Source organism: Streptomyces sp. SCSIO 75703 (assembly GCF_036607905.1).
In the GTDB taxonomy this organism is placed as follows: Bacteria; Actinomycetota; Actinomycetes; order Streptomycetales; family Streptomycetaceae; genus Streptomyces.
Genome location: NZ_CP144555.1, coordinates 5,211,542 through 5,268,697, shown reverse-complemented (window position 1 = coordinate 5,268,697; position 57,156 = coordinate 5,211,542). Strand labels below are relative to the sequence as shown.

Genomic DNA, 57,156 nt, shown 5'->3' with positions numbered 1-57,156 from the left:
ACGCGGCCCTGCGCGGCGGCCCCTTCCACGTGGCCCTGCGCGCGGCGATCGCCGCCCGCGGGCTGCCGCTCCAGCGCGTCCAGCACCACCTGTCGCGCCGCGGGGTGAAGGTGGGCGTCACCAGCCTCAGCTACTGGCAACAGGGGGCCCGCCGCCCGCAGCGCCCCGAGTCCCTGCGGGCCGTACGGGCCCTGGAGGAGATACTCCAGCTCCCCGAGGAGTCGCTGATACGCCTGCTCGTGGAACCCGAGGAGAGCCCCTCCGGCGCGCACCACACCACCCGCTCCTACCGTGCCCTGGTGGCCGCCTCCGGCGTCCTGGAACGACTCCTGGCCGAGCTGGGCCACACCCCGGCCGACTCCGGACTGCACACCCTCGGGCACCACGAACGCGTGCGCATCGGAGCCGACCGCGCCCTGGCGGGCCGCGACTCGCAGCACATCGTCCGCGCCCACCGCGACGGCGTCGACCGCTTCCTCGCCGTCCACCACGGCGACCCCGGCTGCGTCCCCGCGCGGATGGGCGTCCACGCGCTGGAGAACTGCCGCACCGGACGCGTCCGCACCCACCACGACACCGGCGTCCTCGTCGCCGAGCTGCTCTTCGACACCCGCCTGCGGGCCGGCGACACGCACCTCTTCCGCTACGCCGTCGAGGACGGCACCGCCGGCGTGTCGCGCGAGTACGTGCGCGGTTTCGGCGGGACCGGCGGGCAGTACGCCCTCCAGGTGCGCTTCGAACCGGCGGCTCTCCCCGCACGCTGTCACCGGTTCACGCAGTACTCGGCGGCGGCCCCGCGCGGCGGCCTGCGCGAGCTGGAACTGAGCGGACCGCACCACTCCGTGCACCTCGTCGAGTCCCGGGTGCGCTCGGGGGTGCTGGGCATCGGGTGGGACTGGGAGTGAGCGGCACCCTTCCGGGGCCCGCCCGCCCGGAGGTCAGCCCTCGTAGGGACCGACGACGATCCGGCCCTGCTCGACCTCGACCGGGAGTTCCGCCAGCGGCACGGAGGCCGGCGACTTCAGCACCTCGCCGGTCCGGGCGTCGAACTCGCTGCCGTGGCACGGGCAGACCAGCTTCGTCCCGACCAGCTTGCCGATGGGGCACCGCGCGTGCGTGCAGATCGTGCTGTGCGCCTTCAGCGCGCCGTCGTCCGTGCGGCCGACCACGATCTTCTGGTCCTGGTAGAGCTTGGCACCGCCCTCGGCGACATCGCCCTCCGCGCCCAGGTCGACGGGTGCCGTCGGCCCGACGGTGTCGGGACGGTCGTCGCCCGGGGAGCAGGCGGCCAGGCCGATACCGGCGACGGGGGTGAGCGCCGCCGTGCGCAGGACGGTACGGCGGCTCGGGGCGGGACGGCCGGACATGGGTGTCTCCACGGGTCGGAGTGGAGCGGGCGGCCGGACGGGCGAGGCGCGGCACCGGTCGTCCGCTGCGCGGTACGGCTGCGGTGCGGCGCGCGAAACGCCGCGGCACACGACGGCCGCCGCGCGGGACCGGGGCGTGCGGGAACGACGATATCGGGCGCGGGCGGACGGCCGGCGGGGTGGGTGACGGTCGCGGCCGGGGCGCGGGGCGGGACGGGATGGACGGGGAGGGACGGCTGGCAGAGGCACAAGGGCGGCTGGTGGAGGCCCGGCAGCGCGGCGGCGGTGGCCCTCGGGGCTTGCCGGGCCGAGCCCCAGGGGGCGGATTGGCGGGGGCGGATTGGTGGGGATCGGCCGGGGTCGGTGGGGTGTGGGAGGGGGCGGGTGCGGAGGGTGGGCGTAAGCGCTCGCGTAAACGCTTACGCGAGCGTTCTCGCAAGCGCTTACGTAAACGCTTACGCGACCGTGGACGTAAGCGCTTACGCAAGCGTTTACGCCCACCCCCTGCGTGAGGTACGGTCCCGGCCAGCGCATGGCGCGTTTCCGCCCGTGCCGTGCCGACAGGCCGTTCCGTGCCGTTTTCCGGGGAGAAAGGGGGCCGCCGATGACCACCATGGCCGATGTCGCCCGGAGCGCCGGAGTCTCCGTGGCGACCGTCTCCCACGTGCTGAACGACACCCGCCCGGTGCTGCCGCACACCCGGCAGGCCGTCATGGACGCCGTCGAACAGCTCGGTTACACCCCGAACGGGCCGGCGCGCTCCCTGGTGACGGCGCGTACCCGTTCCATCGGGCTCGCGGTGTCGGCGATCAGCAACCCGTATTTCACGGAGATCCTCCAGGGGGTCGAGGCCTGCGCTCTGGAGCACGGCTACAGCCTGCTCATCGCCGATCCCCACGACGATCCGGCCCACGAGCACACGGTCGTCCGGTTGCTGCACGAGCGACGGGTGGACGGCATGATCGTCGCCCCCTCGGCGGAGCCGGGCGCCCTGCTCGCCTACCTCGCCCGCCACCGGGTGCCGGCCGTCTTCCTCGACCGGCTGGTCGACGCTCCGGAGACGGGCGACTGGCGCTTCGACCAGGTCTGTGCCGACGGCTGCGAGCCGACGGCCGGTCTGGTCACCCATCTGGCCGAGCTGGGGCACCGCCGGATCGGTCTGGTCGCCGGCCGGCCGGGACTCAGCACGACCCGGGAACGGCTCACCGGCTACCGGCACGGGCTGGCAGCGGCCGGTCTGCCCTTCGACGAGCGCCTGGTGGTGCACGGTGATTCGGAGGCGGCCGGCGGCGAACGCGCCACCGATGCCCTGCTCTCTCTGGCGGTCCCGCCGACCGGGCTGGTCACGGCCAACAACGTGATGACCATCGGTGCCCTGCGCGCCCTGCGGGAGCGGGGCCTGTCCGTACCCGGCGATGTCGCGCTGTGCTGCTTCGACGACTTCGCCTGGGCGGACCTCTTCACCCCGCGGCTCACCGCCGTCGCGCAGCCGAGCCGGGAACTGGGCGCGCGGGCCGTGCGGCTGCTACTGGAGCGCCTGGACTCCCCGGGCCGCCCGGCCCGGACGGTCCGGCTGCACTGCTCCCTGGCCCACCGCACCTCGTGCGGCTGCCCCGAGCAGCCGGAGCCTCCCGGGCCGCCCCGCCCGGCCGGGGCCGACGCGTCCCCCTCCACCTCCTAGCGCTTCCCCTCTTCTGGCGTTTCCTCGCGCTTCGTCGCGTTACCCCGGAGGGCCTCCGCCGAGGCCCACGAAAGGACTGCCCGTGATCGTCGTCGCCGGTGAGGCACTGATCGACCTGGTACCGCAGGGCACCAGTGCCCTGGCCCCGCTGCGCCCCGCGCTCGGCGGCGGCCCGTACAACACGGCCGTCGCGCTGGGTCGCCTCGGCTCCCCCACCGCGTTCTGTTCCCGGGTGTCCCTGGACGCCTTCGGCGAGGCGCTGCTGGAGCGGCTGCGGGAGGCCGGCGTGGACGTGTCCACCGTGCAGCGCGGGCCCGAGCCGACGACACTCGCGGTGGCGTCGGTCGGCGCGGACGGTTCGGCTTCCTACTCGTTCTACGTGGAGGGGACCGCCGACCGGCTGTTCACGGCGCCTTCGACGCTGCCCGTGGGGACCCGGGCGGTGTCCTTCGGCACCTGTTCGCTGGTGCTGGAGCCGGGGGCGAGCGCCTACGAGAGGCTGCTGCGCGATTCGGCGGCCCGGGGTGTCTTCACCGCCCTGGACCCGAACATCCGGACCGGGCTGATCCCGGACCCGGACGCCTACCGGACCCGGTTCAAGAGCTGGCTGCCGTCGGTGTCGCTGCTGAAGCTGTCCGCCGAGGACGCCGAGTGGCTGGGCGGCACGCCTCGCGACTGGCTGGCGGCGGGCCCGTCGGCGGTCGTGATCACCCAGGGTGGTGACGGGCTGACCGCGTACACGCGGGACGGCGGCGTGTACACCGTCCCGGGCGAGCGGATCAGGGTGGTGGACACGATCGGCGCGGGCGACACCGTGAACGCGGCGCTCCTGCACGGTCTCGCGGTGCGCAACGCCCTCGGCGACCGGGAGGCGGCCGCGCTGGGTCCGCAGGGCTGGACGGACCTGCTCGGCTTCGCCGCCCGCGCGGCGGCCGTCACCTGCTCGCGGGCGGGCGCGGAACCGCCGTACTCCCACGAGGTCGCCGGCTGAGACATCGCCCCGCGCAGGGAGCACGGCGACGCGGCGTGCGCCACGGGAGTGTCCGTGGCGCACGCCGCGTCGCCGGTTCCGCGGGGGCGGCCCCGCCGGAACCCGTGCCCGGTCGTGCCTGCCGCCTACTTCGCGGCCGGCTTGGCGGACTTCGCCGGCTTGGCGGCCTTCTTGGTGGTCCTGGCGGTCTTGGGCTCGGTCTTCTGCGCCGGGGTCTTCCGGGCGGCGGTCTTCTTGGCGGCGGTCTTGGCCGCCGTCTTCGCCGCCCTGCGCGGTGCCGGGATCGGCTCGGCGTCGCTGATCCGGTCGGCGCCGAGGATGTCCCGCAGGAACTTGCCGGTGTGGCTCGCGGGGACGCCCGCGACCTGCTCCGGCGTGCCCTCGGCGACCACGAGGCCACCGCCGGCGCCGCCTTCGGGGCCCATGTCGACGACCCAGTCGGCCGTCTTGATCACGTCGAGGTTGTGCTCGATGACGATGACCGTGTTGCCCTTGTCGACCAGGCCGGACAGGACCGTCAGCAGCTTGCTGATGTCCTCGAAGTGCAGGCCGGTGGTCGGCTCGTCCAGGACGTAGACCGTGCGGCCGGTGGAGCGCTTCTGGAGTTCGCTGGCGAGCTTCACCCGCTGCGCCTCGCCGCCGGACAGGGTCGTCGCGGACTGGCCGAGCCGGACGTAGCCGAGGCCGACGTCCTTGAGGGTCTTCATGTGCCGGGCGATCGAGGGGACCGCCTCGAAGAAGTCCGTGGCCTCCTCGATCGGCATGTTCAGCACGTCGGCGATGGACTTGCCCTTGTAGTGGACCTCCAGGGTCTCCCGGTTGTACCGGGCGCCGTGGCAGACCTCGCACGGGACGTAGACGTCCGGGAGGAAGTTCATCTCGATCTTGATGGTGCCGTCGCCCGCGCAGTTCTCGCAGCGGCCGCCCTTGACGTTGAAGGAGAAGCGGCCGGGCATGTACCCGCGGACCTTCGCCTCGGTGGTCTCGGCGAACAGCTTGCGGATGTGGTCGAAGACACCGGTGTACGTCGCCGGGTTCGACCGCGGGGTGCGGCCGATGGGCGACTGGTCGACGTGGACGACCTTGTCGACCAGGTCGTCGCCCTCCACGCGCGTGTGCCGTCCGGGCACGGTCCGCGCGCCGTTCAGCTCGCGGGCGAGGTGGGTGTACAGGATGTCGTTGACCAGGGTCGACTTGCCGGAGCCGGAGACGCCGGTGACGGCCGTGAACACGCCGAGCGGGAAGGACACGTCGATGTCCTTCAGGTTGTTCTCCCGGGCGCCGTGCACGGTGAGCTGCCGGGCGGGGTCCAGCGGGCGCCGGATCTCGGGCAGCGGGATGGCCTTCTTGCCGGCCAGGTAGAGACCGGTCTGCGATTCGGCGTTGGCCAGCAGTTCCTTGAGCCCGCCGCTGTGCACCACCTTGCCGCCGTGCTCGCCCGCGCCGGGGCCGATGTCGACGATCCAGTCGGCGACCTTGATGGTGTCCTCGTCGTGCTCGACGACGATCAGGGTGTTGCCCATGTCACGGAGCCGGACGAGGGTCTCGATCAGCCGGTGGTTGTCGCGCTGGTGCAGGCCGATGGAGGGTTCGTCGAGGACGTAGAGCACGCCGACGAGTCCGGAGCCGATCTGGGTGGCCAGGCGGATCCGCTGGGCCTCGCCGCCGGAGAGGGTGCCGGCCGCGCGGTTCAGCGAGAGGTAGTCGAGGCCGACGTCGACGAGGAAGCGGAGCCGCTCGTTGACCTCCTTGAGCACGCGTTCGGCGATCTTCTTGTCGCGGTCGGTGAGCTTCAGCTCGCCCAGGAAGTCCGCGCAGTCGCTGATCGACATCGCGGAGACCTCGGCGATCGACTTGCCCATGACGGTGACCGCGAGGACGACCGGCTTGAGGCGGGTGCCCTGGCAGCTCGGGCAGGGCACCTCGCGCATGTAGCCCTCGAAGCGCTCGCGGCTGGCGTCGCTCTCGGCCTCGCTGTGCCGGCGCTTGACGAAGGGGACGGCCCCCTCGAACGCCGTGGTGTACCGGCGCTCGCGCCCGTACCGGTTGCGGTAGCGGACCTCGACCTGGGTCTTGTGTCCGTACAGCAGCGCTTTGCGGGCGCGCTGCGGCAGCCCGGCGAAGGGGATGTCGGTACGGAAGCCGAGCGCGTCCGCGAGGGCGCCGATGAGGCGGCCGAAGTAGTCCTTGGTGTGGCCGTGCGACCAGGGGTGGATGGCGCCGTCGTCGAGGGACTTCTCCTCGTCCGGGACGATCAGCTCGGGGTCGACCTCCATGCGCGTGCCGATGCCGGTGCAGTCGGGGCAGGCGCCGAAGGGCGAGTTGAAGGAGAACGAGCGGGGCTCCAGCTCCTCGAAGGACAGGTCGTCGTAGGCGCAGTACAGGTGCTCCGAGTACATGCGCTCGCGCTCGGGGTCGTCCTCGGCGAGGTCGACGAAGTCGAGCACGACCATGCCGCCCGAGAGGCCGAGCGCGGTCTCGACGGAGTCGGTGAGGCGGCGCTTGGCGGAGTCCTTCACCGTGAGGCGGTCGACGACCACCTCGATGGTGTGCTTCTCCTGCTTCTTGAGTGTGGGCGGCTGGGAGAGCTGGATCGTCTCGCCGTCCACACGCGCGCGGGAGTACCCCTTGGTCTGGAGGTCGGCGAAGAGGTCGACGAACTCGCCCTTGCGCTCGCGCACCAGCGGCGAGAGCACCTGGAAGCGGCTGCCCTCGGGCAGTTCCAGGACCCGGTCCACGATGGCCTGCGGTGACTGGCGCGAGATCGGCCGGCCGCACTGGGGGCAGTGGGGCTTGCCGATGCGGGCGAAGAGCAGGCGCAGGTAGTCGTAGACCTCGGTGATGGTGCCGACCGTGGAGCGCGGGTTGCGGGAGGTCGACTTCTGGTCGATGGAGACCGCCGGGGAGAGTCCCTCGATGAAGTCGACGTCCGGCTTGTCCATCTGGCCGAGGAACTGCCGGGCGTAGCTGGAGAGCGACTCCACGTAGCGCCGCTGGCCCTCGGCGAAGATGGTGTCGAAGGCCAGGGAGGACTTGCCCGACCCGGACAGGCCCGTGAAGACGATGAGCGCGTCGCGAGGCAGGTCGAGCGAGACGTTCTTCAGGTTGTGCTCGCGCGCGCCACGGACGATGAGACGGTCGGCCACGCCGGTCCGCACCTTTCTTGAGAGAAGTGACAGGGGCGGGGCCCCCGTCTTTCTCAGACTAGGGGGAGCCACTGACAACGCCGGTCGGTTTCACCGGTAGTCAACAAACCCCGACTCCCCAGCATGCCCGACGCCGCACCCGACCATATAGCACGTGCATTCGATTTCGCGGAGTGCTTCGTCACCTTCACCCGAAGGTGTGGCGAGGTCTAGGGTCGGCGCCATGATTGATCACGCGCGTGACCTGGCGGCCGTACACACCGCCACCGAACGGCTGCTCACCGCGGCCGGCACCCTGGACAACGCCTCCGCGGCCGTACCGTCACGGCTTCCGGGCTGGACCCGCGGCCACGTCCTCGCCCATCTCGCCCGCAACGCGGACGCCCTCGTGAACGTCCTCGAAGGCCGGCCCATGTACGCCTCCGCCGAGACCCGGGACGCCGACATCGAGCGGGACGCCCCGCGCCCCCTGGCCGTCCAGATCGCCGACGTGCGCGAGAGCGCCGACCGCTTCCGGCGGGCCGCCGCCGCGCCGGCGGACTGGTCGCGCACGGTGGAGCTGCGCGGCGGCGTCACGGACTCCGCGTCCCGGGTCCCCTTCCGCCGCTGGGTCGAGGTGGAACTGCACCACGTGGACCTGGGGATCGGGTACGAGCTGGAGGACCTCCCCGCGGAGTTCACGGAGCGGGAGACTTCCTTCCTCGCCGCCCGTTTCTCGGGCAACCCGGACGTCCCGGCGACCCGGCTGACGGACGGCACGCGCGCGTGGAGCACGGGCCGGGAGGCGGCGGAGCCCGAACGTACCGTCTCCGGCACCCCGGCGGACCTCGTGGGCTGGCTCGCCGGCCGCCGTGCCGGGACCGCGCTGACCGTGGCGGGTGGCGAACTGCCGTCCCTGCCGCCGCTGTAGCCCGTAGGCTGGCTGTCATGACGTACAGCGGAGAGGTGAGGGTCGGCGGCCCCGCCGACGTGCACGAACTCAAGGACCTGATGATCACCAAGGTCGCGGTCGGCCCGATGGACAACAACGCCTACCTGCTGCGCTGCCGGGCCACCGACGAACAACTGCTGATCGACGCCGCCAACGACGCGGAGACCCTCCTGGGCACGATCGGTGACGACGGGGTGGCATCCGTCGTCACCACCCACCGGCACGGCGACCACTGGCAGGCCCTCGCGGAGGTCGTCGCGGCCACCGGCGCCCGCACCTACGCGGGCCGGTACGACGCCGAGGGCATCCCCGTGGCGACCGACGTCCCGGTCGACGACGGCGACACGATCCGGGTCGGCCGGGTGGAGCTCACCGCCCGCCACCTGGTCGGCCACACGCCCGGCTCCATCGCCCTGGTCTACGACGACCCGCACGGCCACCCCCACGTCTTCACGGGGGACTGCCTCTTCCCGGGCGGGGTGGGCAACACCCGCAAGGACCCGGAGGCGTTCGCCAGCCTGATCCGGGACGTCGAGACCAAGATCTTCGACGAGCTGCCGGACGAGACCTGGGTGTACCCGGGCCACGGCAACGACACCACGCTGGGCGCCGAGCGCCCGCACCTTCCGGAGTGGCACGCGCGCGGGTGGTGACCTCCGGCCGGGCGGGGCGCCGGTGACGGCGGGAGGCGCGGCGCCTCAGTGGTGACCGTGGGGCGCGCGGGCGCGGACGGGTGAGCCGTACCGTGCCCGCGCGCCCCTCGTTGCCCGCGTGCGCGGCGTACGGACCGGTGTGCGGGCGAGCGCTACGACCGCAGCCCCGGCAGGCCGCCGCGCGGGCCAGGCGGCCTGGCCCTGGGACACGGCCGCCGGGCGGCGCGGCGGTCCCCGGCGGCGCGACGGCGGCGCCATGGCGGCCCGACGCAGGGCTCAGGTCGTGGCGCGGCCCGTCCCCGCCAGCGCCGCGACGCGCTCCACGGCGAAGGCGTACCCCTGGACCCCGCACCCCGCGATGACGCCGTCGGCGCGCTGGGAGACGTAGGAGTGGTGCCGGAACGGTTCGCGCTGGTGGATGTTGGAGATGTGTACCTCCACCACGGGCAGCCCGTCGCAGGTGTTGAGCGCGTCCAGGATCGCCACGGAGGTGTGGGAGTAGGCGGCCGGGTTGATCACGATGCCCGAGTGGTGCAGCCGGGCCTCGTGGATCCAGTCGACCAGTTCCCCCTCGTGGTTGGACTGCCGGAAGTCGACGGTGCCGCCGTGGGCCGCCGCTGTCTTGGCGCACAGGGACTCGACGTCGGCGAGGGTGTCGGAGCCGTAGATCTCCGGCTGCCGCTGGCCGAGCAGGTTCAGGTTGGGGCCGTTGAGAATCATGATCGGGGCTTGGGCCAGGGTGCGGGGCACGGTTCCTCCGGTCCGTTCGTGACGGGCGGCCCGGGACCGGCCGCCCGACCCCGGTGTATCACGCCGGCGGTGCCCCGTCGTGACCGGTCCGGGCCGCGTTCTACGGGTTGATGGCGAGTTCCAGGTAGGCCGCGAACAGCACCAGGTGGACGCCGCCCTGGAGCGGGGTGGCGCGGCCCGGTACGACCGTGAGGGACGCCACCACCACGGTCAGGGCGAGCAGCAGCATGTGTGTGGCGCCGAGGCCGAGGACGAGCCGGCCGGGGAGCCACACGGAGGCGAGGGCGACCGCGGGGATCGTCAGGCCGATGCTGGCCATCGCCGAGCCGAGGGCCAGGTTGAGGCTGGTCTGCACGCGGTCCCGGCGTGCGGTGCGCAGTGCGGCGATGGTCTCCGGGAGCAGCACCAGCAGGGCGATGATCACCCCGACGACGGCGTGGTGCAGTCCGGCGGCCTCGACCCCGCTCTCGATGGTGGGCGAGACGCCTTTGGCCAGGCCGACCACGCCGATCAGCGCCATGCCGAGCAGGCCGAGGCTGAGCAGGGCGGTGCGGGCGGAGGGGGCGTGGGCGTGGTCCTCGCTGGTGATCACCTCGCCCTGCCGGGTGATCGGGAGGAAGTAGTCGCGGTGCCGGACGGTCAGGGTCGTGATGAACAGGCCGTAGAGGATCAGCGAGGACACGGCGGCGAAGGTCAGTTGCAGGGTGGAGAACTCGGGGCCGCGCGCGCTGGTGGTGAAGGTCGGAAGGACGAGGCTGAGGGTGGCCAGGGTCGCCACGGTGGCGAGGGCGGCGCCGGTGCCCTCGGGGTTGAACACCGCCGTGCCGTGCCGCAGCGAGCCGACGAGGAGACTGAGGCCGACGACACCGTTGCAAGTGATCATCACGGCGGCGAAGACGGTGTCCCGGGCGAGGGTGGCGCTCTTGTCGCCGCCGTCGATCATCAGGGTGACGATGAGGGCGACCTCGATGACGGTGACGGCGACGGCGAGGACGAGGGAGCCGAAGGGTTCGCCGACCCGGTGGGCGACGACCTCGGCGTGGTGCACGGCGGCGAGGACGGACACCGCGAGGACCAGCGTCAGCAGGACGACGATCCCGGCGGGCAGGGAGCGTCCCCAGGTGAAGGCCAGCAGCAGGACCGCGGCCACGGGCGTCGCGATGGTCCACTGCGTCACGAGCGCCCTGGTCCGACTGATCATGCAGCGATCGTCACAGAGCGGGAAGGACCCCGCACGCCCGGTCACGCGGTCCGGGGAACGCGTGACCGGGCGTGCGCCACGGGCCGGCCGTGTCCGGCGGGCCAGGGGCGAGCCCCCTGGCGGGCCGGGCCGTCAGGCGTCGACGCTGTCCTTCGGCCGGTCCTCGTCGCGGTCGGCCGCCGCCTTCGCCAGGGCCTGCTTGCGGGAGGCCCGGAGGCTGGTGACGGTCGTGACGACGAGGACGGAGCAGATCACTCCGAGGGAGACGGGTATGCCGATCTCGGGGACGGGGACGCCCGACTCGTGCAGGGCGTGCAGCACGAGTTTGACGCCGATGAAGCCGAGGATGACGGAGAGCCCGTAGGAGAGGTGGACCAGCTTCTTCAGCAGGCCGCCGATGAGGAAGTAGAGCTGGCGCAGGCCCATGAGGGCGAACGCGTTGGCGGTGAAGACGATGTACGGGTCCTGGGTCAGGCCGAAGATCGCCGGGATGGAGTCGAGTGCGAAGAGCACGTCGGTGGTGCCGATCGCGAGCATCACGACCAGCATCGGCGTCATGATCCGCTTGCCGTTCTCCGTGATCCACAGCTTGGTGCCGTGGTAGCGGTCGGCCACGCCGAAGCGGCGTTCGGCGGCCTTGAGCAGCCGGTTCTCCTCGAAGTCCTCGTCCTCCTCGTCGGTCCGCGCCTCCTGGATCAGCTTCCAGGCCGTCCAGATGAGGAAGGCCCCGAAGAGGTAGAAGACCCAGGAGAAGCTGGCGAGGATCGCGGCGCCCGCGACGATGAAGACGGCTCTGAGGACCAGGGCGATCAGCACGCCCACGAGGAGCACGCGCTGCTGGTACTGCGTGGGGACCGCGAACTTCGCCATGATCAGGACGAAGACGAACAGGTTGTCCACGCTCAGCGACTTCTCGGTGATGAAGCCCGCGAAGAACTCTCCGGCGGGTCCGCCGCCGGAGAAGAGGAAGAGGCCGAGACCGAAGAGCGCGGCCAGGGCGACCCAGACGACGGTCCAGATCCCGGCTTCCTTGAGCGATACGTCGTGCGGTTTGCGGCCGATGAAGAAGTCGACCGCGATGAGGGCGGCGAGGCCCCCGATGGTCAGGACCCACAGGGTCGCGGAAACATCCACTACGCCTCCGGCAGTGCGTCAGACGGAAAAAGTCAGCGTTCGCTGCCGGAGGTCTCTTCCACCCGGGCCTCCGGGACGCGGGACGCGTCCGGAACCCTCGGGCCGGCGCCCCGGGATCTGGCCTGATCCGTATTGACGGGTACGCCGCAGCAGACCGGGAGTACTCCCCTCCGCACGGAAAACAGTACCGCAATCACCAAGGGAGAGTAAAGAGGAGGGTAAAGGCACCACCAAAGCGCCTGGTGAAGGCGGCATTGCCAGGACTTGGTACGGCGTCACCGCAGGAGGGCACGCGAGACGGCGGCCGGGGCACGGCCCCCACGCGGGCTCACGACGGTAGCCGTCCACCGCCGTCCACCGCCGGCCCCGCGGGCCCGACGGCCGCCGGCACGCCGGGCGGCAACGGAGCGCGAAACGGCCGGCCGGCACGCTGGGCGGCTGCCTGGCTCGGCCGCTAACGGCTACCGGTGCGCCGGGCCGAGGCGACCCGGGCGAGCACGTCGTGGAGCACCCGGCTGCCGGGCGGCACGACGGCGGGCTCGTACGTCCAGGCGTGCCCCACCCACGGGTCGGCGAGGTGGTCGTCGGGCACCGGGGTCAGCCGCAGCAGCGACCGCCACAAGGGGTCGAGCAGCGGGCCGTAGGCGGCGGACTCCTCACGGTCGGCGACCATCATCAGGTGGACCCCGACGGAGGGGCCCTCGTCCGCGAGGTACCGGAGCTGGTTCACGGCCCGGTCGTCGAAACCGTGCGGGAAGTCGTTGACGATCAGGAGTTGCCGGGAGGTGTCGAAGCCGGGCGGGAGCGCGTCGGGGGCGCCGCCGCGCAGGGCCATCTGCACCAGGTCGACGCGCTGGGTGAGCCGGGTCAGCGCCTCCGCCGTCCCGGCGGCACCCCGGGCGGGCGGCGCGGCGAGCAGCCCGTGGTCGGTCAGCGGGCCCAGCGCCGAGGCGCCCGATCCGGCGGCGTCGACGACGTGCACGGTGAACTCGCCCGGCGGGTGGATGGCGAGCAGCCGGGCCGCGTGCGCGACCGCGGTCTCCACCGCCAGGTGCGCCCGCCGCCCGGGGTCGGCGAGCGCCTCGTCATCGGCGCCCGAGCGTCCGCTGTCGATCCACAGACCGCGCTCCAGCGGCAGCCGGACCAGCATCGGGATGCTCACCCCGTCGGCCTCGGGCAGGTGGAGGTCGCCCAGGCGCAGGGCCATGGGGATCTCCATGGGGACGCGGTAGGCGTGCCAGACCGGGTTGTCCCAGCCGGCGTAGGCCGCCGGGAGGGCGGGTTCGACGACGTCGGCCTCGGCGGCGAGCTGCGTGACGTCCCGGTCCAGGACCTCGCGGGCCTGGGCGACGAGCTGGGCGTGGCGGGCGCGGGCCGCGTCCCGGGCGGCGTCGCTTCCGCCGCCGATCCGGTTGCGCGGGTCGGACAGTGCCTGGTCGACCTCCTTCTCCCGGCGTGATTCGGCGAAGTCGACGGCGCTGCGGTAGGCGGCGACGCTGCGGGCCAGGTCCTCGAACATGCCCCAGACCTGGTTGTAGAGCCGCTCGTCCATGGACCAGCCGGTGGCGTCGCCGGCCACGGGGCGCGCGGGCTCACCGGGGGCGGAGGGGGGCGCAACGGGCGCGGGCGAGGGCGGAGCGGCGTGCGGCCGTCGCGGGTGGCGGTAGTCGACGGGTCCGGCGGCGGTGGGCACGGTCGGCGGGCCGACGGCGGACGGCGGGCCCGCGGGGCCGGCGCCGAGCGGCGGCTGCGGCACGGGGTCGGCGGCCGGCCGGGGCGCCATGCCGTCACGGTCGGCTCCGGGGGCGGCGGGCCGGCGGGAGCGGTCGGTGTCGTCCGTGCGGGGCGGGGGTGCCGCGACGGAGCGGGCGAGGCCGCCGGCCACGGCCTCCTGGATGCTCCCGGCGAGCCGGTGGGCCTCGGCCAGCCCCTGGTCGGCGAGGAGTTCGGCGAGGCCGCCCGCGTACCCCTGGCCGACGGCCCGTACCTTCCAGGCGCCCTGGCGTCGGTACAGCTCGACGGCGACGACGGCCCGCTCGCTCTCCAGGCCGGTGAGGGTGTAGCTGGCGATCTCGGTGCCGTCGAGGCCCGTGACGGCGACGAAGGGGGCGGCGACGGCGCCGAACCGGGCCGGGCCGCCCGTGTCGGGCAGGGCGAGCAGGACGCTGACGCGGTGCACGGTGTCCGGCAGGGCGTCGAGATCCACGGCGAGGCGGTGGCCTGCGGCGGCCTGCCGGGAGACCTCCAGACCCGGCATCGAGGGGGTGCCCGGATGGGCCACCCCCTCGATGCCCTGGACCCGGCCGTTCTCGTCGCCGACGGTGGCGCCCGCCACGACCGGCGTGCCGGCCGAGACCCGGACCTCCAGACGGGTCCGGGACAGCGGGTGGTTCTGCCCCCGCACCAGCTCGGCCGTCATCGCCTGTTCCCCCTGTGCCCTTCGTGTCCTGCTCGTGCTGTACGGGTGCCGCCCGCTCCCCCGGGCGGGCAGGCGGCCGGACGGTCGTGCCTACAGGACCGGCAGGATGGCCGGCATCAGGTCCTGGAAGGTGCGGCCGTTGGCCGGGGCGCCGAGGGCGGTCATCGACCAGCCCTGGCCCGCGCGGTGCACCTTGGCCATGATCTGGGCGGTGACGGGACCGCCGCCGGCCAGCGTGTAGCGGGCGAGTTCCTGGCCGTTGGTCTCGTCGACGAGACGGCAGAACGCGTTCTGCACTTCCTGGAAGGTCTGGCCCGTGAACGAGTTCACGGTGAAGACGATCTGGTCGATGTGGACCGGCACGCGCTGGAGGTCGACGAGGATCGCCTCGTCGTCGCCGCCCTGGCCGACACCGCCGACGAGGTTGTCTCCGGTGTGGCGCACGGAGCCGTCGTCGCTCACCAGGTGGCGGAAGAAGACGACGTCGACCGGCTGCTTGTCCGCGAACAGGACGGCGGAGGCGTCCAGGTCGATCTCCCGGGTCCGCGAGCCGAACAGGCCGCGCCGGGGAGCCGCCTGCCAGCCGAGACCCATGCGCACCGACGTCAGGCCGGCGCCGTCGCTCTTCTGCAGACTGATGGCCTGACCCTTGGTCATGTTGACGGTCACGCGCTGATTCCCCTCTCGACTTCCCCTGTTGCCGCGGCGCCCGCGGTTGTCCAGAACCCTACGCAGGGGCACTGACAGCGACCCACCCCGGACCCCACTTCGTGTCGTTCTTGCAACACAGGGTGTGCCCGGGGTGGCGCGCGGGTCAGGCGAGGCCCGCCTCCCTCATCTGGCGCAGCTCCTTCTTCATCTCGGAGACCTCGTCGCGCAGCCGGGCCGCGATCTCGAACTGGAGGTCGGCGGCGGCGGCCCGCATCCGCGTGGTCAGCTCCTCGATCTGCTCGGCCAGCTCCGCGGCGGGCCGGTCGGTCGGCACGGTCTCCTTGCCCCGGCCCCTGGCCTTCGTGGCCGTCTGCTGCCCACCGAGGGCGGGCACGGGCGCCTTGGGCGCCTTGCCGTCCAGGGACTGGCGGTAGCCGGAGCCGAGGAGCTGCTCGGTGTCGACGTCCTCGCGGGCGATCTGCGCGACGATGTCGTTGATCTTCTTGCGGAGCGGCTGCGGGTCGATGCCGTTCGCCTGGTTGAAGGCGATCTGCTTCTCGCGGCGCCGGTTGGTCTCGTCGATGGCCTTCTCCATCGCCGGCGTGATCTTGTCCGCGTACATGTGGACCTGACCGGAGACGTTGCGCGCGGCACGGCCGATGGTCTGGATGAGGGAGGTTCCGGAGCGCAGGAAGCCCTCCTTGTCGGCGTCGAGGATCGCCACCAGGGAGACCTCGGGCAGGTCCAGGCCCTCGCGCAGGAGGTTGATGCCGACCAGTACGTCGTACTCGCCGGTGCGCAGTTCGCGCAGGAGTTCCACGCGGCGCAGGGTGTCGACGTCGCTGTGCAGGTAGCGGACCTGGATGCCGAGTTCGACGAAGTAGTCGGTGAGGTCCTCGGCCATCTTCTTGGTGAGGGTGGTGACGAGGACGCGTTCGTCCTTCTCGGTCCGCTCGCGGATCTCGTGCACCAGGTCGTCGATCTGGCCCTCGGTGGGCTTGACGACGACCTCCGGGTCGACGAGGCCGGTGGGGCGGATGATCTGCTCCACGGCGCCGTCGGAGCGGGAGAGTTCGTAGGTGCCGGGGGTGGCCGACAGGTAGACGGCCTGACCGACGCGCTCCTGGAACTCCTCCCACTTCAGCGGGCGGTTGTCCAGCGCGGAGGGCAGCCGGAAACCGTGGTCGACGAGGGTCCGCTTGCGCGAGGCGTCGCCTTCGTACATGGCGCCGATCTGGGGCACGGTGACGTGCGACTCGTCGATGACCAGCAGGAAGTCGTCCGGGAAGTAGTCCAGCAGGGTGTTCGGCGGGGAGCCGGGCGAGCGGCCGTCGAAGTGCATGGAGTAGTTCTCCACGCCGGAGCAGGAGCCGATCTGGCGGAGCATCTCGATGTCGTAGGTGGTGCGCATCCGCAGCCGCTGGGCCTCCAGGAGCTTGCCCTGCTTCTCCAGGTCGGCCAGGCGTTCGGCCAGTTCCTTCTCGATGTCGTTGACGGCCCGCTCCATGCGTTCGGGGCCGGCCACGTAGTGGGAGGCGGGGAACACGTAGAGCTGCCGGTCGTCGCTGACGATCTCGCCGGTGAGCGGGTGCAGGGTGGAGAGGGCCTCGATCTCGTCACCGAACATCTCGATGCGGACGGCCAGTTCCTCGTAGACCGGGAAGATCTCGATGGTGTCGCCGCGTACCCGGAAGGTGCCGCGGGTGAAGGCCATGTCGTTGCGCGTGTACTGGATGTCGACGAAGCGGCGCAGCAGTTCGTCGCGGTCGAACTCGTCGCCGACCCGCAGCGGGACCATCCGGTCCACGTACTCCTGGGGTGTGCCGAGGCCGTAGATGCAGGAGACGGAGGCGACCACGACGACGTCGCGGCGGGTGAGCAGCGAGTTGGTGGCGGAGTGGCGCAGGCGCTCCACCTCCTCGTTGATCGAGGAGTCCTTCTCGATGTAGGTGTCCGACTGCGGGACGTACGCCTCGGGCTGGTAGTAGTCGTAGTACGAGACGAAGTACTCGACGGCGTTGTTCGGCAGCAGCTCGCGGAACTCGTTCGCCAGCTGGGCGGCCAGCGTCTTGTTGGGCGCCATCACGAGGGTGGGCCGCTGGAGCTTCTCGATCACCCACGCGGTGGTGGCGGACTTGCCGGTGCCGGTCGCGCCGAGGAGCACGACGTCCTTCTCGCCTGCTTCGATGCGCCGGGCGAGCTCGGCGATGGCCGCGGGCTGGTCGCCGCTCGGCTGGTAGGGGCTGACGACCTCGAAGGGCGCCACCGTGCGTTCGATCTGGGAAACGGGCCGCATGTTTCCACGGTACGACCCCGCACCGACAACGGGTCGCGGTCAGCGTCTCTGCGCGAGGCGGGGGCGGCGCCGGGCGAGGGGGCGGTGCAGGTGGCGCTGGGGGCGGGTCGCCTGGTGGCGCGGGGTGCGGGCGGGGTGGGCGGGGACGCCGGGCCGGGGTTCGGGGCGGGGCTGGGCGGGCCTGCCGGTGACCATGAGGGGGTCGCACATCACGACGGCCGCGACGAGCAGGAGGAGGGCGAGCGGTCCGATCAGCATGGGGCCGAGGACTTCGGCGGGGGCCCCTGCGCCCGGTTCGCCGCCGCCGTGGACGTGGACCCGCAGCGCGGCCATGCCCGTGTAGTGCGTCCCGGTGACCCCGAGGCCCAGCACGAGGCCGGCGCCCATGCTCCAGCGCAGGCCCCGGAGCTGTCCGGCGGCCCACAGGGCGGCGACGGAGGCGGCCATGGCGATGACGACGGAGAGGGCGACGGTGAACGTGTTGTAGTCCACCTGCCCGTCCAGGCTCATTCCGGCCATGCCGAGGTAGTGCATGGAGGCGATGCCGAGCCCGGTGACGGCACCGCCGGTGAACAGGGCGGCGCCGCGGGCGCCCCGGTAGCCGACGATGAAGATCCCCACGCCCACCATGACGATGGCGACGGCCAGGCTGGCGAAGGTCGTCGCCCGGTCGTAGCGGATGGGCGAGTCCTCGACGGTGAACCCGGTCATCGCGACGAAGTGCATGGTCCATATCCCGGAGCCGATCGCGACCGAGCCGAGGGCGAGCCACCAGGGGCGGCCGGACCGGGTGACCAGCATGGACCGGGTGGTGCAGCGCAGGCCGAGGGCGCTGCCCAGGCAGGCCATGAGGTAGGCCACCAGCGGGGTGACGATCTCGTAGCCGAACCCGTCGACCGTGTTGTGCATGTGTGGCTGCCCTTCCGCCCTCGTGCGTCCCGGAACGCCGTGCTGTGCGACCCCTCCCAGGTCCGCGTGACGGTCAGGGTTGGGCCAGAGGGTACGGCCCCCACCGGAATGGTCGAACGATTCTCCGGCAAAGAATCACGCCCTTGACCCAGTTGTGCAGCGCTCGTGATCGGAGATGAGCGGCTCCATTCAGCACATGGCCATCCCGCTACCCCTTGATGTTGACCCTCTGCTGTCACAGTGGTGCTGTCCGTGATCGACCGACGCGAGGAGTACGCATGTACGCGCGCGCAGCCGCCGTCACCACCACCGCGCTGGTGACGGTCGCCCTGCTGGCCCCCGTCTCGCACGCCCTGCCCGGCCCCGCCGACGACGGGCCCACGGTCGTCGCCCACCGGGGCGCCTCGGCGTACGCGCCGGAGAACACCCTGGCCGCCGTCGACAAGGCCGCCGAGCTGGGCATCCGATGGGTGGAGAACGACGTACAGCGCACCAAGGACGGCGAACTCGTCGTCCTCCACGACGAGAGCCTCGCGCGCACCACCGACGTCGAGGAGGTCTTCCCCGACCGCGCCCCCTGGAAGGTGAAGGACTTCACCGCCGCGGAGATCGCGCGGCTGGACGCGGGGAGCTGGTTCGACGCGCGGTACGCGGGCGCGCGCGTGCCGACGCTGAAGCAGTACGTGCACCGGGTGGAGCGCCACCACCAGGGGCTGCTGCTGGAGCTGAAGAGCCCGGAGCTGTATCCGGGCATCGAGCGCGACACCCTCAAGGTCCTTTCCAACGAGGGCTGGCTCGACCGCCGGCACGTGGACGGGCGGCTGATCGTGCAGAGCTTCAGCGCGGACAGCGTGCGCACCGTCCACGCGTTGAAGCCGGCCGTCAAGACCGGGTTCCTCGGCACTCCGGCCACCTCGGAGCTGCCCGGCTACGCCGGGTTCGCCGACCAGATCAACCCCTCGCACGGCTCCCTGACCCCGGCGTACGTCTCCGCCGTCCGGTCCCTGACCGGGCCGCACGGCCGTCCGATGGAGGTCTTCGTCTGGACGGTCGACGACGCGGAGACCGCCCGCCGGGTCGCCGGGTACGGCGTCGCCGGGATCATCAGCAACAAGCCCGACGTGGTGCGCGACGCCGTGCGGACCGGGGTGCCGGCCGGACGGTGACCCGGGCGGGCCGTGCCGGGCCGGGGGCGTTGTCGGTGGCGGGCCGTACCGTGGTGCGCATGGACAGCCATGGGCAGGGCGAGCAGCGGGTCGACTGGGCCGTCGTCGGCACCGGCATCGGTCCCCTGTTGCTGGCCACGACCGGCAAGGGTGTGGTCAACGTCGTGTTCCACGCCACGGAAGCGGTGCGGGACCGGGCGCTGGACCGGCTGGCGTCCCGGCTGGGCGCCCGCCTGGCCGAGGCGCCCGGCTCCCCGCTGCTGGCGGAGGCGATGCGGCAGGTGGAGGCGTATCTGGCGGGCGAGCGGCGCGTCTTCGACCTGCCGCTGGACTGGTCGCTGATATCGGGTTTCCACCGCCAGGTGCTGCGCGAGCTGGCCGACAATGTCCCCTACGGCACGGTCGTCGGCTACGGCGATCTCGCCGGGCGGATGGGGCAGCCCGGCGCGGCGCAGGCCGTGGGCATGGCGATGGGCGCCAACCCGCTGCCGGTGGTCGTGCCGTGCCACCGGGTCGTCGAGCGGGACGGCGGCATCGGCGGGTTCGGAGGCGGGGTGGACACCAAGCGGCGGCTGCTCGCGCTGGAGGGTGTGCTGCCGGAGCCCCTGTTCTGAGGGGCCGGTCTGAGGGCCGGCGTGCGTCCACGGCCCCGGTTCACGCGTAGTGCCGGGCCTCGAAGACGTTGCCGTCGGGGTCGTTGAAGTAGAAGCCGCGCCGGGCCGGACCGCGGGCGCCGTAGGCGTCGTGGGTGTGGTCGGTGACGGGGACCGACCGCTCCTCCAGCCGCGTGCGCAGGGCGTCGTAGCCCTGCTCGGTCAGGGCCAGGCAGACGTGGTTGACGGGGTGGCCAGCGGCTTCGGCGGCGCCGGGCAGCATGCCCATGCGTTCGGCCATCGCCGACGGCGCCAGGTCGATGATCGTCTCCTCGTTGACGCGTACGGAGGGGAAGCTCACGGTGCCCTCGGTGTACTCGGCGACGCGCAGGGGCTCCAGGCCGACGGCCTTCTCGTAGAAGTCGGCTGCGGCGACCGGGTCGCGCACCCACAGGACGACGTGGTCGAGGCGGGTCGTGTTGTCCGTCATGGCGTCCAGGCTGGTCGCGGACCGGGCGCGGCGCAAGAGGCCGTGGCGGGCTTGGCCGAGGCGGGGGCCCGGGGGCGTCGCGGGGGCGGGACGCCGTCGGCGCGAGGGCCGGGACGCGGCGTCGCGGCGGGCGTCTGGGCGGGGCCGTCGGGGGCGTGTGGGGTGCGCGGATCCTCCTGGGGCGGACGGGGCTGCCGGGGGTGTGTCGCGGGGTTTGACACCGGGTCCTGCCCGCCAGGGATGAGGGGGAGCCGACGGACGCCGACGGGCAGGAGGCAGACGCGTGGTGCTGACGGTGTCGCAAGAGGTACGGGAGGCGGTCGACACCCACCGTCCCGTGGTGGCCCTGGAGTCCACGATCATCGCGCACGGGTTGCCGCGCCCACGGAATCTCGCGGTCGCGCGCGAACTGGAGGAGGCGGTGCGTCGGGAGGGGGCGGTACCGGCGACGATCGCCGTACTGGACGGCAGACCGCACGTGGGGCTCTATCCGGCGCAACTGGAGCGGATCGCGTACGAGGACGGCATCCGCAAGCTGGGCCATCGCGATCTGCCGCCGGCGGTGGCCACCGGGAAGAGCGGGGCGACCACGGTCTCGGCGACCGCCCTGCTGGCGGCCCGCGCGGGTGTGCGCGTGTTCGCCACCGGCGGGCTCGGCGGAGTGCACCGGCAGTGGACCGTGACACAGGACGAGTCGGCGGACCTCGCCCTGCTGGCGCGCACCCGCGTCACGGTGGTGTGCGCGGGCGTGAAGTCGATCCTGGACGTGCCGGCGACGCTCCAGCGCCTGGAGACGCTGGGCGTCACGGTGGCCGGGTACGGCACGGACCGCTTCCCCGGCTTCTACCTCGCCGACTCGGGGTATCCGGTCGACTGGACGCTGCGCACCCCGGAAGAGGTGGCCGGGGTCATGCGGGCACAGGACGCGCTCGGCGGGGCGGAGTCGGCGCTCGTCGTCGCCAACCCGGTGTCCGAGGCCGAGCAGCTCGATCCGGACCTCCACGCGCGCGTGCTCGCCGACGCGCTGCGGGCCTGCGATCGGGAGGGCGTCACCGGCCAGGCGGTCACGCCCTTCCTCCTCGCCCACCTGGTGCGCCACACCGACGGTGCCTCGCTGAGGGCGAACCTGGCCGCCGTGCGGGGCAACGTGCGGCTGGCGGCACGTGTCGCGGCGGCCTGGGTCCGGCGGTGACGGCCGGGCCGGGCGGGGCGCTGCTGGTCGTCGGGGACGTGATCACGGACGTGGTGGCCCGGCACCGGGGGCCGCTGGCCGTGGGCACGGACACGGCCGCCTCGATCCTGCGGCTGCCGGGCGGCGCGGGCGCCAACGTGGCCTGCTGGGCGGCGTACTCCGGGTGCGGGGACGTGCGGCTGCTGGGACGGGTCGGCGCGGACGCCGCGCACTGGCACGCGCGGGAGCTGGAGGCACGCGGGGTGCGCCCCCTGCTGGTCGTGGACGCCGATGCGCCGACGGGGACGGTGATCTGTCTGGTCGACACCGGGGCCGCGGCGGAGCGGACGTTCCTGGCGGACAGCGGGGCGTCGCTGCGGCTCGGGCCGGGCGACTGGTCGGACGCGCTGCTCGACGGCGTGGCCCGGCTGCACCTGTCGGGGTACCTCCTGTTCTCCGCGGCGAGCCGCGCCCTGGTGGCGGCCGCCCTGGCCGGGGCGCACGCGCGCGGGGTGCCGGTGAGTCTCGACCCGGCGTCGGAGGGCTTCCTCACGGGCCTGGGGCTTGAGCGCTTCCAGCGCCTGGTGGGGGCGGTGGACGTCCTGCTGCCCAGCGGTGGCGAGGCGTGCCTGCTCACCGGCCGGCCGGACCCGGCTCAGGCGGCGGCCGAGCTGAGCCGCCACGTTCCGCTGGTCGTGGTCACCCAGGGCGCCCAGGGGGCGCTGGTGGCCCGCTCCGGCGTCGTGTGCGCGCGGGTGCCCGCTGTTCGGGCCGTCGCCCGGGACAGCACCGGGGCGGGGGACGCCTTCACGGGGGCGTTCCTCGCCGCGCTGCTCGCGGGGGCGGGGCCGGAGGACGCGGCGGCGCGGGGCTGCCGGGCGGGGGCGATGGCCGTCGCCCGGGTGGGCGGGCGGCCTCCGGCGGGAGGGGAACGCCGGGAGGCCGTGGGGTAGGGCGGAGTGAGGGCGGGGAGCCCGCCCCCGTGGCCGGCCGTCGGGTCCCTGCGGGGGTGCGGACGGCCCGGCCGGGTGCCGGCGGACGGCGACGACGGGAACCGGCCGGGTCGCGGGAGGAACCGGGCGGCTGGCGGGCCACTAACCCTTCCTGCCCCACGCGGAGATCATCGGGCCGCCACCTCGTCCATGGCGCCGGTGGCGACGTGGACGAGGTGGCGGTCGATGTGCCTGTGGGAGGCCAGTCCCGCGGGGACGAGCCGGCCGCGGATCTGCCGGACGTGGCACTCTCCAGGGCCGTGCAGGCGGGCGAGCGTCACCGGGAAGTAGGCGTCGGCCTGCACCCCGTGCAGCCCGGCGTCAGCGTCCCGCGGCAGCCTCGGGAGCCGGCGGCCGTAGGCGAGGTCGGCGCCGCGCTCGGTGAGCAGGTGGCGAAGCCGCGCCGCAGCCGGTTCGCCCGTTCCCCGGCCGGCCGGTGCTCGTCGGGGCGGAGCAGTGGCTGCAAGGAGGGGCCGGCGTCCTCGACCAGCACGTACCCACCGGGGCGCGGGGCTTGGAGCACGGAGCGCGACGCTCTGTCGCGGTCGGGGACATGGACCGGGACGAGCCGGGCGCGCACCGGGTCGAAGCCGTCTTCCGGGAGGTCGTCGGCGCCCACGTCGTGCACCCGCACCTCGACGGGCGGGTGGCCGGCCGGGGCGACGTGCGTGGTGTCGATGCCGGTCGCCTGGACGCGGTCGGCCGGCCCCACCTTCGCGGCCGGCCAGGAGGTGCCGCCGGCGCCGACCTCCCAGCAGCGCCGGCCCGGTCCGGCGCCGAGCACTTCGAGGTGACGGGACGTCACGGGGCCGACGAGGGCGGCGAAGGCGTCGAAGCGCTCCGCCTCCTCGGCCTGCCGGTTGTCGAGGAGGTACCCGTCGGCTCGCGTCATGCGGGGACCACCCCGTCACCGGAGGTTTTCCACAGCCGGGAACCAAGCGGATTTCCCTCTTCCCACAGGCCCGGACGGTGATCGGGGCGAACTGGCAGACTGACGAGTCAGGCGCGGGAGGCAAGGCGCGAGGGGACCCACGCAAGGAGCAGGCGGATGCCGAAGGCCGACAGTGTGCGGAGAGTGACGCAGCTCGGGCGGGTCAGGGGGCTGCGCGAGGTGGCGCGGCTGGCCCGGCGGCGCCGGCCCGTCGACCTGAGCCATCACGCCCGCTCCCCTCTCGGTTCCTCGGTGGTGGACTGCGTGGTCTACCGGGAGGGGGCACGGGTCCACGACGGCGGCGGCGACCCCGCCGAGGCCGTGGAGCGGATGCGGCGCAAGGGCTGCGGGTTCCTCTGGCTGGGTCTGCACGAGCCGACGGACGAGGAGTTCGCGGGCATCGCGGAGTTGTTCCACCTGCATCCGCTGGCCGTGGAGGACGCGGTGGAGGCGCACCAGCGCCCGAAGGTGGAGCGGTACGGGGAGACGCTCTTCGCGGTGTTCAAGACGGTCCGCCACGTCGGGCGGGAGGAGTCCGTGGCGGGCGGCGAGGTGGTGGGCACCGGCGAGATCATGGTGTTCGTCGGCGAGGACTTCGTGGTCACGGTGCGGCACGGCCGGCACGGCTCGCTGGGGCCGGTGCGTGAGCACCTGGAGTCCGAGCCGGCGCGGCTGGCCCAGGGTCCGTCCGCGGTGCTGCACGGGATCGCGGACCACGTGGTCGACGACGTCCTGCATGTCATCGAGGAGTTGGAGGGGGACATCGAGCAGATCGAGGCGGAGGTCTTCGCGGAGAACGGGACACGGGTCGAGCCCGGCCGGATCTACCCGCTCAAGCGGGAACTCCTGGAGCTGAGACGGGCGGTGGTCCCGCTCGGGCACCCGCTGCACCTGCTGGCGGGGCGGCCGTACCCGGTGGTCGCGGCGGAGATACGGCCCTACTTCCGTGACGTGTCCGACCACGTGTCGCGGGCCACCGAGCAGATATCCGCGTTCGACGACCTGCTCAACTCGATCCTCCAGGCGCATTTGGCCCGGATCAGGGTCGCGCAGAACGAGGACCTGCGGAAGATCACCGCATGGGCGGCGATCATCGCGGTGCCCACCATGGTCTGCGGGGTGTACGGGATGAACTTCGCCCCCATGCCGGAGCTGCCCTGGCGGTACGGGTACGGCCTCGCCGTCGGCGTGATCGCCGTCGCGTGCCTGACCCTGCATCGCGGGTTCAAGCGCAACGGCTGGCTCTGACCCGGCGGCCGGTCCGTCCACGCCCGCCCGGCACGTCTCCCCACCGGACGGCCTCGCTCGCGCCGGTCCGGCGGCGCCGCCGGCTCCGTCCACGCGTGCCGTGCCACCCCGTCCGTGGGGCCGGTCACGTCCCGTCGCCCCGTCCCGCGGGTCCCGTGAGGGACGGTCCGGTGACATCGCCCGTGCCGCCGGATCCGGGGGGGCTCAGCCGCTCCACGCCGGGCGGCGGGGATCGTCGGCGCGCACCAGGACGTCGGCGGTGCCGGAGGGGTCGGCCTCCTGTTCGTAGCGTTCGTAGGCGGGCAGGGTCCAGTGCTCGCTGTCGGGCGTGCGGCGGCGCAGGGCGCCCGGGGAGAGGAGGAGATGCACGCTCAGGTCGAAGGGGAACCAGTGACGCAGCAGGAGGGGACCGTGCAGCAGCAGAACGCCGCCCGGCGGCAGGTCGGTGTAGGGGCTCCGGGTGGCGCGGTCGGTGACCGGGTCCCACAGGTCGGGCAGCACCCGCCCGTTTCCGCCCGGCCGGAGGGGGTCGAAGACCTCACGCCACAGGGCGCCGGTGTCGTACCAGCCGTCGTAGTAGGCGTCGACGTCCCGGTGGCCGTATTCCAGGCGGACCGAGGCGGGGCGCAGGAAACCGTCCGCGCCGACGACGAGGCTGGGGCGTCCGCGCAGCCGCAGCGCCTCGGCGACCCGTTCGGCGAGGTCGCCGGGGCGGGCGGCGGGGGCGCCGTCGACGGCGACGCGGCGCCAGGGGGCGGCATCGGCCGGTTCCAGGTCGAGCAGTCTGTCGGCGATGCGGTCGCCGAGCCGGTCCCAGGTGATCGCTTCCAGTCGCACGGGCCCATGATGCGCCGTCCGCCGGGCGGGCTGCCCGGAGGGCCGCGCGCGGGCGCCCGTCGGCAGCGGGTGTCCGGGAGCCGGGGCCGGCCGTGACGAGGGACGACCGTGCCGGTACCGGTGGGCCGCCGCCGCCAGGAAAACGGCCGCCGCCGCTCCGCCCTGGCAGGTGCCCAGGGGCCCCGGCCGTGGCGGACCCAGGGAGCTGCCGGGGCCCGGGAAGCCCGGGCGGGGCCATCGCGGCCCGCGTGGCCGGGAGGGCGGGCGACACCCGGCCCCGCACACGGAGTGCGCGCGGCCGGAGACGCGAGGGGCGGGCGCTCCCGGGCCCGGAACCGGCCGTGCCGGATCCACGAGGGCCGGGTGAACCGGTGTCCACGTGCGCCGCGGGCGCCGGGCCCGCGAAGGCGGGTGACCGTGTGATCGGGCCGCTGTCCTGCGACGATGCGCCCGGAGCGGCCTCCCGCGGCGTCCTGCGGGCCGGGCCCGGGGGACGTATCGTGGCCGCAGGAGCGCCGCACGCCGAGGCACGGCCTGTCATCCGCGCACGCAAGGGAGACGGCCATGGCCGATCCCCAGGGATTCATGAGCACCCCCCGCGAGGAGTGGCCCCGCAGGGCGCCCGGGGAGCGCGTCCGGGACTGGCACGAGGTGTACGTGCCGGGCGCGCTGCTGCCCCTGGCCGGCCGGCAGGCGGGGCGCTGCATGGACTGCGGCATCCCCTTCTGCCACGACGCCTGTCCCCTGGGCAATCTGATCCCGGACTGGAACGTCCTGGTCTCCCGCGACGACTGGCGGGCGGCGAGCGAGCGGCTGCACGCGACGAACAACTTCCCGGAGTTCACGGGCCGGTTGTGTCCGGCACCCTGCGAGACGGGGTGTGTGCTCGCCATCAACCAGCCGGCCGTCACCATCAAGAACGTCGAGTGCGCGATCGCCGACAAGGCCTGGGAGGAGGGCTTCCTCCCGCCGCGCCCGCCGGACCGGCTCACCGGCCGCACGGTGGCGGTGATCGGCTCGGGCCCCGCCGGGCTGGCGGCGGCCCAGCAGCTCACCCGCGCCGGACACACGGTCGCCGTCTACGAGCGGGCGGACCGGCTCGGCGGCCTGATGCGGTACGGGATACCGGCGTTCAAGATGGAGAAGCACCGGCTGGACCGGCGCATCGGCCAGATGCGCGCCGAGGGCACGGTGTTCCGTCCGTCGACGGAGATCGGGCGGGACGTCGACGCCGCCGCGCTGCGGGCCCGCCACGACGCGGTGCTGATCACGACGGGCGCCGCCGCCTGGCGCGAACTGGACGTGCCGGGGCGGGAGTTGGCAGGAGTCCACCAGGCGATGGAGTACCTGCCGCTGGCCAACCGGGTGTGCGAGGGGGACCTGGAGGTGTCCCCGCTGTCGGCGGCCGGGAAGCACGTGGTGATCGTCGGCGGGGGTGACACGGGCGCGGACTGCCTCGGCACGGCGGTGCGCGAGGGACCCGCCTCGGTGACCCAACTGGACATCTACGGACGGCCGGGCGCCCACCGCGATCAGGGGGCCGAGCCGTGGCCTACGTACCCGAAGGTGTACCGGCTCTCGGTCGCGCACGAGGAGGCGGAGCACCTGCGGTCCGCTCCGGAGGCGGAGGCGGACGCGCGCCTGTTCGCGGCGTCGGCACTGCGTCTCGCCGGTGACGCGGAGGGACACGTGCGGTCGGTGTGCCTGGTCGGGGTGGACACGGCCCGGCGTCCGGTGCCGGGGACCGAGCGGACGCTCCCGGCGGATCTGGTGCTGCTCGCGCTCGGTTTCTCGGGGCCGGATCGCGGTGACGGGCTGATCGACCGGCTGGGGCTGGCGGTGGACCCGCGCGGGACGATCGCCCGCGACGAGGACTTCGAGACCAACGTCCCCGGCGTGTTCGCCGCCGGGGACGCCGCTCGCGGGCAGTCGCTCATCGTGTGGGCGATCGCCGAGGGACGGGCGGTGGCGGCGGCCGTCGACCGCCGTCTGACGGGCGGGGACACGCGGCTGCCGGCGCCCATCGGCCCCTCGGACCGTCCGCTGACGGCCTGAGGGAGGAGGTCCACCGCTCCCCCGGTCCCGCGCCCGCCTGCCGCTCCCGCCCCGGGCCGCCGCCCCAGGCGGCCGCCGCGGGCACCGCGCACCCCGGCGTACGGGGTGCGCGGCCGGGAAGGCCGGGTCCCGTCGGGAGCGGGGTGTCGGGGTGTGTTGCGGCGGCGACCGGAGGATCCGGCGGACGGGCGGTGATCACCTCCCGGCACTCCCCCGCGCTTCCGGGAGGGAGAGCGGCGGAGCGACCGAACAGAGCGGAACGGGAAACGGGGGAACTGACGGACCGGGACCGAAGGAGAAAGAAAGAGAAGGAAGGAGAAGGAAAGGAAACGGTGTTACGACAAGAAAAGCAGCTTAAACAAGGCTTAACAGGGCGCGCGTTTCAGGAGAGCAGGAAATCCGCCTCTCCGGCCTTGGCTCCTTCGATGAACGCCGTCATCTCGGCGGAGGTGTAGATCAGCGCGGGTCCGTCGGGGTCGGTGGACTGCCGTACCGCGATGCGGCCGTCGGAGAGCTTCATCGCCTCCAGGCAGTTCCCTCCGTTCCCTCCGCTCCACGGCTTGTGCCAGCCCTCGCTTCCCAGCTCGCGCGCCGGCATGCCGTTGTATATCCGCTGACCGCACGTCCTCGGGGAACGCTGGGTCGTGATCTGGTTCATTCACAGCTCCTTGCGGAGATCCCGGAGGATCTCCTTCGTGCGATGTGCCGTGGCGGCCTGCGCCGCCATGCGGTCCATGACCTCGAGGTGAGTGGACACCTCGGCACGCGCGTCCAGGTAGACGGCGCCGGTCAGGTACTCGCTGTAGACCATGTCCGGGAGTTCCGGCACGGCGAATCGGAACAGCACGAAGGGCCCGTACGTGCCGGGGTGCGGCCCGTTGGCGAACGGGGCCACCTGCAGCGTCACGTTGGGCAGCTTCGTGGCGTCGAGCAGTTTGTCGATCTGGGCCCGCATCACCTCCGGGTCGCCGACCGGCCGGCGCAGGGCGGTCTCGTCCATGACGGCCCAGAGCCTGGGCGCGTCCTCGCGGGTCAGGAGTTCCTGACGTCGCATGCGCAGGTCGATGTGGCGCTCGATGTCCTCGGGCCGGGTCTGGCCTATGGCACCGGAGCGCAGCACGCCGCGCGCGTAGTCCTCGGTCTGGAGCAGGCCGGGGACGAAGTGGGGCTCGTAGGAGCGGATGAGGGCGGCGGCGCCCTCCAGGCTGACGTACATGGAGAACCAGCCGGGGAGGATGTCGTGGAAGCGCTGCCACCAGCCGGGCTTGTTGGCGTCCTCGGCCAGCCGGACGAAGGCGGCGGCCTCGTCGTCGGCGACGCCGTACGCCTGCAGCAGGAGCTGGAGGTACGGGATCTTGAGCGCGACCTCGGCCGTCTCCATGCGGCGGACCGTCGCCGGGGCGACGTGCAGGATGCGGGCGGCCTCCTCGCGTTTGAGGCCCGCGCGTTCCCGCAGGTCCAGCAGGCGCCGGCCGAGGACGACCTGGCCGACCGTCGGCGCGGATCTGGGCTCGCTCACCCGCCCCACCTCCCAGAGAGTGCTGAAAGTCCTTGTGATCACGGTCGTGCGGGTCCGGCCGCGGTGCGCGGACAGCCCTGCGGCGCCATTCGAAGACCTTTTCGAATCTCCGGGCGGATGTTCGATGGTCTGAAGTGGCGCCGCTCGACGTGCTGTTGCGAGCAGTGTGCCATGTCCGTCCAGACCGTCACCCAGCACTCTGCAATTTTCAGAGTGACACTTGCCAAGTGTTCACGGCGGGGCGATAGTGGCAAGCGTGATTCCGTCCCCGCCTTTAGGAACAGACGCCACCGCGGGCCGCCTGGGCCGTGGCGCGACTCTGACGGCCGGCCCCTCGGGGGCCGTGGCCGCCGAGCGCCGGTTCCGTTTCGAGCTGGCCGCACATCCAGGCTCTCCCGCGCAGGCCAGACGCCTGACAAGAGCCCGGCTGACCGGCTGGTCGGTGTGCGAGGACCTCTGCGACACCGCGGCCCTGGTCGTCTCCGAGCTGGTGACGAACGCGATCGTGCACACCGCGAGCCGGCACATCGTGTGCGAGCTGCACGGCGATGACGATCTCGTCCGGATAGCCGTCCGTGACGAGGGCTGCGCGCCCGGTCAGCCGCGACCGTCGGCCGACCAGCAGCCCGAGGACGAGCACGGCCGGGGTCTCCTGCTGGTCGACGCCCTGTGCGAGGCATGGGGCGCGCACGAACACGGTCCGGGACTGCTGGTCTGGGCCGAGCTGCCGCACAAGGGCGACACACCGCGCGACCACTCGGGGCCGCGGAACGACCTGGGCTGGGGCGCGCGCCCGAAGCCCGGACCGACCGACGGTACGGAGAACGGGGGCGCCGCGGAGGGCTACCGCCGGACTCCGCCCCCCGGAACGGGGGCCCCGTGGCGATGAGCACGGTGCCGGGCGGCCGTCCGCTCGGCCTGGACACGCTGATCCGGCTGCAACGTGGCCGGCGCGCACCCGCGGCACCCCGACGGCTGCCCGTGCCGGACGGCATGACGGCCCCGTTGGGCTGCGACGCGGTGGCGGTGCCCGCCCGGTTCGGCCCCCTGGTGATGCCGCGGCTGCCGCGGGTCGGGTGCGTCTACGCCGACGAGGCGCACTGGTGGTGGATCGTCCCGTCCGATTCCGACTACGCGCTGGAGTGGCCCGCGCCCGCACGGTACGCCACCGGCGCGGTCGTCCCCGACACTCCCGCGGTGCCCGGCCTGATCCACCGGCCGGACGACACGGTCCCCTACACCCCGCCGATCCCGCTCTACCTGGCGCTGTGCCGGCTGACCGGGACGACTCCGACGTGGTCGCGTCCGGTGACCGCCTGACGGACGGGCCACAGGGGCGGCGGCTCCCCGGGCCGGTGCGGCCGGAGCCCGACACGCCCGGAACCGTGCGTACGCGCCGCCGGGCGGCACGAAACGCGGCGCCCGCCACGGCGTGCCGGCACAGTGCCGACACGCGCGTCAGGCGGCGGCGTCGTCCGCTGCCTTCCCGCCACCCCGGACGACGACCAGGAACATGTCCGACGCGAGGTCCATCACGACCTCGGCGGGCAGGCCCTCCTGACGCCGCGCGTGGGCGAACTCCTCCGCCGGCCACGACCCGCGCGGCCCACCGGCGGGAAAGCGTTCGAGCACTGTCCGGCCGTTCACCCCGCACCTCCCTGCAGCGCTGTACTCGTAGAGTCAAACGCCCGCCGGGAGGGAAAGTCGCGTGAGGTGACGAAGTGAGACACAGTCGACACCCGCTCACCACATGCTGTGTTCGGCCTGTGACCCACCGCTCCGCGCGCTCACCAACCGTGTCAGTGGCCGTACTCGTCGTGATGGCGCAGGGTGCCGTCCACCATGAGGGTCCCGACGGCCGACGCGCGTCCCGCGGGCCGCTCCCAGGCTTCACGCCGGCCGAGCGCGGTCAGGTCGAGGAGGCTCGCGGCCGAGCCGACCCCCTCCAGCCCACGCCCGTACGTCGCGTACGTGTGGAAGACCCGGTCGCGGTCCCGCAGGAAACAGCTCAGGCCCGCCCGGCCGCCGCGCTCTCCCTCCCCTCCGTCACCGGCCGCCCCGAAGTCGGCGTCGAAGTCGCCGAGGTACGAGGAGTACCAGGGCAGGGTCCAGCCCATCCGCGCCTTGAACGGCAGGATCACCGGGTACGGCACCCGGGACACCACGGCGAACGACGTGCCCCGGGCGTGCAGGTGCGCCAGGTGCCCGATCTGGTCCAGGAAGGCCGAGCAGCGGGGGCAGCCGGTCTCCTCCCCCGGCGCGAACACGAAGTGGTGGACGACGAGCTGGTCCCGGCCCTCGAAGAGGTCGAGCAGCGTGGCTTTGCCGTCACCGCCCTCGAAGACGTACTCCCGGTCGACCTCGACCATGGGCAGCCCGCGCCGCTCCGCGTTGAGCGCGTCCCGTGCGCGCGTGACCTCCTTCTCCCTGACCAGCAGGGCGGCGCGCGCCTCCTGCCAGTCGGCGCGCGAAACGATCTCGGGGAGCGACATGGGTTCCTCCTGTGCGACGGTCCGTCACCGATGGTGACCGGCGGGAGGAAAGGAACTCATCGGAACGGCCACAAGATCTTCGGGAGGTCCGGTTCACCGGGCCGGGACGTTCCGGCCCCGCCCGGCGGCCTGCCCTTTCCCGCCCCGGTTCAGGGGCGGGCGTGGGGCAGCCGTTCGGCTTCCGTCAGGGTGTGGAGCAGCGCCGTGGGGTCCGGGGTGAGGCCGGTCGTCAGCGCGTCGACGGCGTCGGCGAGGCCGGCTCGGGCGAGGAGACCCTTCTCGTTGGTCACCCACTCCCCGCGTGCCGCGAGGACGGCGTGGGCGGTCTGGGTCGCGGCGAGGGCCAGGGCGCCGGCGACCTGGGTGACGGCCCCGCGGGGAGCGTGGGCCGCCTTGGCGTAGGCGAGGGTGGCGGTGGCCATGCCTGACCAGCGCTCGGGGGCGGTGACGCGCAGGGCGTCCGGATAGGCGGGGCGCGGGAGCGTGCCCCGCAGCACCCGGTTGACGGCGAGTTCGGCGACCGGCAGGTACGTGGGGACACCGGCCAGGTGGAACATCAGCGGCTCGATCGCGAAACGGCCCGCCTCGGCTTCCGCCCGTTCGCGTTCCACGGCCTCGAGGTCGCGGTAGTGCAGGTCGACCCGGCGCGCGTCGATGGTCAGCCACGCTCCCCCGTTGAAGACGCCGCCGCCCCAGGACCCGATCTCGCCGACCTCTCCGGGCAGGCCGAGGGCGCGTACGTCGGCCGGGTCGAAGGCGCCCCGGTAGTAGACGGCCAGGTCCCAGTCGCTGTCGGGCCGGTGGGTGCCCTGGGCGCGGGAGCCGCCGAGGGTGACGGCGCGCACCGTGGGCAGGGCGGCGAGGCGGTCGGCGGTGGTGTCGAGGAACGCCGCGTCGGTGAGCGAGGGCACGGGTACGGGCTCCTTGCGCGTGGTCGGGTGGGCGGCGGGCACCGCGCCGGGAGGGCCGGTCAGGTGGTGGGCCGGGCGTAGGCGTCCGTCGCCCTCAGCAGGGCGTCGTCGCCCACGGAGCCGGCGTCGTGCCCGGCCTCGTCGACGATCACCAGGCGGCTGCCGGGCCAGGCGTGGTGGAGTCGCCAGACGATGCCGAGCAGGTTGCCGAAGTCGAGGCTGCCCTGGACGAGGGTGCCGGGGATGCCCTCCAGCAGGTGGGCGTCGCGCAGGACCACGCCCTCGTCGCCGCCCTCGCCGAGGAAGTGGTCGTGGGTCCAGTAGTGCGTGACGGTGCGGGCGAAGCCGAGGCGGAACTCCGGGTCCTCGTACCGGGCGACCGAGCCGGGCGGCGCGGGGATGGTCGCGGTCTCCCAGTCGGTCCACGCCCGCGCGGCGCGGGCCCGCGTCCGCGGGTCGGGTGACTCCAGCAGGCGGTGGAAGGCGGCGACCGGGTCGTCGCGCTCGCCCGCGGGCAGCTCGGCCAGGAACCGTTCGTGGGCCGCCGGGAAGATCTTGCCCAGGCCGCGGGTCAGCAGTCGCACCTCGGCGCGGGAGCCGGTGGCGACGCCGGTCAGCACCAGTTCGGAGACGACGCCGGGGTGCGTCTGCGCGTACCGCAGCCCGAGGACGGACCCCCAGGACACGCCCCACACCAGCCACCGCTCGATGCCGAGGTGCCCGCGCAGCCGCTCCAGGTCGGCCATCAGGTGGGCGGTCGTGTTGAGGCTCATGTCGGTGTCGTGGGCGCTCGCGAGGGGCCGCGACCGTCCGGCACCGCGCTGGTCGAGCAGCACGATCCGGTACGCGGCGGGGTCGAAGTACCGCCGGTGGTTGGCGCTGGTGCCCGAACCGGGCCCGCCGTGCAGGACCACGGCCGGTTTGCCGTCCGGGTTTCCGCAGGTCTCCCAGTAGACCCGGTTGCCGTCGCCGACGTCGAGGAGACCGTGGTCGTACGGCTCGAGCGGTGGATAGAGGCCCATCGGGGCACCCTAGCGCCGCGGGCCGGGACCGCTCATCGGGTTTTCCCGGGGCTCCCCTCGTCCGCCGCGGGCAGTCCGGCGGCGTCGGCCGCGGTGCGCAGCACGTCGCGCAGCATGTCGGGGGTGAGGCGGCCGGTGAAGGTGTTGCGCTGGCTGACGTGGTAGCACCCGAAGAGGTGCAGGGGCTCCGCGTCGGGGGCCTCCAGCAGGACGTGCGCGCCGTGTCCGAAGGCCGGCCGGGGCCGGGGCACGGCCCACCCGGCCGCCGTGAACACGGGCAGCGTGGCCTGCCAGCCGAAGGAGCCGAGCACCACCACGGCCCGCAGGGTCGGCCTGAGCAGGCCCAGTTCCCGGACCAGCCACGGCCGGCAGGTGTCGCGTTCGGCGGGCGTCGGCTTGTTGGCGGGCGGGGCGCAGTGCACGGGCGAGGTGACGCGTACGCCGTGCAGTGCCAGGCCGTCGTCGGCGGTCACGGCGGTGGGCTGCGAGGCGAGGCCCAGGTCGTACAGCGCCCGGTACAGGACGTCGCCGGAGCGGTCGCCGGTGAACATCCGGCCCGTACGGTTGCCGCCGTGGGCGGCGGGGGCGAGGCCGACGATCAGCAGGCGGGCGTCCGGCGGGCCGAAGCCCGGCACCGGGCGCCCCCAGTACGTCCAGTCGGCGAAGGCGGGCCGCTTGGTCCGGGCCACCTCCTCCCGCCAGGCGACCAGCCGGGGGCAGGCACGGCACCCCGTGATCCGCCGGTCCAGTCGGGCGAGGGCGCTGGTGTCCATGCCTCCACGGTAGGTCCCGGGCGGGCTCGGGCGCCCGCGGCGGGCGGCGGCGGGTGCCGCGCCGCCCCTCCGGTACGGGGGCCCGCCCGGCCCGCCGCGCCCGGCCCGCCGCGCCCGCCCGGCCGCGGCAGCACCGTCTCGGGAGCACCGGGTCCCGTCTCCGGTGCGCGACAAGCGGGTACGGCGGCCGTCGCACCCGCCTGTCGCCGCGAGCGCATCGGGGCGGCGGGAAAGCCGCTGCCGGGCGCGGGAGAGGACGACTAGGGTCGGGGGCATGGCTTCCGAGCATGACGAGGGCGGGCACGACGCCGGTGCCCCCGGCGGGGAGACCCCCGATCCGAAGACGACCGCCGCCATCGCCGCCGCCGAGGCGGCTCGGCCGCAACACGGCGAGAGCGTCCGCGTCGACAGCTGGATCTGGGCCGTCCGCCTGATCAAGACCCGTTCGCTCGGCGCGACCGCCTGCCGGGGCGGCCACGTCCGCGTGAACGGGGAGCGGGTCAAGCCCGCCCACTCCCTGCGCGTCGGTGACGAGGTGCGCCTGCGGCACGAGGGACGGGAACGGATCGTCGTCGTGAAGCGGTTGATCCGCAAGCGCGTCGGCGCCCCGGTCGCCGTCCAGTGCTACGTCGACAACTCCCCTCCGCCGCCGCCCCGCGAGGCCACCGCCCCGGCCGGCATCCGGGACCGTGGCACGGGCCGCCCCACCAAGCGCGACCGCCGTGAGCTGGAGCGCCTGCGCGGACTGCACGCCCCGGGCCGGCCCGACGGGCACTGACCTTCCAGGGCGCCCGGCCCGACCGGCCCACGCCGCCGCCCCGGTCAGGTCAGGTCGGGTCAGGTCAGGTCAGGTCAGGTCAGGTCAGGTCACCGGTACCGCCCGCACCCAGGTCTCGTCCTCGGTCAGGTACCGGTCCACGCGCAGCCCCGCCTCTCCGAGCGCCGACGCGAACTGTTCCCGCGTGAGTGCCCGGGAGCGGAAGGTCTGCGTCCAGACCGTCTCCGGGAACACGTACTCGGCACGGACCCGGTCGACGCCGTCACCGTCCGGCTCCACCGACGCGATGCGGATGGTGAAACCGGCCGGGTCGAGACGTTCGCGCGGAACGTCGGTGTGCGCGTCGGCGGTCTCACGCTGGATCAGCACGCAGCCGCCCTCCGCGACGTGGCGGACACAGGTACGCAGCAGACCGCGCCGCACGCTGGTGTCGCCGGTGTGGACGAGGCACGAGGCCAGCATCACCGCGTCGAAGGTCTCCGGCAGGGCCAGGTCCTCGATGGCCGAGCGTATCGTCCGTGCGCCGCGCACGCGCTCCAGCATCTCGGCGGATTCGTCGACCGCCGTGACGGTGAACCCGCGTTCCAGCAGCGGGTGGGTCACGCGGCCCGCTCCGCAGCCCAGTTCGAGGATGTGCGCGCCCGCGGGCACGGCCGCCTCGACGATGTCCGGCTCCGGGCCGACGGACAGCCGCGCGTACACCTCCACGGCGCAGCCGTCCGGGGTGATCACTCCGGGTCCGGTCCCCCGGTGCCCCGCTCTCGTCTTCGACTCCATGCCCGTCCAACGGGCCGGGTCCGTACAGCCGTTCCCCCTCCGAACCGATTCACTCGAACGAGAAGAACGAAGAGAGCGAGGCGGAAAGGGGCTCCCGCTCGTCTCCCGCTCGCCCTCTGGGCCGCGCGGGAACGCCGTCCCCCGGATCCTGCCGGTGCGGCGGCCCCAGGGTCCGCGGGCGAAGGGGTGCCCGCGGTGTCCCGGGCCTCGGCCCGGACTTCCATCGTTCCGGGACCGGCGGCGCGCCCGACGGATCTCGCCGCCAGGGACGCCCTCGCCGGGCCCGCGGTACCGTGGCCGTAGGAGCAGTGGTAGTCATGCGTACAGGCAGTGAACCGGCCACCGCGCGCAGTGCGCTGCGGGCGCGGTTCTGGCTGAGCCTGTGGGGCCTGGTCTGGGCGGTCTTCGGCACGACCGTCTTCGCGCTCACCGGGCGCCCCGGCTGGGCCGCCGCGTGCGGTGTGCTGTGGGTGATCGTCGTGGTCGACCTGGCAGTGATCGTCCGGCACCTGCGGCAGGGCCCGCACTACCAGCCCGGCCGCGACATCCCGCCCTACCCGCCCCCGCGGGACCGTCCGTAGCCGGGCAGGGCGGGACCCCGTACCGGAGGGGCGGCTCCCGCACCCGCCGCGGTCGGCTTCTCACCCGTCGAACCGTGCCTGCTGCACGTACTCCGGGTTCGGGTCGAGGGCCGCGGCCAGCCGGAAATGGCGCCGGGCCTGGTCGGGACAGCCCCGGCGTTCGTAGGTGCGGGCCAGCGCGAAGTGCGCGAAGGCGTTGTCCGGCTCGCGTTCCAGGACGATGGTGAATTCCAGCTCGGCCGGCCGGAGCTGCGCCGCCGCGAAGAAGGCCCGCGCGCGCAGCAGCCGGGCCGCGGTGTTCTCCGGGTGGGCGGCGATGACCCCGTCGAGCAGTTTCACCGCTCCTCGTGGGTCCCGGGCCGCGAGCAGTTGCTCGGCGGCGCGGAAGTCGATGACGTCCGTTTCCGGAGTGCGTCCGGTCGAACCGCGGTTCTCGGCCACGACAGAGTCCTTCCTTCGCGGGAAACAGCGGTCAACGCCCGTACGGGCGCCGGTATTCCCGGCCGGCCGGAACCGGAACGCCGGTCGTCCTCAGGCGGTGGGGTGGGCCCGGCGCACCAGTTCGTCCCACACCTCGCGCACGCGGCGCCGCAGTTCGTCGAGGGGGACGTCGTTGTCGATGACGATGTCCGCGACCGCCCGGCGCTCCTCTCGGCCGGCCTGCGCGTTCATGCGGGCGCGGGCGTCCTCCTCGGTCATGCCGCGCAGCCGTACCAGCCGGTCGAGCTGGGTGGCGGGATCGGTGTCGACGACGACGACCACGTCGTAGAGGGGGGCGAGTCCGTTCTCGGTGAGGAGGGGGACGTCGTGGACGACCACGGCGTCACGCGGAGCGGCGGCTTCCAGCTCGCGGGAGCGGGCGCCGACCAGGGGGTGGACGATGCCGTTGAGGACGGCGAGCCGCTCCGGGTCGGCGAAGACCAGGGAGCCGAGTTTCGGCCGGTCGAGACGGCCGTCCTCGGTGAGGACGCCGTCGCCGAACGCCTCGACGACGGCGGCGAGGCCGGGGGTCCCCGGCTCGACCACCTCGCGTGCGATGCGGTCCGCGTCGACGAGTACGGCTCCGTACTCGACGAGCAGCCGCGACACCTCGCTCTTGCCGGCGCCGATTCCGCCGGTCAGGCCCACCGTCAGCATGGACGGCAGCTTAGGGCCTGTGGCCCGCACGGCTCACGACGGGGCCGGCCAGGCCGGCCGGGCGCGTCCGGCGGGGATGGGTCGGGCCGGGGCGAGTCAGGCGGTGCGGTGGGGCCCGCCGGCGGGACGCCTCCGCCCGGGGGCGCCTCCCCTCCCTGGGGGGACACCCCGCCCGCAGCGGGACGTCAGCCCTCGCCCTCCCGCTCGGCCAGGAACCGTTCGAACTCGCGGCCGATCTCGTCGGCCGAGGGGATGTCGACGGGCTCGGCGAGCATGTTGCCCCGGCTCTCGGCGCCGGCCGCGGCGTCGTACTGGTGCTCCAGGCCCTGGATGAGGGCGGTCAGCTCCTCGTCGCCCTCCTTGACCTGGCGGTCGATCTCGGTCTGGGTCCGGTGGGCCTCGGTGCGCAGGGAGTGCGCGATGCCGGGCAGGACCAGGCCGGTCGCGGCCGTGATCGTCTCCAGCACGGTCAGCGCCGCGTCCGGGTACGGGGAGCGGGCGATGTAGTGCGGTACGTGGGCGGCGACGCCGAGGACCTCGTGGCCGGCCTGCATCAGCCGGTACTCGACCAGCGCCTCGGCGCTGCCGGGGACCTGGGCCTCCTCGAAGGGGCTGCGGTGGCCGGGGACGAGGTCGGTGCGGTTGCCGTGCGGGGTGATGCCGACGGGGCGGGTGTGGGGGACGCCCATGGGGATGCCGTGGAAGTTCACGGCGAGGCGGACGCCGAGGCGTTCCACGATCTGTCCGACGGCCGCGGCGAAGCGCTCCCACTCGACGTCCGGTTCGGGGCCGGACAGCAGCAGGAAGGGGGCGCCGGTGGCGTCCTGGACGATCCGCACCTCGATGACGGGGTCCTCGTACTCCGTCCACGTGTCGCGCGTGAACGTCAGCAGGGGCCGGCGGGCGCGGTAGTCGACGAGCCGGTCGTGGTCGAACCGGGCGACGACCTGGTGGGGCAGCGAGTCCAGCACCTGGTCGACGATCTGGTCGCCGGCCTCGCCGGCGTCGATGTAGCCGTCGAAGTGGTAGAGCATGACGAGTCCGGCCGACTCCTGGGCCAGCGCCATGTCGACGACCGCCAGGCCCTTCGGCTCCCATGCGTACAGCTCCCGCGGATCAAGCACGTGACCGCTCCCCTCCTCGTGTTCGTCACTCACAACGCGGGCCCCTGCCCGGACATTCCCCGAGAGCGCCGCCGGACGGGTGCTCCACCCGTGTGCCGGGCCGCTCCCGTCGGGAGACGCGGCGAGGGCCCGCACCCCGGTGGGGGTGCGGGCCCTCGCGTCACGAACTACCGCTCGTCGCGGAGCGGGCGCTCAGCGTGCGCTCAGCTCTGGCCGCCGGCCAGCTTCTCGCGCAGCGCGGCCAGCGCCTCGTCCGACGCCAGGGCGCCGGAGTTGTCGCCGCCCTCGGAGGAGTACGAACCGCCACCGGACGCGGCCGGAGCGGCGGACTCGCCACCCTCGGCAGCGGCCTTCTCGTCCGCCTCGCGGGACTTGATGACCTGCGCCTGGTGCTGCTCGAAGCGCTGCTGGGCCTCGGCGTACTGGGTCTCCCAGGCCTCGCGCTGGGTCTCGTAGCCCTCGAGCCAGTCGTTGGTCTCGGGGTCGAAGCCCTCGGGGTAGATGTAGTTGCCCTGGTCGTCGTAGGACGCGGCCATGCCGTACAGGGTCGGGTCGAACTCGACCGCCGACGGGTCGGCGCCGAAGGCCTCGTTGGCCTGCTTCAGCGAGAGGCTGATGCGGCGACGCTCGAGGTCGATGTCGATGACCTTGACGAAGATCTCGTCGTTGACCTGGACGACCTGCTCCGGGATCTCCACGTGGCGCTCGGCCAGCTCGGAGATGTGGACCAGGCCCTCGATGCCCTCGTCGACGCGGACGAACGCACCGAACGGAACCAGCTTGGTGACCTTGCCGGGGACGACCTGGCCGATCTGGTGGGTCCGGGCGAACTGCTGCCACGGGTCTTCCTGGGTCGCCTTCAGCGACAGGGAGACGCGCTCGCGGTCCATGTCGACGTCGAGGACCTCGACCGTGACCTCCTGGCCGACCTCGACGACCTCGGAGGGGTGGTCGATGTGCTTCCAGGACAGCTCGGAGACGTGGACCAGACCGTCGACGCCACCCAGGTCCACGAAGGCACCGAAGTTGACGATCGAGGAGACGACGCCGGACCGCACCTGACCCTTCTGGAGGGTGGTGAGGAAGGTCTGGCGGACCTCGGACTGGGTCTGCTCCAGCCAGGCACGGCGGGACAGGACCACGTTGTTGCGGTTCTTGTCCAGCTCGATGATCTTCGCCTCGAGCTCCTTGCCCACGTAGGGCTGGAGGTCGCGGACGCGGCGCATCTCGACCAGGGAGGCCGGGAGGAAGCCGCGGAGGCCGATGTCGAGGATGAGACCACCCTTGACGACCTCGATGACGGTACCGGTGACGATGCCGTCCTCTTCCTTGATCTTCTCGATGGTGCCCCAGGCACGCTCGTACTGGGCGCGCTTCTTCGAGAGGATCAGGCGGCCTTCCTTGTCCTCCTTCTGGAGGACAAGGGCCTCGATCTCGTCGCCGACGGCAACGACCTCGTTGGGGTCGACGTCGTGCTTGATCGAGAGCTCGCGGCTCGGGATGACACCTTCGGTCTTGTAACCGATGTCGAGCAGGACCTCGTCCCGGTCGACCTTCACGATGACGCCGTCGACGATGTCGCCGTCGTTGAAGTACTTGATCGTCTCGTCGATCGCGGCGAGGAAGGCTTCCTCGTTACCGATGTCGTTGACCGCTACCTGCGGGGTGGTGGCGGTGGTCTCGGTGCTGCTCGTCATGTGGGAAAGGGCTCCGGTACGGACATTGAAGTCGTAGGCACTGCTTGCGCCGGGAGCCCTTTTCGCTCTGTAGAAGCCGGACAGCCAAGGAAGCGCCCCGTGAAACATCGTGGCGCCTCAAGAACCGAGGGGACATACAACAGATGCGAGCGCGACCTGCTACGTCTGAGGTGCGCAGGCCCGCAGCGCAACTTGTAGCATACGTGGGCAGCCGGGCAGGGTCAATGCGCGAAGCCGCACACCCGGGACAGATCCTCGCATACCCGGCGGACGAGTCGTCTCCGGAAGCCACGGGAGCCCCTCGGCGTCCCGTGCCCGAGGTCCGCGCCCGGCGTGTCGCACGAGCCGAAAGACCTTCGGAAGAGCCGAAGACTAGTACGAGGGAGCCCGCCATCCAAGAGCCCGAAGGACCCCAGACCGAGGCGCCCGAACCCGAGGCCACCCGCCGCGCCGCGGGGGTCACGGAGAGTTCCCGCGCCAACCGCGGCTGGTGGGACAGGAACGCGGACGAGTACCAGACCGAGCACGGCACGTTCCTCGGCGACGAGCGTTTCGTGTGGTGCCCCGAGGGGCTGGACGAGGTCGAGGCGGAACTGCTCGGCCCGCCGGAGAAGCTGGCGGGAAGGGACGTCCTGGAGATCGGCGCCGGCGCCGCCCAGTGCTCGCGGTGGCTGGCCGCCCAGGGCGCCCGTCCGGTGGCCCTGGACCTCTCGCACCGCCAGCTCCAGCACGCACTGCGGATCGGCGGGTCCTTCCCTCTGGTCTGCGCCGACGCGTCCGTCCTGCCCTTCGCGGACGGCTCCTTCGACCTGGCGTGCTCGGCCTACGGGGCACTGCCCTTCGTCGCCGATCCGCGGCTGGTGCTGCGGGAGGTGCGCCGGGTGCTGCGGCCGGGCGGGCGCTTCGTCTTCTCGGTGACGCACCCACTGCGCTGGGCGTTCCCGGACGAGCCGGGCCCCGAGGGGCTGTCGGTCTCCGGTTCCTACTTCGACCGCACGCCCTACGTGGAGCAGGACGAGGAGGGCCGCGCGGTCTACGTGGAGCACCACAGGACGATCGGCGACCGGGTCCGCGACGTCGTCACGTCCGGCTTCCGCCTGGTGGACCTGGTGGAGCCGGAGTGGCCGGACTGGAACACCTCCGAGTGGGGCGGCTGGTCCCCGCTGCGCGGGCACCTCGTCCCCGGCACGGCGATCTTCGTCTGCGAGCGCGACTGAGCCACCCCGCGCGCCCCGCCGCCGTCGCGCACGCGTGACGCGCTACGCGCGCGGCGGAGCGGAACGGCCGACGGTCGCCCGGACCGTGCGGGGCGCCCCCGGCGGCGTACGACACTGGGGGCGTGATCCGTGACGACGCCCTGGACGCCCTGCCCGTACGTGCCGCCCTGCCGGCGTTGCGCGACGCCCTCGCGGGCCACGGCACCGCCGTGCTGGTCGCGCCGCCCGGCACCGGGAAGACCACGCTGGTGCCGCCGGCCCTGGCGGGCCTGCTCGGCGACGGGCCGCCGCGCCGGGTGGTCGTGGCCGAGCCCCGGCGGATCGCGGCGCGCGCGGCCGCCCGGCGGATCGCGTGGCTGCTGGGCGAACGGCCGGGCGGGCGGGTCGGCTACACCGTGCGCGGCGAACGGGTCGTGGGGCGGGACACGCGCGTGGAGGTCGTCACCACCGGCGTGCTGCTCCAGCGGCTCCAGCGGGACCAGGAGCTGACCGGTGTCGACGCGGTGGTGCTCGACGAGTGCCACGAACGGCACCTCGACGCGGACACGACGGCGGCCTTCCTGTGGGACGTGCGGCAGACGCTGCGGCCCGACCTGCGACTGGTGGCCGCCTCCGCGACGACCGACGCAGAGGGCTGGTCCCGGCTGCTGGGCGACGCGCCGGTGGTCGAGGCGCCGGGCGTGTCGCACCCGGTGGAGGTCGTGTGGGCGCCGCCGGCCCGTCCGTTCCGGCCGCCGCACGGCACGCGTGTGGACCCGGCGCTGCCGGCACACGTGGCCGCGGTCGTGCGCCGTGCCCTTTCGGAACGCGACGGCGACGTGCTCTGTTTCCTGCCCGGGGTGGGGGAGATCGCCCGGGTCGCGGGGGCCCTCGGGAGCCTCGGCGGGGTGGACGTGCTCCAGGTGCACGGGCGGGCGCCCGCCGCGGCGCAGGACGCGGTGCTGAGCCCGGGGCCGCGGCGCCGGGTGGTGCTGGCGACGTCGGTGGCCGAGTCGTCCCTGACGGTGCCGGGCGTGCGGGTGGTGGTGGACGCGGGGCTGGCGCGGGAGCCGCGGGTGGACCACGCGCGGGGGCTGAGCGCGCTCACCACGGTGCGCGCCTCGCGGGCGTCGGCGCGGCAGCGGGCCGGGCGCGCGGGCCGGGAGGCTCCGGGCGCGGTGTACCGGTGCTGGACACCGGCGGAGGACGCCCGGCTGCCGCCGTTCCCGGCACCGGAGATCAAGGTGGCCGATCTGACGGCGTTCGCGCTCCAGGCGGCCTGTTGGGGCGATCCGGACGCCTCCGGTCTGGCGCTGCTGGACGCGCCGCCGGCCGGGGCGATGGCGGCGGCGCGGTCGGTGCTGGCGGCGGTGGGCGCGGTGGACTCCGCCGGGCGGGCCACCGCGCGGGGTGTCCGGCTGGCGCGGCTGGGGCTGCATCCCCGGCTGGGGCGGGCCCTGCTGGACGCCGGGGGATCGGAGGCGGTGGCCGAGGTGGTCGCGCTGCTCGGCGAGGAGCCGCCGCGCGAGTACGGGAGCGATCTGGCGTCCGCCGTCCGGGCGGCCCGGCGGGGCGGGGACGCCTACGGGGCCCGGTGGCGGGCGGAGGTGCGCCGGCTGCGGTCGGCGGTGGGCGAGGGGGCGGGACCGGCGCCAGGCGTGGTGGTGCCGCCGGCCGGGGACGCGCTCGCGGGGCTCGTGGCGGCGCTCGCGTACCCGGAGCGGGTGGCCAGGAGGGACGGCGGTTCGCACCTGATGGCGTCCGGGACCCGCGCGGAGCCGCCGGAGGGCTCGGGGCTGCGGGAAGCACCGTGGATCGCCGTGGCGGTGGCCGACCGGCCGGCGGGCCGCGGGCACGCGCGCGTGCGGCTCGCCGCGGCGGTGGACGAGGGGACGGCCCGGCTCGCCGCGGGGGCGCTGCTGACGGAGCGGGACGAGGTGCGCTGGGCGGACGGCGACGTGGTCGCCCGGCGGGTCGCGTCGCTCGGCGCGATCGAACTGGCCGCCCGCCCGCTGCGCGATCCGGACCCGGGGCTCGTACGGGAGGCGCTGTCGGAGGGGTTGCGGCGGGAGGGCCTCGGGCTGCTGCGCTGGTCGGCCGAGGCGCGGGGGCTGCGGCAGCGGCTGGCGTTCCTGCGGCTGCACCGGGGCGAGCCCTGGCCGGACGTCGGCGAGGAGGCGCTGCACGCGCGGCGGGCCGAGTGGCTGGAGCCGGAGCTGGGCCGGGCGCGGCGGCGGGCCGACCTGGCGCGGATCGACGCGGGGCAGGCGCTGGCGCGGCTGCTGCCGTGGGCGTCGGGCGAGGCGGGGCGGCTCGACGCGCTCGCCCCGGAGCGGATCACGGTGCCCAGCGGTTCCCGGGTCCGGGTCGACTACGGCGATCCGGAGCGGCCGGTGCTGGCGGTGAAGCTCCAGGAGATGTTCGGGCTCCAGCGCTCGCCGGAGGTGGCGGGCGTTCCGCTCCTGGTGCACCTGTTGTCGCCGGCGGGGCGGCCGGCCGCGGTCACCGCGGACCTCGCGTCCTTCTGGCGGGAGGGGTACCGCGCGGTGCGCGCGGAACTGCGCGGCCGGTATCCGAGGCATCCCTGGCCCGAGGACCCGGCCTCGGCGGAGCCGACCCGGCACACCAGGGCGCGGCTCGGGCGCTGACCCGCCCCGGGACGCCGTGAGGGCTCCGCGGGGCGGGCGTGACGCCCGGTGGTGCTCGGGCGGGTCAGGACCGGTCGGTCCCGGTGGAGGGGCCGGGGGACGGTTCGGTCTCGGGCTCGGCGACGTCCAGGCGGACGTCGAGCGTGGCGCCGCCCGCGGTGGTGAGGCGGAGCACGAAGGTGCCGGTGGTGTCGTCGGCGTACAGCTCGGGCAGGGTCAGCAGGCCGTCGGCGTCGGTGCGCAGTCCGGTGAGGGTGCGGACGGCGTTGCCGTCGGCGTCCTTGAAGTGGGGGCCCTTGTCGTTCTCGGCGGGGTCCTCGCCGGAGGTGACGAGGGTGGCGGTGACAGCGACCTTGCCGGCGGCTTCGCCCTCGCGGGTGGCCTTCACCCGGACCCGGTCGGCGAACTGCTCGCCGGGGGCGCAGGTGAGCGGTGTTCCGGCGGTGCGGACGAGGGTGTCGGCGGTGCGTTCGGTGACGGTGGCCCGGTAGGAGAGGACGGGGGTCAGGCGGCCGACGACGGTGGCGCGGACGGTGAAGACGCCGGTCTTCTCGCCCGCCCGCAGCGCGGGCGCGTGGGCGAGGCCGGAGGCGTCGGTGCGGACCGTGGCGACGTTCTCGCCGCCGGCGAAGGCGGCGTCGGTGTCGCCGGTGACGGTGAAGCGGACCCGGACGCCGGCGACGGCGTCGCCGTCCTGCGTCACGGCACGGGCGCCGATGCGCTGGGCGAAGGCGTCGCCGGCGGTCGCGGTGAGCCGCGGGGTGCCGGCGTTCTCCAGGCGGTGCACCGTGTCGGTGGGCGTGGGGGTGGGCGTCTCGGCCGGCGGGTCGCTCGGTTCGGGCCGCGGGGAGCCGGTGCCGGGCGGGGTGGGCTCGGTGGGCCGGGCCGGCTCGGCCGGCTTGCCGGGGGCGGGGGCGGGGGCCGACGGGCCCGGGGTGACGCCGGGGCCGCTGCCCGGGGTGCGGCCGGTGGAGCCGCCGGTGCCGGTGGCCGGGCCGGGGCGGGTCGTGCGGCGGTCGGAGTCGCTGCGGGCGCCGGGCAGCGGGCCGGTGCCGTCCGGGATCTCGTGGGTGTTCTGGCGGTAGTACTCCAGCCAGGACATGACCGTGCGGAAGTAGTCCTCGGAGTTGTTGTAGCTGAGCACGGCGCGGCGGAGGTCGGCCTGCCGGGAGAGGTCCCAGCCGTTGCGGCACAGGTAGTGCCCGGCGGCGAGGGTGGCGTCGTGGATGTTGTTCGGGTCCTTGACGCCGTCGCCGTTGCCGTCGCGGCCGGCCCAGGCCCAGGTCGAGGGGATGAACTGCATGGGGCCGACGGCGTTGTCGTACTCGCTGTTGCCGTCGTACCGGCCGCCGTCGGTGTCCTTGATGAGCGCGAAGCCGTTGCCGTCGAGCTGGGGGCCGATGATGCGGGTGAGGGTGGTCCCCTCGGCGTCGAGACGGCCGCCGTTGGCGTGCCCGGACTCCACCTTGCCGATGGCGGCGAGGAGTTGCCAGGGGAGGTTGCAGCCCGGCTTGTCGCGGCGCAGCGTCGCCTCGGCCTTCTTGTAGGCGTCGAGGACGGTCGCGGGTATCCCCGCCTCGGACGGGCCCCGGGAGTCGGCGGTGCCGGTGGCCGGGGCCGGGTTCGGGCTGTTGAGCGGCGGCAGGGCGGTGTAGTAGGGGGAGTTGCCGGTGGCGCTGTCGCCGTCGGCCGGGCCGCGGGGGGCGGTGGAGTCGGAGGTGGTCCCCGTGCCGGGTGCTCCGCCGGTCACGTCGGGGGCCTGGGACGCGGACAGGGCCGCGACCGCGACCGCCGCCACGGTGGTGGTGACCGCGCCCTTGCGGAGCCGCCTGCCGAATTGGGCCGCCATAGAGTGAACCCCTCCCGTGGGCGCCTCGCGCCCTCGTCCGTCCGTCCCGGCCGGTCGGTCGCCGACCGTCCCCGCCCTGAGGTGACGATCGGTCCGTGCCGGGGGTTGCACCACGCCGTCCGCGCCGTGGTGTTCGTCTGTTCGACCAGTACGGTGCCGCAGGCGACCCTACGACAACTTCCTTTGCGCGGGCACCCGTTCATGCCCGATTTTCACCACTTGACCATACGAGGAGCCCGCGTTGCCGTTCACGCTCAGTCATGCCGCCGCGGTACTGCCCGGAGTGCGGGCCGACGGGACGGGCCGGGGCGGGCTGGTTCCGGCCGTTCTCGTGGCGGGCTCCTTCGCGCCGGACCTGACGTACTACGCGGCGGGTCTCGTGCCCGGGGCGATGGGGTTCGGGGACGTGACGCACTCCCTGCCGGGGGTCCTCACCGTCGACGTCCTCCTCGCCTGCGCGCTGGTGGGGCTCTGGCTGCTGCTGCGGGAACCGCTGGTGGCCCTGCTCCCCCGCTCCCGCCGGGGACGGGTGGCGGCGCTCGTCCGGTGCGGGGCGCCGCGTGCGCGCCCGCGGGCGGCGCTGGTGGCGCGGTGGTACGGCTCGGCGGTGCTGGGCGCGCTGACGCACGTGGTGTGGGACGCCTTCACCCACCCCGGCCGGTGGGGGACGCGGGCAATCCCGGCGCTGGCCGGGGACGTGGCGGGCGCGCCGCTGTACTGGTGGGTGCAGTACGGCGGTTCCGCCGTGGCCGCGGTGGTGGTCGGCGCCTTCCTGGTACGGGCGCTGCGCCGGGTGCCCGCGGCCGGTGCGGAGGGCGGGCCCGCTGGTGTGCCGGACCTGTCCGTACGGGACCGGGTGGGTGCCGGGGTGCTGCTGGGGGGCTGCGCGGTGGCGGGCGCGGTGTGGCGGGCGGACCGGTGGTGGGAGGTCTGGGGTGCGGTCGCTGCCCCGTGGGAGCTGGTCCCGTCCCTGTGTTTCGGTGCGGGCGCGGGCCTGGCCCCGGCGCTGCTGCTGTACGCGGGGGCGGTGCGGGCGCGGCGGCCGGCGCGGGGCGGCGAGCGCGCGGAGGCGCAGGAGGCGGAGGGGGCGCCGGTGCGGTGACGTGGCCGGCGTCAGGCGGCCGGCGCCCGCCCGTCGGCGCCAGGGGGCGTCAGGGGGCGGTGCCCGGTCCGGAGGGGCGGGGGGCCGGGGGCGGCGGAGGCGCGGGGGCGCCCGGGCGGGTGCCGAGGGCTCCGGCGGCGCTCCGTACGGTCCGGGCCCGCGCCCGCAGGCCGTCGGCGACCACGCGGCCCACCCGGGCCCACCCGGACCGGCGCCCCGGTGTGGTCCGGCCCTGCGGCGCCGGGGCCGGCCGTCCCCGGCGGCGCGGGGCGGGGGCCCGGTGGGCGAGGCGGCGCAGGGCTGCGGTGGTGTGGCGGGGGGCCGTGGCGAGGGTGAGGGGGACGCGCAGGGCGCTCGCCCTCGGCGCGACGGCCCGGACCGGCGCGAGGGGCGGCCGGCCGGGGCCGCCGGTCCGTGTCCGTGCGGGTGCGGTGCGGCGCTGGAGCAGCAGGCGTATACCCATGCCCGCATCCTGGAGGCCGTCCCGGGGTGATGCCCTTTTCGCGGGGGCCACCTGAGTGACGGCGGGGACGCGCGCGCCGTGTGAGGCCGGGAGCCGCCGGGCGGAGCGGGCCCGAGGCGCGGGAAGTGCCGGGGCGGCCCGGCCTCCGGGACGGTGGCTCACCGCAGCCTCCCAGCGCGGTCCGCGCCCGTCCGCACGGCCTCCCCGGGGAGCGTGCGGACGGGCCCGCCGGAGGCCAGGGCCTCTCGTTCGGATCACGCCGGGCTCGCGGGGTCCGGCCTGATCCCAACGCAGGACCCTAGTGCGCCGCGGACTCCCAGTCGTCGCCCACGCCGACCGAGACGCCGAGGGGGACCTTGAGGCTCACCGCGTCGGCCATCTCGCGGCGGACCAGGGCCTCCACGGCCTCCCGCTCGCCGGGGGCGATCTCCAGGACGATCTCGTCGTGGACCTGGAGCAGCATGCGGGAGGTGTGGCCGGCCGCGCGCAGCGCCTTGTCCAGGTTGAGCATGGCGATCTTGACGATGTCGGCCGCCGTGCCCTGGATGGGCGCGTTGAGGGCCATGCGCTCGGCCATCTCGCGCCGCTGGCGGTTGTCGCTGTTGAGGTCGGGCAGGTACCGGCGGCGGCCGAAGACCGTCTCCGTGTACCCGGTGGCCCGCGCCTCGTCGACGACCCGGCGCAGGTAGTCGCGGACCCCGCCGAACCGCTCGAAGTAGGCGTCCATGAGGCCGCGGGCCTCGGCCGCCTCGATGTTGAGCTGCTGGGAGAGGCCGAAGGCCGACAGCCCGTAGGCGAGGCCGTACGACATGGCCTTGATCTTGCGGCGCATCTCCGCGTCGACCGCGGCGGGCTCGACGGAGAAGACCTGCGCGGCGGCGGTGGTGTGCAGGTCCTCGCCGGAGGTGAACGCCTCGATGAGTCCCGCGTCCTCGGAGAGGTGGGCCATCACGCGCAGTTCGATCTGGCTGTAGTCGGCGGTCATGAGGGACTCGAAGCCCTCGCCGACGACGAAGCCGCGGCGGATGGCCCGGCCCTCGTCGGTGCGCACCGGGATGTTCTGGAGGTTGGGGTCGGTGGAGGAGAGGCGGCCGGTCGCGGCGACGGTCTGGTTGAACGTGGTGTGGATGCGGCCGTCGGCGGCGATGGTCTTGATCAGGCCCTCGACGGTGACGCGCAGCTTGGCCTGCTCGCGGTGGCGGAGCATGATCACGGGCAGTTCGTTCTCGGTCTGGCCGGCGAGCCAGGCGAGGGCGTCCGCGTCGGTGGTGTAGCCGGTCTTGGTCTTCTTGGTCTTCGGCAGGTTCAGCTCGCCGAAGAGGACCTCCTGGAGCTGCTTGGGCGAGCCGAGGTTGAACTCGCGTCCGGCCGCCGCGTGGGCCTCCTTGACCGCCTGCTGCACGGAGCCGGCGAACATCTGCTCCATGCTCTCCAGGTGCGCCCGGTCGGCGGCGATGCCGTGCCGCTCCATGCGGGCGAGCAGGGCCGAGGTGGGCAGCTCCATGTCGCGCAGCAGGTCCGCCGCGCCGACCTCGCGCAGCCGGTCCCCGAACGCCTCGCCCAGATCGAGGACGGCGCGGGCCTGCACCATGAGCGCCTCGGCCTCCGCCCCCTCGTCCGCGCCGAAGGCGAGCTGCCCGTCGGCCGCGGCGGCCGGGGCCAGCTCGCGGTGCAGGTACTCCAGGGAGAGGGCGTCCAGGTCGAAGGAGCGGCGGCCCGGCTTGACCAGGTACGCGGCGAGGGCGGTGTCCATGCCGACCCCGGCGACGCTCCAGCCGTGCTCGGCGAGGACCCGCATGGCGCTCTTGGCGTCGTGCAGGACCTTGGGCCGCTCCGGGTCGGACAGCCAGCCGGCGAAGGCCCGCTCGTCGGCCTCGTCGAGCTGCGACGGGTCGAACCAGGCGGCCGGGCCGCCCGCCGTGGCGAGGGCCACCTCGGCCACCGAGCCGGTGCCCAGCGCCCAGGTGTGGACGAGGGCGACGCCGAGCGGCCCGGTGCCGTGGCCGGCGAGCCAGCCGGCCAGTTCGCCGGTGCCGAGGACGGTGCCGTCCAGCTCGACGCCGTCGGCGACGACGGGGGTCGCCTCCGCCTCCCGGGCGCCGGGGTCGACGGCGTACAGCCGCTCGCGCAGCGACGGGTTGCGGATCTCCAGAGTGTCCAGGACCAGGGCGACGCCCTTGCGGTCGTAGGCGAGGCGCTCCAGGTCGCCGACGCCCTTCGGCAGTTCGACCTCGCGGTCCAGCTCGGTCAGGCGGCGGTTGAGCTTGACGGACTCCAGGTGGTCGCGGAGGTTCTGTCCGGCCTTGCCCTTGACCTCGTCGACGCGCTCGACCAGTTCCGCGAAGGAGCCGAACTGGTTGATCCACTTCGCGGCGGTCTTCTCGCCGACGCCGGGGATGCCGGGCAGGTTGTCCGACGGGTCGCCGCGCAGGGCGGCGAAGTCCGGGTACTGGGCGGGGGTCAGTCCGTACTTCTCGACGACCTTCGCCGGGGTGAACCGGGTCAGCTCGGAGACGCCCTTGGTCGGGTAGAGCACGGTGGTGTGGTCGCTGACGAGCTGGAAGGAGTCCCGGTCGCCGGTGACGATCAGCACCTCGAAGCCCTCGGCCTCGGCCTGGGTGGCGAGGGTGGCGATGACGTCGTCCGCCTCGAAGCCCTCGACGGCGAAGCGGGAGACGCGCATCACGTCGAGCAGTTCGCAGATCAGCTCGACCTGGCCCTTGAACTCGTCCGGGGTCTTGGAGCGGTTCGCCTTGTACTCCGTGAACTCCTCGGAGCGCCAGGTCTTGCGGGACACGTCGAACGCCACCGCGAAGTGCGTGGGCGCCTCGTCACGCAGCGTGTTGGCGAGCATCGACGCGAAGCCGTAGATCGCGTTGGTGGGCTGGCCGGTCGCGGTCGTGAAGTTCTCCGCGGGCAGCGCGAAGAACGCGCGGTAGGCCAGGGAGTGCCCGTCCATGAGCATGAGGCGCGGACGGCCGCCGCCGGGGGTGCTGTCGGTCTTCTTCGATGCTGTCTCTGCCACGTCCCCGATCCTGCCACGTGCCACCGACAGCCGGGGCCGCCCCGGCCCGGCCGGGCCGCGCCGGACGTCGCGCCGCCGGCCGCGGTGGCACACGCGTACGCCCTCCGGGCGGGTGCCCGGCCCCTTCCCCGCCCGGGTGCGACACGGTCCGCGCGACCACCGTCCTCACGGCCGCCACCGCCTCCCCCACGGCCGGACAGCCGGGCCGGCGGCGGCCCGTGCGAGGATCGGAGACGTACCTCACACGTGAAAGCGAAGGAGCGAGCGATGGCCAGCAAGCCGCCCAAGAGTGATCCGGTGCAGGACGCGCCGCGGGTCGCCGAGCCGAAGCACGCGGCGGCGGGGCTGACGGCCATCGGCCACAGCCTGCGCATCGCGCAGGCGCAGATGGGCGTGAAACGGACGGCGCTGACGCTGCTGAACGTCAACCAGAAGAAAGGTTTCGACTGTCCGGGCTGCGCCTGGCCGGAGCCGGAGCACCGGCACACGGCGGAGTTCTGCGAGAACGGCGCGAAGGCCGTGGCCGAGGAGGCCACGCTGCGCCGGGTGACCCCGGCGTTCTTCGCCCAGCACTCGGTGGCCGACCTGGCGACCCGCAGCGGTTACTGGCTGGGCCAGCAGGGCCGTCTGACCCACCCCGTGTACCTCCCCGAGGGCGGTGAGCACTACGAGCCGGTCACCTGGGAGCGCGCCTTCGACATCGTCGCCGAGGAGATCGCCGCGCTGGACTCGCCGGACGAGGCGCTCTTCTACACCTCCGGCCGCACCAGCAACGAGGCCGCCTTCCTCTACCAGCTCTTCGCCCGCGAGCTGGGCACCAACAACCTGCCGGACTGCTCCAACATGTGCCACGAGTCGTCCGGCTCGGCGCTGTCGGAGACGATCGGCGTCGGCAAGGGCAGCGTCCTGCTGGAGGACCTGTACAAGTCCGACCTGATCATCGTCGCCGGGCAGAACCCGGGCACCAACCACCCGCGCATGCTCTCCGCCCTGGAGAAGGCGAAGGCCAACGGGGCGAAGGTGATCAGCGTCAACCCGCTGCCCGAGGCCGGGCTGGAGCGCTTCAAGAACCCGCAGACGCCCAAGGGGCTCATCGCGGGCGCCTCCCTGACCGACCTGTTCCTGCAGATCCGGCTCGGCGGCGACCAGGCCCTGTTCCGGCTGCTGAACAAGCTGATCCTGGAGACCGAGGGCGCGGTCGACGAGGCGTTCGTCAGCGAACACACCCACGGCTTCGAGGACTTCGCCAAGGCGGCCCGCGAGGCGGACTGGGAGGAGACCCTCAGGGCGACCGGTCTGAGCCGCGAGGACATCGAGGCGACGCTGCGCATGGTGCTCGCCTCCGAACGCACCATCGTCTGCTGGGCGATGGGGCTCACCCAGCACAAGCACTCGGTGCCCACGATCCGCGAGGTCGTGAACTTCCTGCTGCTGCGCGGCAACATCGGCCGCCCCGGCGCCGGCGTCTGCCCGGTGCGCGGCCACTCCAACGTGCAGGGCGACCGCACGATGGGCATCTTCGAGCGCCCCGACCCGGAGTTCCTGGACGCCATGGAGGAGGAGTTCGGCTTCGCGATGCCGCGCGAGCACGGGTACGACGTGGTGCGCGGCATCCGGGCGCTGCGCGACGGCGCGGCGAAGGTGTTCTTCGCCATGGGCGGCAACTTCGTGTCGGCCTCCCCCGACACGGAGGTGACCGAGGCGGCCATGCGGCGGGCGCGGCTCACCGTGCACGTGTCGACCAAGCTGAACCGCTCCCACGCGGTCACGGGCGCGCGGGCGCTGATCCTGCCGACGCTCGGGCGCACCGAGCGGGACACGCAGGCGGGCGGCGACCAGTTCGTGACGGTCGAGGACTCGATGGGCATGGTGCACTCCTCGCGCGGGCGGCTGGATCCGGCGAGCCGGCACCTGCTGTCCGAACCGGCCATCGTGTGCCGGCTGGCCCGGCGGGTGCTCGGCGAGAAGAGCACGGTGCCGTGGGAGGAGTTCGAGCGGGACTACGGGGCGATCCGCGACCGCATCGGGCGCGTGGTCCCCGGCTTCGAGGACTTCAACGCGCGCGTGGCGCACCCCGGCGGCTTCACCCTGCCGCACGCCCCGCGCGACGAGCGCCGCTTCCCGACGGCGACGGGCAAGGCCAACTTCACGGCCGCGCCGGTGGAGTACCCGGAGCTGCCCGAGGGGCGGCTGCTGCTCCAGACGCTGCGCTCGCACGACCAGTACAACACCACGATCTACGGGCTGGACGACCGTTACCGGGGCATCCGCAACGGCCGCCGGGTGGTCCTGGTCAACCCGTCGGACGCCCGTGACCTGGGGGTGCCGGACGGCTCCTACGTGGACCTGGTCGGCGAGTGGTCGGACGGCGTGGAGCGGCGGGCGCCGGGCTTCCGGGTCGTGCACTACCCGACGGCGCGGGGCTGCGCGGCGGCGTACTACCCGGAGACCAACGTGCTGGTGCCGCTGGACGCCACGGCGGACACCAGCAACACCCCGGCCAGCAAGTCGGTCGTGGTCCGTCTGGAACAATCGACGACCGACTGAGCGTTCGCTCAGCAGGCCGACGGACGGATCGGGCCGACGGATCACGACGAACGGAGCCGGCTCATGGGTGAGCAGCAGCAGGTGCAGTTCCCGCAGGAGGTCATCGACGAGTACGCCGCGCTCGGCATCGACCTGCCCGCGTTGTTCTCCGCCGGGCACCTCGGGACGCGGATGGGCGTGGAGATCGTCGAGGCGGCGGCGGAGCGGGTCGTCGGCACGATGCCCGTGGAGGGCAACACGCAGCCGTACGGGCTGCTGCACGGCGGCGCCTCGGCGGTGCTGGCGGAGACGCTCGGGTCGGTCGGCGCGATGCTGCACGGCGGCAGCACCAAGATCGCGGTCGGGGTCGACCTGAACTGCACCCATCACCGCGGGGTCCGCTCCGGTCTGGTCACGGGCGTGGCCACGCCGGTGCACCGGGGCCGTTCGACGGCGACGTACGAGATCGTCATCAGCGACGAGCAGGGCCGGCGGGTGTGTACCGGGCGGCTGACGTGCCTGCTGCGGGAGGTGTCCCCCGGCGGGGCGCCGGCCGGCGCGGCGGGCTGACCCCCGGCGGGCCGCCGCAGTGCGGCGCCCGCCGGGACGGAGGGCCGGACGGGGTGGATTCCCGTCCGGCCCTCCGGCGTCTCCGGCCCCGCGCCACCCCGGCGGGCGGGCGGCCGTCAACGACGGCGGCGGTTCACGCCAACGCCCCGCCGTGCAGCGCGGCTTGGTCCACGCGGTGCGGCGCGTCACCCCCGGCCGTCCGGCACCCCGGACCACCCCGAGCCGTCACCCCGTCAACCGGCCGCCCATGCCATGCCCTTGAGCGGGCGTCACCCCGTGGACACCCGCGGCCCCGTGGCCCGTGCCCCACGACGGCCGGTCTCTTCCGACCTCCGTCCGGACCCCGCGCCCACTCTCGGTATCCGGGCCCCTCGCCGCACCTTTCCAGACATAACCGCATTCCGCCCGCAAGATCATTCCCAGGTGCCAGGTGGCGAAATACGGAAAGATCTCGCGGAATGCCGGACTCCCATTCCGGGGGCGTCACGCTGTGTAATGCATGCGCAATACACGTGAATGGCTTCCTCCCGGGTACGCGCTATGCCCGAGACCTCTCCGAGGCCCCACAGGTCGCCTACAGCAACGATTCCACGTAATCACCAAAACGCCCGAGACGCCTGAACATGCCCCCTCGGTCCTGCGGGTTCTCACGATGCGGACCGGGCGAATCGGCCGGAATTCAGCCCTTCTTCCCTGCCGGTACCGCTCTGCAATACCCCGTGTCATAACAAGAGAGTCACAGCATCTGTCAGACCCTCCTCGACCTTCACCACCCGCGCTTAGAGTCACGGCCAGTCACGGCGCAGTCGGATTGTCACTTCGGCGCAGCGCTCGACTCGGCCGTATCCACACGGGGAAGCGGCTGTGCCAGGGAAAGGACTGATCGTGCGTCAACGTTCGCTCATCGCCATCACCGCCGCTCTGGCGGCCGGAGCCCTCACCCTCACCGCCTGCGGCTCACGCGACGACGACGGCGGTTCCGACTCCGGGAACGGCGGTTCCAAGGGCACCACCGTCGTCATCGGCGTCGACGCCCCGCTGACCGGCGACCTGTCCTCGCTGGGCCTGGGCATCAAGAACTCGGCCGACCTCGCCGCCCGGACGGCCAACAAGCAGGAGTTCGTCAAGGGCGTCACCTTCGAGGTGCAGGCCCTCGACGACCAGGGCCAGCCCTCCGCCGGCCAGCAGAACGCCGCCAAGTTCGTCGCCAACAAGGACGTCCTCGGCGTCGTGGGCCCGCTGAACTCCTCGGTCGGCGAGTCCATGCAGAAGGTCTTCGACTCGGCCAAGCTGGTCGAGGTCTCGCCGGCCAACACGGGCCCGTCCCTCACCCAGGGCCCGGACTGGCGCACCAAGAAGGTCCGCCCCTACACGTCGTACTTCCGCACCGCGACCACGGACGCGATCCAGGGGCCCTTCGCCGCGCAGTACGTCTTCAACAAGGCCAAGAAGACCAAGGTCTTCGTCATCGACGACAAGAAGACCTACGGCGCCGGACTCGCCGGCACCTTCACCGACGAGTTCAAGAAGCTCGGCGGCAAGGTGGTCGGCACCGAGCACATCAATCCGGACACCAAGGACTTCTCCTCGGTCGCCACCAAGGTCAAGAACTCCGGCGCCGATGTCGTCTACTACGGCGGTGAATACCCGCAGGCCGGACCGCTGAGCAAGCAGATCAAGGACGCGGGCGCCAAGATTCCGCTGGTCGGCGGTGACGGAATCAAGGACGACACGTTCATCAAGCTCGCCGGACCGCAGAGCACGGGTGACCTGTCGACTTCCGTCGGCGCCCCGGTCGAGGAACTGGATTCGGCCAAGAAGTTCGTCGAGGACTACAAGGCGGCCGGTTACAAGGAGGATTACGCCGCCTACGGCGGATACTCCTACGACTCCGCCTGGGCGGTCATCGAGGCCGTCAAGAAGGTCGTCGAGGACAATGGCGGAAAACTGCCCTCCGACGCGCGGGCCAAGGTCACCGAGGCCATGCAGAACGTCTCCTTCGACGGTGTGACCGGCAAGGTCTCCTTCGACGAGTTCGGTGACGCCACCAACAAGCAGCTCACCGTGTACGCCGTCAAGAACGGCGCCTTCGAGGCGGTCGACTCGGGCACCTACACCGGCTGACCCACCGCACCACTGCCCACGAGCCGCGCGGGGCGCTGTTCCACAGGCGCCCCGCGCGGACTCGCATCCGGGCCACATCCGTCAACATCCGAACGTCTCGGAGGACATGCGGTGAACGAACTGCCGCAGCAGCTGGTCAACGGCCTGCTACTGGGATCCATGTACGGGCTGATCGCCATTGGCTACACGATGGTCTACGGCATCATCCAGCTCATCAACTTCGCCCACGGCGAGATCTTCATGACCGGGGCCTTCGGCGCCCTCACGGTCTACGTGTACATCCTGCCCGACGGCACCTCCATGTGGATCGCCCTGCCCCTGATGCTGCTCGGCGCCATGATCGTGGCCGTCACGGTGGCCGTCGGGGCGGAACGGTTCGCCTACCGTCCGCTGCGCGGGGCCCCCCGCCTCGCCCCGCTCATCACGGCCATCGGCCTCTCCCTCGCCCTGCAGCAGGCGGTGTGGGCCTGGTACCCGGAGGCGAAGTCCGCCCGCACCTTCCCGCAGATCCCGGGCGGCCCCTTCCAGTTCGGCGGCGTCACCATCCAGACCGGTGACGTCTTCCTGCTGATCGCGGCGCCGGTGAGCATGGCCGTCCTGGCCTACTTCGTGATGCGCACCCGCACCGGGCGCGGCATGCAGGCCACCGCGCAGGACCCGGACACCGCCAAGCTGATGGGCGTCAACACCGACCGCATCATCGTGATCGCCTTCGCCCTCGGCGCCACCTTCGCCGCGGTCGGCGCCCTCGCCAACGGCCTGAAGTACGGCCAGATCGACTTCCGCATGGGCTTCATCCTCGGCCTCAAGGCGTTCACCGCCGCCGTGCTCGGCGGCATCGGCAACATCTACGGCGCCATGATCGGCGGGGTCGTCCTCGGCATCGCCGAGACCCTGGCCACCGCCTACATCTCCGACATCCCCGGCATGGGCCAGTTCGGCAGCCAGTCCTGGGCGGACGTCTGGGCCTTCATCCTCCTCATCCTCGTACTGCTGTTCCGGCCACAGGGCCTGCTCGGCGAGCGCGTTGCGGACAGGGCGTGACACCGATGACCACACAGACCACCCCTCCCCAGAGCCCCGACGTCCACGCCGCGGGCGGTCCCGCCGGCCTCATCGGCATCCCCGAGCGCGCCGCCCGCGCCCTCGCCACCGGCGGCGGCGTCCTGGCCGTCGTCTCCACCTTCCTCGCCTGGACCTGGACCGACGAGTTCCCCGGCGACCTCACCT

General features: G+C 73.4%; 49 protein-coding genes and 1 pseudogene (2 of these 50 only partly in view). 23 read left to right on the top strand and 27 right to left on the bottom strand.

Going from position 1 to position 57,156, the window contains the following annotated elements:
• Window positions 1-905, top strand: partial view of a hypothetical protein gene (locus VM636_RS23125; protein ID WP_338485554.1) — the 3' portion only. It extends 46 nt beyond the left edge of the window; only the last 905 of its 951 coding nucleotides appear in the window; the start codon falls outside the window, past its left edge; it ends in the stop codon at window positions 903-905.
• Window positions 906-938: 33 nt separating this feature from the next.
• Here the strand turns inward: VM636_RS23125 and VM636_RS23120 are convergent, their stop codons facing one another.
• On the bottom strand, window positions 939-1,367 hold the full coding sequence (locus tag VM636_RS23120) for a Rieske (2Fe-2S) protein (protein ID WP_053912639.1): 429 nt from the start codon (window positions 1,365-1,367) through the stop codon (window positions 939-941).
• A 604-nt stretch (window positions 1,368-1,971) separates the two neighbouring features.
• On the opposite strand from VM636_RS23120, the gene VM636_RS23115 reads away from it, so the two are divergent.
• Window positions 1,972-3,048: a LacI family DNA-binding transcriptional regulator gene (locus VM636_RS23115; protein WP_338485553.1), complete on the top strand. Its 1,077-nt coding sequence runs from the start codon at window positions 1,972-1,974 to the stop codon at window positions 3,046-3,048.
• A gap of 82 nt (window positions 3,049-3,130) precedes the next feature.
• Window positions 3,131-4,039: a carbohydrate kinase gene (locus VM636_RS23110; protein WP_338485551.1), complete on the top strand. Its 909-nt coding sequence runs from the start codon at window positions 3,131-3,133 to the stop codon at window positions 4,037-4,039.
• Between the two features lie 125 nt (window positions 4,040-4,164).
• Here VM636_RS23110 and uvrA read toward each other — a convergent pair whose 3' ends face one another.
• A complete protein-coding gene (gene uvrA, locus VM636_RS23105; RefSeq protein ID WP_338485549.1) occupies window positions 4,165-7,185 on the bottom strand; it encodes an excinuclease ABC subunit UvrA in 3,021 nt (1,006 codons plus the stop codon).
• A gap of 223 nt (window positions 7,186-7,408) precedes the next feature.
• Between uvrA and VM636_RS23100 the strand changes: the two genes are divergently transcribed.
• On the top strand, window positions 7,409-8,095 hold the full coding sequence (locus VM636_RS23100) for a maleylpyruvate isomerase family mycothiol-dependent enzyme (RefSeq protein WP_053912636.1): 687 nt from the start codon (window positions 7,409-7,411) through the stop codon (window positions 8,093-8,095).
• Window positions 8,096-8,112: 17 nt separating this feature from the next.
• On the top strand, window positions 8,113-8,769 hold the full coding sequence (locus VM636_RS23095; RefSeq protein ID WP_030423148.1) for an MBL fold metallo-hydrolase: 657 nt from the start codon (window positions 8,113-8,115) through the stop codon (window positions 8,767-8,769).
• 276 nt (window positions 8,770-9,045) lie between these two features.
• Here the strand turns inward: VM636_RS23095 and aroQ are convergent, their stop codons facing one another.
• The 7 genes from aroQ to VM636_RS23060 form a co-directional block, all read right to left on the bottom strand.
• Window positions 9,046-9,519 carry a type II 3-dehydroquinate dehydratase gene (aroQ, locus tag VM636_RS23090; RefSeq protein WP_030423147.1) on the bottom strand — a complete coding sequence of 158 codons (474 nt, stop codon included), beginning with the start codon at window positions 9,517-9,519 and terminating at the stop codon, window positions 9,046-9,048.
• A 100-nt stretch (window positions 9,520-9,619) separates the two neighbouring features.
• Window positions 9,620-10,720 carry an ionic transporter y4hA gene (locus tag VM636_RS23085; RefSeq protein ID WP_030423146.1) on the bottom strand — a complete coding sequence of 367 codons (1,101 nt, stop codon included), beginning with the start codon at window positions 10,718-10,720 and terminating at the stop codon, window positions 9,620-9,622.
• A 132-nt stretch (window positions 10,721-10,852) separates the two neighbouring features.
• Window positions 10,853-11,854: a TerC family protein gene (locus tag VM636_RS23080; RefSeq protein WP_338485545.1), complete on the bottom strand. Its 1,002-nt coding sequence runs from the start codon at window positions 11,852-11,854 to the stop codon at window positions 10,853-10,855.
• Between the two features lie 454 nt (window positions 11,855-12,308).
• Window positions 12,309-14,273 (bottom strand): TerD family protein, encoded by a 1,965-nt coding sequence (locus VM636_RS23075; RefSeq protein WP_338485544.1) that lies wholly within the window; start codon window positions 14,271-14,273, stop codon window positions 12,309-12,311.
• Between the two features lie 90 nt (window positions 14,274-14,363).
• Complete coding sequence (locus tag VM636_RS23070) at window positions 14,364-14,942, bottom strand: TerD family protein (protein WP_030423143.1); 579 nt, start codon at window positions 14,940-14,942, stop codon at window positions 14,364-14,366.
• A 145-nt stretch (window positions 14,943-15,087) separates the two neighbouring features.
• Complete coding sequence (gene uvrB, locus VM636_RS23065) at window positions 15,088-17,220, bottom strand: excinuclease ABC subunit UvrB (RefSeq protein ID WP_338485542.1); 2,133 nt, start codon at window positions 17,218-17,220, stop codon at window positions 15,088-15,090.
• A 39-nt stretch (window positions 17,221-17,259) separates the two neighbouring features.
• Entirely contained in the window at window positions 17,260-18,129 is an 870-nt protein-coding gene (locus VM636_RS23060; RefSeq protein WP_338485540.1) for an MHYT domain-containing protein, read from the bottom strand.
• A 278-nt stretch (window positions 18,130-18,407) separates the two neighbouring features.
• Between VM636_RS23060 and VM636_RS23055 the strand changes: the two genes are divergently transcribed.
• A complete protein-coding gene (locus VM636_RS23055; RefSeq protein WP_338485538.1) occupies window positions 18,408-19,295 on the top strand; it encodes a glycerophosphodiester phosphodiesterase family protein in 888 nt (295 codons plus the stop codon).
• Window positions 19,296-19,354: 59 nt separating this feature from the next.
• Window positions 19,355-19,909 (top strand): methylated-DNA--[protein]-cysteine S-methyltransferase, encoded by a 555-nt coding sequence (locus VM636_RS23050; RefSeq protein WP_338485536.1) that lies wholly within the window; start codon window positions 19,355-19,357, stop codon window positions 19,907-19,909.
• A 40-nt stretch (window positions 19,910-19,949) separates the two neighbouring features.
• Here VM636_RS23050 and VM636_RS23045 read toward each other — a convergent pair whose 3' ends face one another.
• Entirely contained in the window at window positions 19,950-20,378 is a 429-nt protein-coding gene (locus VM636_RS23045) for a VOC family protein (protein ID WP_338485534.1), read from the bottom strand.
• Between the two features lie 286 nt (window positions 20,379-20,664).
• Here VM636_RS23045 and VM636_RS23040 point away from each other — a divergent pair, with 286 nt between their 5' ends.
• Together VM636_RS23040 and VM636_RS23035 are read left to right on the top strand one after the other, a co-directional pair.
• Window positions 20,665-21,570 (top strand): pseudouridine-5'-phosphate glycosidase, encoded by a 906-nt coding sequence (locus tag VM636_RS23040; protein WP_338486431.1) that lies wholly within the window; start codon window positions 20,665-20,667, stop codon window positions 21,568-21,570.
• A complete protein-coding gene (locus tag VM636_RS23035) occupies window positions 21,567-22,502 on the top strand; it encodes a PfkB family carbohydrate kinase (RefSeq protein ID WP_030417948.1) in 936 nt (311 codons plus the stop codon). The genes VM636_RS23040 and VM636_RS23035 overlap by 4 nt, the downstream gene beginning before the upstream one ends.
• Window positions 22,503-22,643: 141 nt before the next feature.
• Here the strand turns inward: VM636_RS23035 and VM636_RS23030 are convergent.
• Window positions 22,644-23,433: pseudogene (locus VM636_RS23030) on the bottom strand (SAM-dependent methyltransferase).
• Between the two features lie 156 nt (window positions 23,434-23,589).
• Here VM636_RS23030 and VM636_RS23025 point away from each other — a divergent pair.
• Complete coding sequence (locus VM636_RS23025; protein WP_053912630.1) at window positions 23,590-24,720, top strand: magnesium and cobalt transport protein CorA; 1,131 nt, start codon at window positions 23,590-23,592, stop codon at window positions 24,718-24,720.
• A gap of 204 nt (window positions 24,721-24,924) precedes the next feature.
• Here VM636_RS23025 and VM636_RS23020 read toward each other — a convergent pair whose 3' ends face one another.
• Window positions 24,925-25,557, bottom strand: coding sequence for a uridine kinase (locus VM636_RS23020; protein WP_338485532.1), 633 nt, complete (start codon window positions 25,555-25,557; stop codon window positions 24,925-24,927).
• 564 nt (window positions 25,558-26,121) lie between these two features.
• On the opposite strand from VM636_RS23020, the gene VM636_RS23015 reads away from it, so the two are divergent.
• A complete protein-coding gene (locus VM636_RS23015) occupies window positions 26,122-27,612 on the top strand; it encodes a glutamate synthase subunit beta (protein ID WP_338485530.1) in 1,491 nt (496 codons plus the stop codon).
• A gap of 382 nt (window positions 27,613-27,994) precedes the next feature.
• Here VM636_RS23015 and VM636_RS23010 read toward each other — a convergent pair whose 3' ends face one another.
• Window positions 27,995-28,270, bottom strand: a complete 276-nt coding sequence (locus VM636_RS23010; RefSeq protein ID WP_030417944.1) for a DUF397 domain-containing protein — start codon at window positions 28,268-28,270, stop codon at window positions 27,995-27,997.
• Window positions 28,271-29,131 carry a helix-turn-helix transcriptional regulator gene (locus VM636_RS23005; protein WP_030417943.1) on the bottom strand — a complete coding sequence of 287 codons (861 nt, stop codon included), beginning with the start codon at window positions 29,129-29,131 and terminating at the stop codon, window positions 28,271-28,273. It lies immediately after the preceding gene.
• Window positions 29,132-29,378: 247 nt separating this feature from the next.
• On the opposite strand from VM636_RS23005, the gene VM636_RS23000 reads away from it, so the two are divergent.
• Together VM636_RS23000 and VM636_RS22995 are read left to right on the top strand one after the other, a co-directional pair.
• On the top strand, window positions 29,379-30,020 hold the full coding sequence (locus VM636_RS23000; RefSeq protein ID WP_051821138.1) for an ATP-binding protein: 642 nt from the start codon (window positions 29,379-29,381) through the stop codon (window positions 30,018-30,020).
• Complete coding sequence (locus VM636_RS22995) at window positions 30,017-30,451, top strand: hypothetical protein (RefSeq protein WP_030417941.1); 435 nt, start codon at window positions 30,017-30,019, stop codon at window positions 30,449-30,451. The genes VM636_RS23000 and VM636_RS22995 overlap by 4 nt, the downstream gene beginning before the upstream one ends.
• Before the next feature lie 138 nt (window positions 30,452-30,589).
• Here the strand turns inward: VM636_RS22995 and VM636_RS22990 are convergent, their stop codons facing one another.
• The 5 genes from VM636_RS22990 to VM636_RS22970 all read right to left on the bottom strand — a co-directional run bounded on the left by VM636_RS22990 (window position 30,590) and on the right by VM636_RS22970 (window position 34,329).
• The gene (locus VM636_RS22990) at window positions 30,590-30,778 is read right to left on the bottom strand and encodes a hypothetical protein (RefSeq protein ID WP_030417940.1); all 189 of its coding nucleotides are present in this window, start codon (window positions 30,776-30,778) and stop codon (window positions 30,590-30,592) included.
• Between the two features lie 152 nt (window positions 30,779-30,930).
• A complete protein-coding gene (locus tag VM636_RS22985) occupies window positions 30,931-31,623 on the bottom strand; it encodes a DUF899 domain-containing protein (protein WP_030417939.1) in 693 nt (230 codons plus the stop codon).
• Between the two features lie 149 nt (window positions 31,624-31,772).
• The gene (locus tag VM636_RS22980; protein WP_053912627.1) at window positions 31,773-32,534 is read right to left on the bottom strand and encodes a nucleotidyltransferase domain-containing protein; all 762 of its coding nucleotides are present in this window, start codon (window positions 32,532-32,534) and stop codon (window positions 31,773-31,775) included.
• Between the two features lie 59 nt (window positions 32,535-32,593).
• Window positions 32,594-33,556 carry a prolyl aminopeptidase gene (pip, locus tag VM636_RS22975; RefSeq protein ID WP_030417937.1) on the bottom strand — a complete coding sequence of 321 codons (963 nt, stop codon included), beginning with the start codon at window positions 33,554-33,556 and terminating at the stop codon, window positions 32,594-32,596.
• Window positions 33,557-33,588: 32 nt separating this feature from the next.
• Window positions 33,589-34,329 (bottom strand): uracil-DNA glycosylase, encoded by a 741-nt coding sequence (locus tag VM636_RS22970; protein WP_030417936.1) that lies wholly within the window; start codon window positions 34,327-34,329, stop codon window positions 33,589-33,591.
• Between the two features lie 274 nt (window positions 34,330-34,603).
• On the opposite strand from VM636_RS22970, the gene VM636_RS22965 reads away from it, so the two are divergent.
• Window positions 34,604-35,107: an RNA-binding S4 domain-containing protein gene (locus tag VM636_RS22965; protein ID WP_030417935.1), complete on the top strand. Its 504-nt coding sequence runs from the start codon at window positions 34,604-34,606 to the stop codon at window positions 35,105-35,107.
• 84 nt (window positions 35,108-35,191) lie between these two features.
• Here the strand turns inward: VM636_RS22965 and VM636_RS22960 are convergent, their stop codons facing one another.
• Entirely contained in the window at window positions 35,192-35,884 is a 693-nt protein-coding gene (locus VM636_RS22960; protein ID WP_030417934.1) for a class I SAM-dependent methyltransferase, read from the bottom strand.
• 317 nt (window positions 35,885-36,201) lie between these two features.
• On the opposite strand from VM636_RS22960, the gene VM636_RS22955 reads away from it, so the two are divergent.
• Window positions 36,202-36,465, top strand: coding sequence for a DUF6343 family protein (locus tag VM636_RS22955; protein ID WP_030417933.1), 264 nt, complete (start codon window positions 36,202-36,204; stop codon window positions 36,463-36,465).
• A 60-nt stretch (window positions 36,466-36,525) separates the two neighbouring features.
• Here the strand turns inward: VM636_RS22955 and VM636_RS22950 are convergent, their stop codons facing one another.
• From VM636_RS22950 to rpsA, 4 genes are all read right to left on the bottom strand, one after another.
• Window positions 36,526-36,906, bottom strand: coding sequence for a tetratricopeptide repeat protein (locus tag VM636_RS22950; protein ID WP_030417932.1), 381 nt, complete (start codon window positions 36,904-36,906; stop codon window positions 36,526-36,528).
• A 90-nt stretch (window positions 36,907-36,996) separates the two neighbouring features.
• Window positions 36,997-37,602: a dephospho-CoA kinase gene (gene coaE / locus VM636_RS22945; protein WP_030417931.1), complete on the bottom strand. Its 606-nt coding sequence runs from the start codon at window positions 37,600-37,602 to the stop codon at window positions 36,997-36,999.
• Between the two features lie 185 nt (window positions 37,603-37,787).
• Window positions 37,788-38,726, bottom strand: coding sequence for a PAC2 family protein (locus VM636_RS22940; protein WP_053912625.1), 939 nt, complete (start codon window positions 38,724-38,726; stop codon window positions 37,788-37,790).
• Window positions 38,727-38,929: 203 nt separating this feature from the next.
• Complete coding sequence (rpsA, locus tag VM636_RS22935) at window positions 38,930-40,423, bottom strand: 30S ribosomal protein S1 (protein ID WP_030417929.1); 1,494 nt, start codon at window positions 40,421-40,423, stop codon at window positions 38,930-38,932.
• Window positions 40,424-40,734: 311 nt separating this feature from the next.
• Here rpsA and VM636_RS22930 point away from each other — a divergent pair, with 311 nt between their 5' ends.
• Both VM636_RS22930 and hrpB read left to right on the top strand, forming a co-directional pair.
• Complete coding sequence (locus tag VM636_RS22930; RefSeq protein ID WP_324616633.1) at window positions 40,735-41,640, top strand: class I SAM-dependent methyltransferase; 906 nt, start codon at window positions 40,735-40,737, stop codon at window positions 41,638-41,640.
• A 122-nt stretch (window positions 41,641-41,762) separates the two neighbouring features.
• The gene (hrpB, locus tag VM636_RS22925) at window positions 41,763-44,267 is read left to right on the top strand and encodes an ATP-dependent helicase HrpB (protein ID WP_053912624.1); all 2,505 of its coding nucleotides are present in this window, start codon (window positions 41,763-41,765) and stop codon (window positions 44,265-44,267) included.
• A gap of 64 nt (window positions 44,268-44,331) precedes the next feature.
• Here the strand turns inward: hrpB and VM636_RS22920 are convergent, their stop codons facing one another.
• The gene (locus VM636_RS22920; RefSeq protein ID WP_338485520.1) at window positions 44,332-46,116 is read right to left on the bottom strand and encodes a lytic murein transglycosylase; all 1,785 of its coding nucleotides are present in this window, start codon (window positions 46,114-46,116) and stop codon (window positions 44,332-44,334) included.
• A gap of 241 nt (window positions 46,117-46,357) precedes the next feature.
• Here VM636_RS22920 and VM636_RS22915 point away from each other — a divergent pair, with 241 nt between their 5' ends.
• A complete protein-coding gene (locus VM636_RS22915; RefSeq protein WP_338485518.1) occupies window positions 46,358-47,218 on the top strand; it encodes a DUF4184 family protein in 861 nt (286 codons plus the stop codon).
• Window positions 47,219-47,267: 49 nt separating this feature from the next.
• Here the strand turns inward: VM636_RS22915 and VM636_RS22910 are convergent, their stop codons facing one another.
• Entirely contained in the window at window positions 47,268-47,681 is a 414-nt protein-coding gene (locus VM636_RS22910) for a hypothetical protein (protein WP_053912621.1), read from the bottom strand.
• Window positions 47,682-47,979: 298 nt separating this feature from the next.
• A complete protein-coding gene (polA, locus tag VM636_RS22905; protein WP_338485516.1) occupies window positions 47,980-50,706 on the bottom strand; it encodes a DNA polymerase I in 2,727 nt (908 codons plus the stop codon).
• A gap of 267 nt (window positions 50,707-50,973) precedes the next feature.
• On the opposite strand from polA, the gene VM636_RS22900 reads away from it, so the two are divergent.
• The 5 genes from VM636_RS22900 to VM636_RS22880 all read left to right on the top strand — a co-directional run.
• Window positions 50,974-53,253, top strand: a complete 2,280-nt coding sequence (locus VM636_RS22900; protein WP_053912620.1) for an FdhF/YdeP family oxidoreductase — start codon at window positions 50,974-50,976, stop codon at window positions 53,251-53,253.
• A 63-nt stretch (window positions 53,254-53,316) separates the two neighbouring features.
• The gene (locus tag VM636_RS22895) at window positions 53,317-53,802 is read left to right on the top strand and encodes a hotdog fold thioesterase (RefSeq protein ID WP_053912619.1); all 486 of its coding nucleotides are present in this window, start codon (window positions 53,317-53,319) and stop codon (window positions 53,800-53,802) included.
• Window positions 53,803-54,687: 885 nt separating this feature from the next.
• Entirely contained in the window at window positions 54,688-55,926 is a 1,239-nt protein-coding gene (locus VM636_RS22890; RefSeq protein WP_030417920.1) for a branched-chain amino acid ABC transporter substrate-binding protein, read from the top strand.
• A 111-nt stretch (window positions 55,927-56,037) separates the two neighbouring features.
• Window positions 56,038-56,970: a branched-chain amino acid ABC transporter permease gene (locus VM636_RS22885; RefSeq protein WP_030417919.1), complete on the top strand. Its 933-nt coding sequence runs from the start codon at window positions 56,038-56,040 to the stop codon at window positions 56,968-56,970.
• A 5-nt stretch (window positions 56,971-56,975) separates the two neighbouring features.
• A protein-coding gene (locus tag VM636_RS22880) for a branched-chain amino acid ABC transporter permease (RefSeq protein WP_030417918.1) crosses the window boundary here: on the top strand, window positions 56,976-57,156 show its beginning. The gene runs 1,646 nt beyond the window's last position; the window shows 181 of its 1,827 coding nt (coding positions 1-181); it begins with the start codon at window positions 56,976-56,978; the stop codon falls past the right edge of the window.

What these genes read in the sequence shown, in the direction of transcription:
- VM636_RS23055 (WP_338485538.1), top strand. Translation starts at nt 18,408, where the DNA reads ATGTACGCGCGCGCAGCCGCCGTCACCACCACCGCGCTGGTGACGGTC.
- VM636_RS22900 (WP_053912620.1), top strand. Translation starts at nt 50,974, where the DNA reads ATGGCCAGCAAGCCGCCCAAGAGTGATCCGGTGCAGGACGCGCCGCGG.
- VM636_RS23060 (WP_338485540.1), bottom strand. Translation starts at nt 18,129, where the DNA reads ATGCACAACACGGTCGACGGGTTCGGCTACGAGATCGTCACCCCGCTG.
- VM636_RS23085 (WP_030423146.1), bottom strand. Translation starts at nt 10,720, where the DNA reads ATGATCAGTCGGACCAGGGCGCTCGTGACGCAGTGGACCATCGCGACG.
- pip (WP_030417937.1), bottom strand. Translation starts at nt 33,556, where the DNA reads ATGGGCCTCTATCCACCGCTCGAGCCGTACGACCACGGTCTCCTCGAC.
- VM636_RS23025 (WP_053912630.1), top strand. Translation starts at nt 23,590, where the DNA reads ATGCCGAAGGCCGACAGTGTGCGGAGAGTGACGCAGCTCGGGCGGGTC.
- VM636_RS23045 (WP_338485534.1), bottom strand. Translation starts at nt 20,378, where the DNA reads ATGACGGACAACACGACCCGCCTCGACCACGTCGTCCTGTGGGTGCGC.
- VM636_RS22995 (WP_030417941.1), top strand. Translation starts at nt 30,017, where the DNA reads ATGAGCACGGTGCCGGGCGGCCGTCCGCTCGGCCTGGACACGCTGATC.
- VM636_RS22895 (WP_053912619.1), top strand. Translation starts at nt 53,317, where the DNA reads ATGGGTGAGCAGCAGCAGGTGCAGTTCCCGCAGGAGGTCATCGACGAG.
- uvrB (WP_338485542.1), bottom strand. Translation starts at nt 17,220, where the DNA reads ATGCGGCCCGTTTCCCAGATCGAACGCACGGTGGCGCCCTTCGAGGTC.
- VM636_RS22960 (WP_030417934.1), bottom strand. Translation starts at nt 35,884, where the DNA reads ATGGAGTCGAAGACGAGAGCGGGGCACCGGGGGACCGGACCCGGAGTG.
- VM636_RS22985 (WP_030417939.1), bottom strand. Translation starts at nt 31,623, where the DNA reads ATGTCGCTCCCCGAGATCGTTTCGCGCGCCGACTGGCAGGAGGCGCGC.
- coaE (WP_030417931.1), bottom strand. Translation starts at nt 37,602, where the DNA reads ATGCTGACGGTGGGCCTGACCGGCGGAATCGGCGCCGGCAAGAGCGAG.
- VM636_RS22910 (WP_053912621.1), bottom strand. Translation starts at nt 47,681, where the DNA reads ATGGGTATACGCCTGCTGCTCCAGCGCCGCACCGCACCCGCACGGACA.
- VM636_RS23010 (WP_030417944.1), bottom strand. Translation starts at nt 28,270, where the DNA reads ATGAACCAGATCACGACCCAGCGTTCCCCGAGGACGTGCGGTCAGCGG.
- VM636_RS23115 (WP_338485553.1), top strand. Translation starts at nt 1,972, where the DNA reads ATGACCACCATGGCCGATGTCGCCCGGAGCGCCGGAGTCTCCGTGGCG.
- VM636_RS22965 (WP_030417935.1), top strand. Translation starts at nt 34,604, where the DNA reads ATGGCTTCCGAGCATGACGAGGGCGGGCACGACGCCGGTGCCCCCGGC.
- VM636_RS23075 (WP_338485544.1), bottom strand. Translation starts at nt 14,273, where the DNA reads ATGACGGCCGAGCTGGTGCGGGGGCAGAACCACCCGCTGTCCCGGACC.
- VM636_RS23120 (WP_053912639.1), bottom strand. Translation starts at nt 1,367, where the DNA reads ATGTCCGGCCGTCCCGCCCCGAGCCGCCGTACCGTCCTGCGCACGGCG.
- VM636_RS22970 (WP_030417936.1), bottom strand. Translation starts at nt 34,329, where the DNA reads ATGGACACCAGCGCCCTCGCCCGACTGGACCGGCGGATCACGGGGTGC.
- VM636_RS22955 (WP_030417933.1), top strand. Translation starts at nt 36,202, where the DNA reads ATGCGTACAGGCAGTGAACCGGCCACCGCGCGCAGTGCGCTGCGGGCG.
- VM636_RS23050 (WP_338485536.1), top strand. Translation starts at nt 19,355, where the DNA reads ATGGACAGCCATGGGCAGGGCGAGCAGCGGGTCGACTGGGCCGTCGTC.
- VM636_RS22920 (WP_338485520.1), bottom strand. Translation starts at nt 46,116, where the DNA reads ATGGCGGCCCAATTCGGCAGGCGGCTCCGCAAGGGCGCGGTCACCACC.
- rpsA (WP_030417929.1), bottom strand. Translation starts at nt 40,423, where the DNA reads ATGACGAGCAGCACCGAGACCACCGCCACCACCCCGCAGGTAGCGGTC.
- VM636_RS23095 (WP_030423148.1), top strand. Translation starts at nt 8,113, where the DNA reads ATGACGTACAGCGGAGAGGTGAGGGTCGGCGGCCCCGCCGACGTGCAC.
- VM636_RS23015 (WP_338485530.1), top strand. Translation starts at nt 26,122, where the DNA reads ATGGCCGATCCCCAGGGATTCATGAGCACCCCCCGCGAGGAGTGGCCC.
- VM636_RS23100 (WP_053912636.1), top strand. Translation starts at nt 7,409, where the DNA reads ATGATTGATCACGCGCGTGACCTGGCGGCCGTACACACCGCCACCGAA.